Origin of the sequence: Pseudomonas sp. MWU347 (genome assembly GCF_017947305.1) — a bacterium.
GTDB lineage: Bacteria > Pseudomonadota > Gammaproteobacteria > Pseudomonadales > Pseudomonadaceae > Aquipseudomonas > Aquipseudomonas putida_A.
Map to the genome: position 1 here is coordinate 111,352 of NZ_JAFGZB010000005.1, position 57,671 is coordinate 169,022.

General features: G+C 60.0%; 49 protein-coding genes and 1 pseudogene (2 of these 50 only partly in view). 33 read left to right on the forward strand and 17 right to left on the reverse strand.

What is annotated here, in order from left to right; all coding sequences use genetic code 11:
- The 6 genes from cysG to KCG87_RS12480 all read right to left on the reverse strand — a co-directional run.
- A protein-coding gene (gene cysG / locus KCG87_RS12455; protein ID WP_210557678.1) for a siroheme synthase CysG crosses the window boundary here: on the reverse strand, positions 1-927 show its 5' portion. Its footprint begins 468 nt before the window's first position; 927 of the gene's 1,395 nt are visible here — the first part of the coding sequence; the start codon lies at positions 925-927; the stop codon falls past the left edge of the window.
- Positions 928-2,208 (reverse strand): serine--tRNA ligase, encoded by a 1,281-nt coding sequence (gene serS / locus KCG87_RS12460; RefSeq protein WP_003223852.1) that lies wholly within the window; start codon positions 2,206-2,208, stop codon positions 928-930. It lies immediately after the preceding gene.
- A 15-nt stretch (positions 2,209-2,223) separates the two neighbouring features.
- Positions 2,224-2,598 carry a fluoride efflux transporter CrcB gene (crcB, locus tag KCG87_RS12465; protein ID WP_027614675.1) on the reverse strand — a complete coding sequence of 125 codons (375 nt, stop codon included), beginning with the start codon at positions 2,596-2,598 and terminating at the stop codon, positions 2,224-2,226.
- Positions 2,598-3,920 (reverse strand): replication-associated recombination protein A, encoded by a 1,323-nt coding sequence (locus KCG87_RS12470; RefSeq protein WP_003223849.1) that lies wholly within the window; start codon positions 3,918-3,920, stop codon positions 2,598-2,600. Before KCG87_RS12470 ends, crcB begins: the two co-directional genes overlap by 1 nt.
- Positions 3,921-4,071: 151 nt before the next feature.
- Positions 4,072-4,692, reverse strand: a complete 621-nt coding sequence (gene lolA, locus KCG87_RS12475) for an outer membrane lipoprotein chaperone LolA (protein WP_098968157.1) — start codon at positions 4,690-4,692, stop codon at positions 4,072-4,074.
- A 67-nt stretch (positions 4,693-4,759) separates the two neighbouring features.
- Positions 4,760-7,168 (reverse strand): DNA translocase FtsK, encoded by a 2,409-nt coding sequence (locus KCG87_RS12480; protein WP_098968156.1) that lies wholly within the window; start codon positions 7,166-7,168, stop codon positions 4,760-4,762.
- 307 nt (positions 7,169-7,475) lie between these two features.
- Between KCG87_RS12480 and trxB the strand changes: the two genes are divergently transcribed.
- The 4 genes from trxB (at position 7,476) to infA (ending at position 10,274) form a co-directional block, all read left to right on the forward strand.
- The gene (gene trxB / locus KCG87_RS12485; protein WP_210557676.1) at positions 7,476-8,435 is read left to right on the forward strand and encodes a thioredoxin-disulfide reductase; all 960 of its coding nucleotides are present in this window, start codon (positions 7,476-7,478) and stop codon (positions 8,433-8,435) included.
- A gap of 62 nt (positions 8,436-8,497) precedes the next feature.
- Positions 8,498-9,178 (forward strand): leucyl/phenylalanyl-tRNA--protein transferase, encoded by a 681-nt coding sequence (gene aat, locus KCG87_RS12490; protein ID WP_047601673.1) that lies wholly within the window; start codon positions 8,498-8,500, stop codon positions 9,176-9,178.
- 57 nt (positions 9,179-9,235) lie between these two features.
- On the forward strand, positions 9,236-9,943 hold the full coding sequence (locus KCG87_RS12495) for an arginyltransferase (protein WP_027614671.1): 708 nt from the start codon (positions 9,236-9,238) through the stop codon (positions 9,941-9,943).
- 112 nt (positions 9,944-10,055) lie between these two features.
- Positions 10,056-10,274, forward strand: coding sequence for a translation initiation factor IF-1 (gene infA, locus KCG87_RS12500; protein ID WP_002553999.1), 219 nt, complete (start codon positions 10,056-10,058; stop codon positions 10,272-10,274).
- Between the two features lie 945 nt (positions 10,275-11,219).
- On the opposite strand, the gene clpA is transcribed toward infA, so the two are convergent.
- Together clpA and clpS are read right to left on the reverse strand one after the other, a co-directional pair.
- Complete coding sequence (gene clpA / locus KCG87_RS12505; protein ID WP_210557674.1) at positions 11,220-13,490, reverse strand: ATP-dependent Clp protease ATP-binding subunit ClpA; 2,271 nt, start codon at positions 13,488-13,490, stop codon at positions 11,220-11,222.
- 30 nt (positions 13,491-13,520) lie between these two features.
- Entirely contained in the window at positions 13,521-13,904 is a 384-nt protein-coding gene (gene clpS / locus KCG87_RS12510) for an ATP-dependent Clp protease adapter ClpS (protein ID WP_098968154.1), read from the reverse strand.
- Positions 13,905-14,128: 224 nt separating this feature from the next.
- Between clpS and KCG87_RS12515 the strand changes: the two genes are divergently transcribed.
- Positions 14,129-14,410, forward strand: a complete 282-nt coding sequence (locus KCG87_RS12515) for a cold shock domain-containing protein (protein WP_098968501.1) — start codon at positions 14,129-14,131, stop codon at positions 14,408-14,410.
- A gap of 61 nt (positions 14,411-14,471) precedes the next feature.
- Here KCG87_RS12515 and icd read toward each other — a convergent pair whose 3' ends face one another.
- Positions 14,472-15,728: an NADP-dependent isocitrate dehydrogenase gene (gene icd / locus KCG87_RS12520; protein ID WP_003223831.1), complete on the reverse strand. Its 1,257-nt coding sequence runs from the start codon at positions 15,726-15,728 to the stop codon at positions 14,472-14,474.
- 481 nt (positions 15,729-16,209) lie between these two features.
- Here icd and KCG87_RS12525 point away from each other — a divergent pair, with 481 nt between their 5' ends.
- Positions 16,210-18,435 (forward strand): NADP-dependent isocitrate dehydrogenase, encoded by a 2,226-nt coding sequence (locus KCG87_RS12525; protein ID WP_210557672.1) that lies wholly within the window; start codon positions 16,210-16,212, stop codon positions 18,433-18,435.
- Positions 18,436-18,504: 69 nt separating this feature from the next.
- On the opposite strand, the pseudogene KCG87_RS27455 reads toward KCG87_RS12525, so the two are convergent.
- A pseudogene (locus tag KCG87_RS27455) lies at positions 18,505-18,630 on the reverse strand (metal ABC transporter ATP-binding protein); the annotation flags it as partial.
- 2 nt (positions 18,631-18,632) lie between these two features.
- Between KCG87_RS27455 and KCG87_RS12530 the strand changes: the two are divergent.
- The 21 genes from KCG87_RS12530 (at position 18,633) to nuoN (ending at position 42,418) form a co-directional block, all read left to right on the forward strand.
- Positions 18,633-19,079 carry an NUDIX hydrolase gene (locus KCG87_RS12530; protein WP_098968152.1) on the forward strand — a complete coding sequence of 149 codons (447 nt, stop codon included), beginning with the start codon at positions 18,633-18,635 and terminating at the stop codon, positions 19,077-19,079.
- Between the two features lie 59 nt (positions 19,080-19,138).
- Positions 19,139-20,263, forward strand: a complete 1,125-nt coding sequence (mnmA, locus tag KCG87_RS12535) for a tRNA 2-thiouridine(34) synthase MnmA (RefSeq protein WP_096795638.1) — start codon at positions 19,139-19,141, stop codon at positions 20,261-20,263.
- Positions 20,260-20,883, forward strand: a complete 624-nt coding sequence (gene hflD, locus KCG87_RS12540) for a high frequency lysogenization protein HflD (RefSeq protein ID WP_003223824.1) — start codon at positions 20,260-20,262, stop codon at positions 20,881-20,883. The genes mnmA and hflD overlap by 4 nt, the downstream gene beginning before the upstream one ends.
- 127 nt (positions 20,884-21,010) lie before the next feature.
- A complete protein-coding gene (purB, locus tag KCG87_RS12545) occupies positions 21,011-22,381 on the forward strand; it encodes an adenylosuccinate lyase (protein WP_210557671.1) in 1,371 nt (456 codons plus the stop codon).
- Between the two features lie 86 nt (positions 22,382-22,467).
- Entirely contained in the window at positions 22,468-23,640 is a 1,173-nt protein-coding gene (locus KCG87_RS12550; protein WP_003223820.1) for a cupin domain-containing protein, read from the forward strand.
- Complete coding sequence (locus tag KCG87_RS12555; protein WP_210557669.1) at positions 23,633-24,058, forward strand: GNAT family N-acetyltransferase; 426 nt, start codon at positions 23,633-23,635, stop codon at positions 24,056-24,058. Before KCG87_RS12550 ends, KCG87_RS12555 begins: the two co-directional genes overlap by 8 nt.
- Before the next feature lie 243 nt (positions 24,059-24,301).
- On the forward strand, positions 24,302-25,039 hold the full coding sequence (locus KCG87_RS12560; protein WP_134786003.1) for a secretin N-terminal domain-containing protein: 738 nt from the start codon (positions 24,302-24,304) through the stop codon (positions 25,037-25,039).
- 473 nt (positions 25,040-25,512) lie between these two features.
- Complete coding sequence (aceA, locus tag KCG87_RS12565; protein ID WP_003223815.1) at positions 25,513-26,838, forward strand: isocitrate lyase; 1,326 nt, start codon at positions 25,513-25,515, stop codon at positions 26,836-26,838.
- A gap of 642 nt (positions 26,839-27,480) precedes the next feature.
- A complete protein-coding gene (locus tag KCG87_RS12570; protein ID WP_003223812.1) occupies positions 27,481-27,894 on the forward strand; it encodes an NADH-quinone oxidoreductase subunit A in 414 nt (137 codons plus the stop codon).
- A gap of 10 nt (positions 27,895-27,904) precedes the next feature.
- Positions 27,905-28,579: an NADH-quinone oxidoreductase subunit B gene (locus KCG87_RS12575; protein WP_003223809.1), complete on the forward strand. Its 675-nt coding sequence runs from the start codon at positions 27,905-27,907 to the stop codon at positions 28,577-28,579.
- A 72-nt stretch (positions 28,580-28,651) separates the two neighbouring features.
- A complete protein-coding gene (gene nuoC / locus KCG87_RS12580; RefSeq protein WP_003223807.1) occupies positions 28,652-30,436 on the forward strand; it encodes an NADH-quinone oxidoreductase subunit C/D in 1,785 nt (594 codons plus the stop codon).
- Positions 30,437-30,438: 2 nt separating this feature from the next.
- Positions 30,439-30,936 carry an NADH-quinone oxidoreductase subunit NuoE gene (gene nuoE, locus KCG87_RS12585; RefSeq protein WP_003223804.1) on the forward strand — a complete coding sequence of 166 codons (498 nt, stop codon included), beginning with the start codon at positions 30,439-30,441 and terminating at the stop codon, positions 30,934-30,936.
- On the forward strand, positions 30,933-32,288 hold the full coding sequence (gene nuoF, locus KCG87_RS12590) for an NADH-quinone oxidoreductase subunit NuoF (RefSeq protein ID WP_041073222.1): 1,356 nt from the start codon (positions 30,933-30,935) through the stop codon (positions 32,286-32,288). Before nuoE ends, nuoF begins: the two co-directional genes overlap by 4 nt.
- Before the next feature lie 136 nt (positions 32,289-32,424).
- Positions 32,425-35,139: an NADH-quinone oxidoreductase subunit NuoG gene (gene nuoG / locus KCG87_RS12595; protein ID WP_210557667.1), complete on the forward strand. Its 2,715-nt coding sequence runs from the start codon at positions 32,425-32,427 to the stop codon at positions 35,137-35,139.
- Complete coding sequence (gene nuoH / locus KCG87_RS12600; RefSeq protein WP_007964859.1) at positions 35,136-36,143, forward strand: NADH-quinone oxidoreductase subunit NuoH; 1,008 nt, start codon at positions 35,136-35,138, stop codon at positions 36,141-36,143. Before nuoG ends, nuoH begins: the two co-directional genes overlap by 4 nt.
- Before the next feature lie 11 nt (positions 36,144-36,154).
- Positions 36,155-36,703 (forward strand): NADH-quinone oxidoreductase subunit NuoI, encoded by a 549-nt coding sequence (gene nuoI, locus KCG87_RS12605; RefSeq protein ID WP_003223795.1) that lies wholly within the window; start codon positions 36,155-36,157, stop codon positions 36,701-36,703.
- Positions 36,704-36,712: 9 nt separating this feature from the next.
- A complete protein-coding gene (nuoJ, locus tag KCG87_RS12610; protein WP_003223793.1) occupies positions 36,713-37,213 on the forward strand; it encodes an NADH-quinone oxidoreductase subunit J in 501 nt (166 codons plus the stop codon).
- A 3-nt stretch (positions 37,214-37,216) separates the two neighbouring features.
- Positions 37,217-37,525 (forward strand): NADH-quinone oxidoreductase subunit NuoK, encoded by a 309-nt coding sequence (gene nuoK / locus KCG87_RS12615; protein ID WP_003223790.1) that lies wholly within the window; start codon positions 37,217-37,219, stop codon positions 37,523-37,525.
- Positions 37,522-39,375 (forward strand): NADH-quinone oxidoreductase subunit L, encoded by a 1,854-nt coding sequence (gene nuoL, locus KCG87_RS12620; protein WP_115990180.1) that lies wholly within the window; start codon positions 37,522-37,524, stop codon positions 39,373-39,375. The genes nuoK and nuoL overlap by 4 nt, the downstream gene beginning before the upstream one ends.
- Positions 39,376-39,414: 39 nt before the next feature.
- A complete protein-coding gene (gene nuoM / locus KCG87_RS12625; protein WP_003223785.1) occupies positions 39,415-40,947 on the forward strand; it encodes an NADH-quinone oxidoreductase subunit M in 1,533 nt (510 codons plus the stop codon).
- A gap of 7 nt (positions 40,948-40,954) precedes the next feature.
- A complete protein-coding gene (gene nuoN, locus KCG87_RS12630) occupies positions 40,955-42,418 on the forward strand; it encodes an NADH-quinone oxidoreductase subunit NuoN (protein WP_003223784.1) in 1,464 nt (487 codons plus the stop codon).
- 191 nt (positions 42,419-42,609) lie between these two features.
- Here the strand turns inward: nuoN and KCG87_RS12635 are convergent, their stop codons facing one another.
- A complete protein-coding gene (locus KCG87_RS12635; protein WP_210557665.1) occupies positions 42,610-43,074 on the reverse strand; it encodes a GNAT family N-acetyltransferase in 465 nt (154 codons plus the stop codon).
- Positions 43,075-43,443: 369 nt separating this feature from the next.
- Between KCG87_RS12635 and KCG87_RS12640 the strand changes: the two genes are divergently transcribed.
- The 4 genes from KCG87_RS12640 (at position 43,444) to KCG87_RS12655 (ending at position 46,961) form a co-directional block, all read left to right on the forward strand.
- Complete coding sequence (locus KCG87_RS12640) at positions 43,444-43,794, forward strand: toxin (protein WP_027614658.1); 351 nt, start codon at positions 43,444-43,446, stop codon at positions 43,792-43,794.
- On the forward strand, positions 43,784-44,098 hold the full coding sequence (locus KCG87_RS12645) for a transcriptional regulator (protein ID WP_027614657.1): 315 nt from the start codon (positions 43,784-43,786) through the stop codon (positions 44,096-44,098). Before KCG87_RS12640 ends, KCG87_RS12645 begins: the two co-directional genes overlap by 11 nt.
- A gap of 173 nt (positions 44,099-44,271) precedes the next feature.
- Complete coding sequence (locus KCG87_RS12650) at positions 44,272-45,597, forward strand: OprD family porin (protein ID WP_134786001.1); 1,326 nt, start codon at positions 44,272-44,274, stop codon at positions 45,595-45,597.
- Between the two features lie 179 nt (positions 45,598-45,776).
- A complete protein-coding gene (locus tag KCG87_RS12655) occupies positions 45,777-46,961 on the forward strand; it encodes an acyltransferase (RefSeq protein WP_134786000.1) in 1,185 nt (394 codons plus the stop codon).
- A 118-nt stretch (positions 46,962-47,079) separates the two neighbouring features.
- On the opposite strand, the gene KCG87_RS12660 is transcribed toward KCG87_RS12655, so the two are convergent.
- The 5 genes from KCG87_RS12660 to KCG87_RS12680 form a co-directional block, all read right to left on the reverse strand.
- A complete protein-coding gene (locus KCG87_RS12660) occupies positions 47,080-47,412 on the reverse strand; it encodes a DUF2790 domain-containing protein (protein ID WP_134785999.1) in 333 nt (110 codons plus the stop codon).
- A 66-nt stretch (positions 47,413-47,478) separates the two neighbouring features.
- On the reverse strand, positions 47,479-47,679 hold the full coding sequence (locus KCG87_RS12665; protein WP_134785998.1) for a co-regulatory protein PtrA N-terminal domain-containing protein: 201 nt from the start codon (positions 47,677-47,679) through the stop codon (positions 47,479-47,481).
- Positions 47,680-47,891: 212 nt separating this feature from the next.
- Positions 47,892-51,041 carry a CusA/CzcA family heavy metal efflux RND transporter gene (locus tag KCG87_RS12670; protein ID WP_210557663.1) on the reverse strand — a complete coding sequence of 1,050 codons (3,150 nt, stop codon included), beginning with the start codon at positions 51,039-51,041 and terminating at the stop codon, positions 47,892-47,894.
- Positions 51,042-51,056: 15 nt separating this feature from the next.
- The gene (locus tag KCG87_RS12675; RefSeq protein WP_210557662.1) at positions 51,057-52,250 is read right to left on the reverse strand and encodes an efflux RND transporter periplasmic adaptor subunit; all 1,194 of its coding nucleotides are present in this window, start codon (positions 52,248-52,250) and stop codon (positions 51,057-51,059) included.
- Between the two features lie 49 nt (positions 52,251-52,299).
- Positions 52,300-53,547 carry a TolC family protein gene (locus KCG87_RS12680; RefSeq protein ID WP_210557660.1) on the reverse strand — a complete coding sequence of 416 codons (1,248 nt, stop codon included), beginning with the start codon at positions 53,545-53,547 and terminating at the stop codon, positions 52,300-52,302.
- Positions 53,548-54,085: 538 nt separating this feature from the next.
- Here KCG87_RS12680 and KCG87_RS12685 point away from each other — a divergent pair.
- Positions 54,086-54,760, forward strand: coding sequence for a heavy metal response regulator transcription factor (locus tag KCG87_RS12685; RefSeq protein WP_003223767.1), 675 nt, complete (start codon positions 54,086-54,088; stop codon positions 54,758-54,760).
- Positions 54,757-56,190 (forward strand): heavy metal sensor histidine kinase, encoded by a 1,434-nt coding sequence (locus tag KCG87_RS12690; protein WP_210557657.1) that lies wholly within the window; start codon positions 54,757-54,759, stop codon positions 56,188-56,190. Before KCG87_RS12685 ends, KCG87_RS12690 begins: the two co-directional genes overlap by 4 nt.
- Positions 56,191-56,713: 523 nt before the next feature.
- Here the strand turns inward: KCG87_RS12690 and KCG87_RS12695 are convergent.
- Positions 56,714-57,671, reverse strand: the 3' portion of a protein-coding gene (locus KCG87_RS12695) for an ABC transporter substrate-binding protein (protein WP_098968138.1). It continues 785 nt past the right edge of the window; 958 of the gene's 1,743 nt are visible here — the last part of the coding sequence; its start codon lies off the right edge, out of view — the gene reads right to left on this strand; its stop codon occupies positions 56,714-56,716.

The following is a 57,671-nucleotide window of genomic DNA, read 5'->3' on the forward strand; positions in this document are numbered from 1 at the left end:
GCGACCGAAGATGAACGGGTCGCCGCCCTTCAAGCGCACCACGCGTTTGCCGGCCTTGGCCAGATCCACCAGTTGCTGGTTGATCTGATCCTGTGGCACCGCATGATCAGAGCGACGCTTGCCGACATAGACGCGCTCGGCATCGCGACGGCACAGCTCAAGAATCGCCGGAGCGACCAAGCGGTCGTACAGCACCACGTCGGCTTGCTGCATCAGGCGCAAGGCGCGGAAGGTCAGCAGATCCGGATCACCCGGCCCTGCACCCACCAGATACACCTCGCCGGTGGTGACGGTCGCTTCGCCATCAATCTTGGCCTGCAACAGCCGCTCGGCTTCATTACCCTGCCCGGCCAGTTGTCGGTCGGCAATCGGGCCCTGAAACACGTCTTCCCAGAAACCGCGACGTTGCTGCACATCCGGAAACAGGTTTTTCACCTGATTGCGGAAACGTGCGGCAAGACCAGCCAGTTGGCCGTAGGTCGAAGGAATCCAGGTTTCGATCTTGGCGCGAATCAAGCGGGCCAGCACCGGCGCATCGCCACCGCTGGACACCGCGATGATCAGCGGCGAGCGATCGACGATCGCCGGGAAGATCACGCTGCATAGCTGCGGCGCGTCGACCACGTTGACCGGCACGCAACGCCGATGGGCATCGCTGGAGATCTGCGCATTCAGCGTTTCATCGTCGGTGGCGGCAATGATCAGCCCGCAACCGTCCAGATCCGCTTCCACGTAACCACGCAGCAGACACTCGCCACCGCTGGCGCTGACCAGTTCGCGCAGTTGCGCTTCGATTTCAGGTGCGACCACCCGCAGCAGCGCACCGGCATCGGCCAACAGGCGGGATTTGCGCAAGGCAATTTCCCCCCCACCGACCACCAACACACGACTGCCGCGCAGGTTGTGAAACAGCGGCAGATATTTCATTTAGCCGATGACCTCGAGGCCACCCATGTACGGCTTCAGTACGTCCGGCACGCGGATCGAACCGTCGGCCTGCTGGTAGTTTTCCAGCACCGCCACCAGCGTACGACCGACCGCCAGACCCGAACCGTTGAGAGTGTGTACCAGCTCAGGCTTGCCGGTTTCCGGGTTGCGGAAACGCGCCTGCATGCGGCGGGCCTGGAAGTCGCCGCAGTTGGAGCACGACGAAATTTCGCGGTACTTGTCCTGGCTCGGAATCCACACTTCGAGGTCGTAGGTTTTCACGGCACTGAAGCCCATGTCGCCGGTGCACAGCGCCAGGGTGCGGTAAGGCAGACCCAGCAGTTGCAGGACTTTTTCGGCGTTGGCGGTCAGGCCTTCCAGCGCTTCCATCGAAGTCGACGGCTCGACGATCTGGACCATTTCAACCTTGTCGAACTGGTGCTGACGGATCATGCCGCGAGTGTCACGGCCCGACGCACCGGCCTCGCTGCGGAAGCATGGGGTGTGGGCGACGAACTTGATCGGCAGCAGTTTCGAGTCGACGATTTCACCGGCCACAATGTTGGTCAGCGACACTTCGGCGGTCGGGATCAGGTACAGATCGGCTTCGCCTTCGCGAGCGATCTTGAACAGGTCTTCTTCGAACTTCGGCAGCTGACCGGTGCCTTGCAGCGCCGGGGCCTGGACCAGATAAGGCGTGTAGGCCTCTTCGTAGCCGTGCTCGTTGACGTGCAGGTTGATCATGAACTGCGCCAGAGCGCGGTGCAGACGGGCGATCGGACCGCGCAGCAGAGCGAAACGGGCGCCGGACAGCTTGGCGGCGGTTTCAAAGTCCAGCCAGCCGAACTTCTCGCCCAGTGCAACGTGGTCTTTCACTTCGAAATCGAACTGCGTCGGCGTGCCCCAGCGGCGCACTTCAACGTTATCGTCTTCGTCTTTGCCAACCGGTACCGATTCGTGCGGCAGGTTGGGGATACCCAGCAGAATCGAGTCCAGCTCGGTCTGGATCGCGTCCAGCTCGACTTTACCGGCACTCAGCTCGCCCGCCATGCGCTCGACGTCCGCCATCAGCGGCGCGATGTCTTCGCCGCGCTGCTTGGCCTGACCGATGGATTTGGAACGCGCGTTACGCTCAGCCTGCAGTGCTTCGGTGCGGGTCTGGACGGTCTTGCGCTGTTCTTCCAGCGCTTCGATGCGCGCGGTATCCAGGGCAAAGCCACGGGAAGCCAGGCGGTCCGCTACGTCCTGAAGGTTGCTACGTAACAGTTTGGAATCGAGCATGTCGGTTTCTCGTTATCAAAGTTTGGTCAGGGACAGGCCGGCCCACGTCGCGAGCAGCCCGCCGAATACGCTGATCGCCGCATAGCCCAGGGCCAGCGGCACTTGCCCGCTTTCCAGCAGGCGCACCGTATCCAGTGAAAAGGATGAAAAAGTCGTCAGCCCCCCGAGGAAGCCGACCATCAACCCGGCACGCACCTCGATCGGCACCTCCGGGCGTATCAAAAACAGGCCGTACAACACGCCAATCAGCAGACAGCCCACGATATTAACGGCCAGCGTCGCGGTATAGAAGTGCCGCGGCCAATTGGCGTTGACCCAATTGCCGGTGGCGAAGCGCAACAGGGTGCCGGCAATCCCGCCGACGGAGACCGCAACGATCAATGGAAGCACTATTTTCTCCGCTGTCTTGGGCTTAAACGGTCGAGTTGGGCGAGGTGGTTGAGCTTCTCGCCGATCTTCAATTCCAGGCCACGGGGCACCGGTTGATAGAACGGGATCGGCTCGAGCTCTTCCGGGAAATAATCTTCGCCGGCGGCATAGGCATCCGGTTCGTCGTGGGCGTAGCGGTATTCGTCGCCATAGCCCAATTGTTTCATCAGCTTGGTCGGTGCATTGCGCAAGTGCAGCGGCACTTCCAGCGAACCGTATTCGGCAGCGGCGCGCAGTGCAGTCTTGAAACCCATATACACCGCGTTGCTTTTTGGCGCGCAGGCCAGATAGGTGATGGCCTGAGCCACCGCCAATTCGCCTTCCGGGCTGCCGAGGCGCTCCTGCACCTCCCACGCCGCCAGGCACAAGCTCAGGGCGCGTGGGTCGGCGTTGCCAATGTCTTCGCTGGCCATGCGCACCACGCGCCGGGCCAGGTACAACGGATCGCAGCCGCCGTCGATCATCCGCGCGAACCAGTACAGCGCGCCGTCGGGGTTGGAGCCGCGTACCGATTTGTGCAGCGCCGAGATCTGGTCGTAGAACGCTTCGCCGCCCTTGTCGAAGCGCCGTCGGGTATCGCCGAGCAGGCTTTGCAGCAGCTCGGTGCCCATCTCGCTGTTGTCTTCGGCCAGATCCGAGGCGTTCTCCAGCAGATTGAGCAGGCGCCGGCCATCGCCATCGGCGGCCGACAGCAGCATCTGGAAGCCTTCATCGCTGAGGGTCAGGTTGCGCTTGCCCAGCCCGCGCTCTTCGGTGAGCGCGCGATGTACCAGTTTGCGCAGCGCGGTCTCGTCGAGGCTTTTCAGCACATAGACGCGGGCCCGCGACAACAGCGCGTTGTTCAATTCAAATGAAGGGTTTTCGGTGGTGGCACCGATGAAAATCAGCGTGCCGTCTTCGACGTACGGCAGGAACGCATCCTGCTGCGATTTGTTGAAGCGGTGCACTTCATCGACGAACAGGATCGTGCGCTTGCCGTATTGGCCGGCCTGCTGTTTGGCGATTTCAACGGCCTGACGGATCTCCTTGACCCCGGCAAGCACCGCCGAGACCGTTTCGAAGTGCGCATCCGAGACTTCCGCGAGCAATCGCGCCAGGGTGGTCTTGCCCACGCCCGGCGGCCCCCAGAAGATCATCGAATGCAGGGCACCCTGCTCCAGCGCCTCACGCAGAGGCTTGCCGCGAGCGAGCACGTGCTCCTGACCGACATACTCATCCAGATTGGTCGCACGCAAACGCGCGGCCAGTGGCTGGGCAATCGGTGCACTGCGAAACAGATCCATCACGTAGCGTTGAAACCTCTATCAGATCTTGAGACCGATCATTTACCCCTGTGGGAGCGGGCTTGCTCGCGAAAGCGGTGTATCAGTCACCTTAAATGTTGAATGACAGATCGCATTCGCGAGCAAGCCCGCTCCCACAGGGGGTTGGGGTTTATTCCTGGATAACGTCAGCACCCTTCGGGATGTCGAACTTGAACTTCGACGCCGACACCGCTTCGTTGGCCTTGACCCCGGTGAACAGGATGTTGGTGCGCTGACCAACGCTGTCGATCAGTTGCATGTCATTGACCAGGCCGTTGCGGAACGAAAGGCGCAGGCTGTCGAACAGGGTGTCCTTGGTCTTCGGCTTGAGGGTGAAGTCGATCACGCCACCCGCCTCTTTCGCGCTAATGTCAAAGCTCTGGCTGATCTTCGACACATCACCGGACAGCAGCAGCGCCGGGGTCTGGGTCAGACGCTCGTCGAGCTTCTTGATGGTGGCCTGTTCCAGGTCCGGGTCCCACAGGGTGACTTTCTTGCCATCGGAGACCATGGTCTGCTCGTTTGGCGCTTCGGTGTGCCAGTAGAACAGGCCCGGACGCTGCAGAACCATATCACCGCGAGTTTCCTGCAACTGCGTGCCGCTGCCGTCGAGGGTCAGCTGCGAGAAGTTCGCGGTCAGGGTTTTCGATGTTTCCAGCAATTGGGTCAGACGCGCCACGTCCTTGTCGTCGGCGTGGGCCGTGAACGTGGTCAGCGCCAGTACTGGCAACAGCATGCGGATAAGACGCATGGGAGTCCTCTTGAATACTCGTTGGGAGAGCGGCGGCACATCATTGTCCCGCCCTTTGCTTTTGCAATCAGTCGCGAACCGGGCCCGGGGCCAGAACTTCACGCGAACCGTTGGTGTTCATTGAGGTGACGACCCCGGCCATTTCCATGGCTTCGATCATGCGCGCAGCGCGGTTGTAACCAATCTTCAGCTTGCGCTGTACCGCGGAAATCGACGCCCGGCGGCTTTCCAGGACGAACTGTACGGCTTCGTCATACAGCGCGTCGGCTTCCGGATCATCACCGTCACCGCCACCGCTGCTGCCTTCGAAACCGCTGCCCGCCTCTTCGACACCGTTGAGGATGTCATCGTTGTATTCCGGTGCGCCACGCAGTTTCCAGGCTTCGACCACGCGGTGCACTTCATCGTCGGAAACGAACGCGCCGTGCACCCGGATCGGCAGGCTGGTGCCCGGTGGCATGTAGAGCATGTCACCGTGACCGAGCAGTTGTTCGGCGCCACCCTGGTCGATGATGGTCCGCGAGTCGATCTTGCTCGACACCTGGAACGCCATACGCGTCGGAATGTTGGCCTTGATCAGACCGGTGATCACGTCCACCGAAGGTCGCTGGGTCGCGAGGATCAGGTGAATACCGGCGGCACGCGCTTTCTGTGCGATACGCGCAATCAGTTCTTCAACCTTCTTGCCGACGATCATCATCATGTCGGCGAATTCGTCGACCACCACGACGATGGTCGGCAGCTTCTGCAGCAGCGGCGCTTCGTCGTGAATGCTTTCGCGCTTGTACAGCGGATCGCTCAACGGCTCGCCGGCATCCTGCGCTTCCTTGACCTTGGCGTTGAAGCCGGACAGGTTACGCACGCCCATCTTCGCCATCAGCTTGTAGCGACGTTCCATCTCGGCAACGCTCCAGCGCAGGGCGTTGGCGGCGTCCTTCATGTCGGTCACTACCGGACACAGCAGGTGCGGAATGCCTTCGTAGATCGACAGTTCGAGCATTTTCGGGTCGATCATGATCAACTTGGCGTCGTCCGGCCCGGATTTGAACAGGATCGACAGGATCATCGCGTTCACGCCCACCGACTTACCGGAACCAGTGGTACCGGCGACCAGCAGGTGCGGCATCTTCGCCAGGTCGGTGATGACCGGTTTGCCGCCGATGTCGTGGCCCAGGGCCAGGGTGACCGGCGACTTGAAGTTGTCGTACTCGGGGGTCGACAGCACTTCGGAGAAACGCACGATCTGCCGGTCTTCGTTGGGGATCTCGATACCGACCGTGGTCTTGCCCGGAATCACCTCGACCACCCGCACACTGGTCACGGCCAGCGAACGTGCAAGGTCTTTCGCCAGGTTGGCGATGCGGCTGACTTTGACGCCGGCTGCAGGCTGGATTTCGTAACGGGTAATCACCGGGCCCGGGTGGATCGAGTCCACGGTGACTTCGACGCCGAATTCCTTGAGCTTGATCTCCAGCAAGTGGCCGACTGCTGCCAGGGATTCCGGCGAATAGTTGAGTTGTTTCTTTTCCGCAGGATCGAGGATCGAGATCGGCGGCAAGGTGCCTTCCACGGCGCTGTCGACGAACAACGGCACCTGTTTCTCTTTCTGCACACGCTTGCTTGGCTCGGGCGCCTTGACCGGAGCCGGGGCGATAACCGGCGGCACCTGCTTCTCGCGATCGGACATGTGCTTGCTCAGGGCCTGTTCGCGCTCGATCAGGCGCTCCTTGACCTTGGCCTGTTCACGCTTGTCGGTAACGGTCGGCGCCACCACGTCGTGGACGCGATCATCGACTTCACGCAGCTGCGCAACCAGTTGCTTACGCTCGGTACGCGCCGACCACCAGCGGTTGATCGCGCCCTGGAACAGTTCGAACAGGTCGAGGGTGATCTTGCCGGTGACGTCCATCACCTTGAACCACGACAGGTCGGTGAACACCGTCAGGCCAAACAGGAACAGCGCAATGAACAACAGCGTGCTGCCCTGGATATTCAGCGCGTTACGCGCCAGATCACCGAGACTTTCGCCCAGCGCCCCGCCGGCGCCCGCCGGCAGGCCGGTGGCCGCATGAAAATGGATATGCGCCAGCGCGGCGCCCGACAGCACCAGAAACACCAGACCAATCAGGCGCCAGGAGAACAGCCAGCCGCTCCACTGCCACGGTTCGTGGCGTTGACGGAAGATCTGATACGCCTTGACCGCCAGCAGCAGCGGGAAGATGTACGCGAAGTAACCCAGCACCATGAACAGGATGTCGGCGCTGTAAGAACCGGCGGGGCCGCCGAAATTCTGCACATCGTCGATCTTGCTGTTGTGGCTCCAGCCCGGATCGTCCTTGCCGTAGGTCAGCAAGGCCATCATCAGGAACAGGCACAAGGCTCCGATGGCGATCAATGCACCTTCCTTGAGCCGGTAGTGCAATTGCTGGCGCCAGAGCGGAACGACTGTTTTTGGTGCTGCGGTGGATTTCTTCAAAACGCTTCTTTTCCTGCGCCCGGGGCGCGTCCATCTATTGAATGTCGATAAAAAACTGCCCAATCCAGGCAGGTAAAAAAGTGAACCGGCGCATCTGAGACTACTTTTAACACTGTGCCGCAGCTTTTATAAACACAGCCATAAACACAGCGCTCTACAAATATTCTGTAACAGCCCGGCATTGTACGGGTTTGTGCGGCTGATGCCATGCTTCAACCCATAGCTGAGCATAGCCAAGCGCACAAATACTGCGTTTCAATTTGAGCATGCATTGTCTTATGTGACAAAGGCTTATGAGGTGTATTTGATGAACGCAGCGAAGCATTCACGCCTGATCATTCTCGGCTCCGGCCCTGCCGGTTACAGCGCCGCCGTGTACGCCGCCCGTGCCAACCTCAAACCGGTGGTGATTACCGGGCTGCAGGCCGGTGGTCAGCTCACCACCACCGTCGAAGTCGACAACTGGCCTGGCGACGCCGAAGGCCTGACCGGTCCGGCGCTGATGGAGCGCATGCAAAAACACGCCGAGCGCTTTGCCACAGAGATCGTTTACGACCACATCCACACCGCCAAGTTGCAGCAGCGCCCGTTCGAACTCATTGGCGACAGCGGCACTTACACCTGCGACGCGCTGATTATCGCCACCGGCGCTTCGGCGCAGTATCTGGGCCTGCCCTCGGAAGAAGCGTTCGCCGGCAAAGGGGTTTCGGCTTGCGCGACCTGTGACGGCTTCTTCTATCGCAATCAGGTGGTCGCCGTGGTGGGCGGCGGCAATACCGCTGTCGAGGAGGCGCTGTACCTGTCGAACATCGCCAGAGAGGTGCATTTGATCCATCGCCGCGACAAATTGCGCTCGGAGAAAATCCTTCAGGACAAACTGTTCGAAAAAGCCGCCAACGGCAACGTTCGCCTGCACTGGAACCAGAATCTGGATGAAGTGCTGGGCGACGCCAGCGGCGTGACCGGTGCACGCCTGCGTGACAGCCACACAGGCGAAACCCGCGAGTTGCCGCTGGCCGGCGTGTTCATCGCCATCGGCCACAAACCCAACACCGACCTGTTTCAGGGCCAATTACCAATGCGCGACGGCTACCTGCTGGTCAAGGGCGGCAGCGACGGCGACGCCACCTCCACGGAGATCCCCGGCGTCTTCGCTGCCGGCGATGTGGCCGACCACGTCTACCGCCAGGCCGTGACCTCGGCCGGCGCCGGCTGCATGGCGGCACTGGACGCGGAGAAGTATCTGGACGACATTCCTGTCATTTAACGGCACACTTTATCGCGGGCCTCGCGCCCGCACCGCCCTCCCCTTCTGCAAGCCTGGACGCCATGCTGACTTGGTTACAACGCAATTCCCTGACTTTCCCGCCCCTGGAAAAGGCCATGCGCGATCCCAATGGATTGCTGGCTGCCGGTGGCGATCTGTCCGCCGATCGGCTGGTGCAGGCTTACCGGCACGGCTGTTTTCCGTGGTTCTCCGAAGGCCAGCCGATCCTCTGGTGGTCACCGGATCCGCGCACCGTTCTGTTTCCCGACGAACTGCATGTCTCGCGCAGCCTCGGCAAATTGCTGCGCAAGCAACGCTACCAGGTGACCTTCGATCAGGATTTCGACGCCGTGATTCGTGCCTGCGCCGCGCCACGGGACTACGCCGACGGCACCTGGATCACCGAAGCGATGCAGGACGCCTACCTCGAACTGCACCGCCGCGGCTTCGCCCACTCAGTAGAGGTCTGGGATCAGGGCCAACTGGTCGGCGGCCTGTATGGCCTGGCGATGGGTCAGCTGTTTTTCGGCGAATCGATGTTCAGCCGCGCCGACAACGCCTCCAAATTCGGCTTTGCCACGCTGGTGCAGCATTTGAAAGACGCTGGATTCGTTCTGATTGACTGCCAGATGCCGACCGATCATCTGCACAGCCTCGGCGCCCGCGCGATCCCCCGCCACGAATTCGCCGACTATCTGGCTCGCCACCTGGATCAACCGAGTCGTGCCACCTGGGTTTGCTGAGCGACTTTTGCGCGCGTGGCTTACACTTAATTCACCAGCTTATCCCGAGGGTTGATCATGACCGAGTTGGCGCGCTTGAAGTTCTATGCCACTCAGCCTCATTCCTGCAGTTATCTGCCCGAGGAGCAGGCGACGACGCTGTTTCTCGATCCGAGTCAGCCCATGGATGTGCACGTCTACGCAGACCTGTCGGAAATGGGTTTTCGTCGCAGCGGCGATCATCTGTATCGGCCCCATTGCCAGAATTGCAATGCGTGCGTGCCTGCACGCATCCCGGTGGCGCAGTTCCTGCCCAACCGCCAGCAGAAACGCATTTTCAAACGCAATGCCGATCTGCAGGTACGCCCGGTAAAACCGCACTTCAGCGAAGAATATTTCGATCTGTACCAGCGCTACATCGAGCAGCGCCATGCCGACGGCGACATGTACCCGCCAAGTCGTGACCAGTTCTCGACCTTTCTGGTGCGCGATCTGCCCTTCTCGCGCTTTTATGAATTTCGTCTCGACGGACGGTTACTCGCCGTCGCGGTGACCGATCTGCTGCCCAACGGCCTGTCGGCGGTCTATACCTTCTACGAGCCTGACGAGGAACGCCGCAGCCTGGGGCGTTTCGCAATCCTGTGGCAAATCACCGAAAGCCAGCGCCTGGGGCTAGAGGCGGTGTATCTCGGTTACTGGATCAAGAACTGCAAAAAGATGAACTACAAGACCCAGTATCGCCCCATCGAATTGCTGATTAATCAGCGCTGGGTGATTCTTAACTGATCGCAAGCCGTAAACCCCTTGGCTTAAACCCCCTTTTTCGGGCACAATGCACGCCGCTTTTGCCTGGCGCAGTTGCACCGGGCCATTCATTGGACACCGAGGGCTTTACTGCATGTCGAAAGAAGACAGCTTCGAAATGGAAGGCACTGTCGTCGACACCCTGCCCAACACCATGTTTCGTGTGGAGTTGGAAAATGGGCACGTCGTAACCGCGCATATATCCGGCAAGATGCGCAAGAACTACATTCGTATTCTTACCGGTGACAAAGTGCGCGTCGAGCTGACGCCCTATGACTTGAGCAAAGGGCGCATTACTTACCGCGCTCGTTAATCAAGTCAATACAAGACGCCCGGCTTTGCCGGGCGTTTTTGTTTGTCTGCGATTTGGGTTTGGGTTTGGGTTTGGGTTTGGGTTTGGGTTTGGGTTTGGGTTTGGGTTTGGGTTTGTGAGCATATCCGTTGCTGCGGTGGTTGCTGATTACGGTTCCGCCCTTACGGCGGGTCACTTTTTCCAAACGCCGAAAAAGTAACCAAAAAGGCTACCCCCGGCGTACGGCACTTCGCTGAGGCTCAGTGTTCCCTCGCTACGGTGCCCATCAGGGGGCATCGCCTCCGGTTTGCTTCGCTGCACCTCCTCTCGATGGATGCGGCTTCGCCGCATGGCGCTGCGCGCCCACCCCCCTGATGGACACCTACGCTCGGCCTGCCGAAGGGGTTGAAGATCAAAAGCCACATCAAAAGCCAAAGCCAAAGCAGATCAAAAGATCACAGCCTTCGGCAGTTCCTACATGGGATTGGGTGTTTTCATTTGGAGTTTGGTCGGCTGGCAGGCCGCCATCGCCAGCAGGCTGGCTCCTACAATTCAGAGAGCGTGCAACCCTGCGGCGAAGCCGCCCCACTCAACACGATGAGCGTTAGCTCGAGTACCGCTTTTGATCTCAGGGCCCGTCGGCAGGCTGAGTGGAGGGATTTATCCGGGGTGGGAGCGCAGCGACCGTTTGGCGCAGCCAAACACAGCGAGAGGAGGTGCAGCGAAGCAAACCGTAGGCGCTGCCCCCCGGATGAATCCCGCAGCGAAGGAACCCGAGCCTAAGCGAGGGCCGAACGTCAGGGTAAAGCCCTTTTGGTTACTTTTGGGGCGTTTGCCAAAAGTGACCCGCCGTCAGGGCGGAACCCTAGGCGGCCGTTACCGCAGCAACGGATATACACCCAAAAACCCCAGACAACAAAAAAGGCGCCCGAAGGCGCCTTTCGCTTTACAACAGACCAACAACCGTCAGGCCATCTCCGCCGTAGTTTCGAAGTCAAACGTCAACTCACCATCCTTGATGTCGATGTGCACCACACCGCCATGCTCGGCCAGCTCGCCAAACAGAATCTCCTCCGCCAGCGGACGCTTGATCTTGTCCTGGATCAGACGCGCCATCGGACGTGCGCCCATCGCCGAGTCATAACCACCGGCCGCCAGCCAACTGCGCGCCGCATCGGTAACCTCCAGCAACACACGCTTGTCTTCCAGCTGCGCCTGCAGTTCGGTAAGGAACTTGTCCACCACGCTTTTGATGACCTCATGGCTGAGGCGACCAAACTGAATGATGGTGTCCAGACGGTTACGGAACTCCGGCGTGAAGCTCTTCTTGATCACTTCCATCGCATCAGACGAGTGGTCCTGATGGGTGAAACCGATCGAAGCACGCGCCGCGGTTTCGGCACCGGCGTTGGTGGTCATGATCACGATCACATTGCGGAAATCCGCCTTGCGCCCGTTGTTGTCGGTGAGCGTGCCGTGGTCCATCACCTGCAGCAGCAGGTTGAAGACTTCCGGATGCGCCTTCTCGATTTCATCGAGCAGCAATACGCAGTGCGGTTGCTTGGTGATCGCTTCGGTCAACAGACCGCCCTGATCAAAGCCGACATAGCCCGGAGGCGCACCGATCAGACGCGATACGGTGTGGCGCTCCATGTACTCGGACATGTCGAAGCGCACCAGTTCGATACCCAACGCCTTGGCCAGTTGCCGCGCGGCCTCGGTTTTACCGACACCGGTAGGACCTGCGAACAGGAACGAGCCGACTGGCTTGTCAGGCGACTTGAGCCCGGCACGGGACAGTTTGATCGCGGTCGACAGCGAATCGATCGCCGCATCCTGACCAAACACCGTCAGCTTCAGGTCGCGCTCCAGGTTACGCAGCAATTCCTTGTCGGAGCTGGTGACGTGTTTTGGCGGAATCCGCGCGATCTTCGCCACAATGTCTTCAACCTGCGGCACTTCGATGCGTTTGACGCGCATCTCGACCGACTGCAGGCGCTGATAGGCACCCGCCTCGTCGATCACGTCGATGGCCTTGTCCGGCATATGCCGGTCATTGATGTAGCGCGATGCCAGCTCGGCAGCAGCGCGCAACGACTCATCGCTGTATTCGATGTTGTGGTGCTGTTCGAAACGCCCTTTCAGGCCGCGCAGGATACCGATGGTGTCTTCCACCGACGGCTCGACAACATCGACCTTCTGGAAGCGTCGTGCCAGCGCACGATCCTTCTCGAAGATGCCACGGAATTCCTGGAACGTGGTCGAGCCGATGCAGCGAATGTCGCCAGACGACAGCAGCGGCTTGAGCAGGTTCGAGGCATCCATCACGCCACCGGACGCAGCACCCGCACCGATGATGGTGTGAATCTCGTCGATGAACAGGATCGCCTGCGGACGTTTTTTCAGTTCATTGAGCAGCGCCTTGAAGCGCTTCTCGAAATCACCGCGATACTTGGTGCCTGCGAGCAGTGCACCGAGGTCGAGCGAATAGACGACGCTGTTGGCCAGCAGATCCGGCACCTGGTTGTCGACAATGCGCTTGGCCAGGCCTTCGGCAATCGCGGTTTTACCCACACCTGCCTCGCCGACCAGCAACGGATTGTTCTTGCGCCGACGCGCGAGAATCTGCGCGACACGCTCGACTTCCATCTCGCGGCCGACCAGCGGGTCGATCCGACCCTGGCGCGCGAGTTCGTTGAGATTGCTGGCATAAGCATCCAGCGGATTGCCTGAAGAAGAAGACTCACCGCCCTCGTCGTCCTGCATATCTTGTTCACCTTCAGAGTGATCGCCGTGCCCTGGCACTTTGGAAATGCCGTGGGCGATGTAATTGACGACATCAATGCGCGCAACGCTCTGCTGTTTCAGCAGGAATACGGCCTGACTCTCTTGCTCACTGAAGATTGCAACCAGCACGTTGGCGCCGGTTACTTCGCGTTTGCCCGAGCTCTGCACATGAAAGACAGCACGTTGCAGTACACGCTGGAAGCCCAGGGTTGGCTGGGTTTCGCGATCTTCGTCGTGGACGGGGATCAATGGCGTGGTGGAGTCGATGAACTCCTGCAGGTCGTGCTTGAGTTTGTCGAGGTTTGCGCCGCAGGCACGCAATACGGTGGCGGCAGCCTCATTGTCCAATAGGGCCAGCAGCAGGTGTTCGACGGTCATGAATTCATGACGCTTCGAACGAGCCTCCTTGAAGGCAAGATTGAGGGTGACTTCGAGCTCGCGGTTTAACATAGCTTCACCTCATACCCAAGTGGTCGGCGATTAACCGTCCTTCTCGATTTCACAGAGTAGCGGATGCTGGCTTTCCCTGGCGTACTGGTTGACCTGCATGGCCTTTGTCTCGGCGATGTCGCGGGTAAACACTCCACATACTGCCCGTCCTTCTGTGTGAACGGCCAGCATGACCTTGGTCGCCAGCTCGCGATTCAGGTTAAAAAACACCTCGAGCACTTCGACGACGAAATCCATCGGTGTGTAGTCATCATTGAACAAAACCACCTTGTACATCGGCGGCGCCTGTAACGCAGGCTTTGCTTCCTGAACAGCAACGCCTGCCGAATCGTCGTCGTGCTCCTGTGGATGATCCTTTTGGAGAAGCGGGCGATCCTGATTGAATGTTAGTCGAATCTGGCTGATTGCATGCATGGAAAGAAAGGTTCGTCAGTTGTGCAAATACAGTGGTGGGGGCGGCTGTACACCTTTTCAACTCCGACTGCCCGGTCACCTTGACTATCGGGAAAACGGTGTTACAACCAATAGAGCCCACAGTGGGTAAAAAAGATCCGCGGAGTCAATCCTTTTAACGGATTAGATTGCGGATGTCCTGGATGATACTCCAGCGATGGAGTCTGTTGCAGAGGGATTTGAGCATGGCTGTCGGCAAGGTCAAGTGGTTCAACAATGCCAAGGGATTCGGCTTCATCAATACCGATGCCCGGGAAGGACGTGACGAGGACGGCAAAGAGGTCGATTTCTTTGCCCACTACTCGGCCATTGAGATGGACGGGTATAAAACTCTCAAGGCCGGGCAGATCGTCAGTTTCGACATCGTCCAGGGGCCCAAAGGCCTGCACGCGGTAAAGATCAAAGCGGCAACCGTGGCAGGCGAAGCGGCTATGCATGCCCCTCATACAGAAACGGTATCAGGCTGACTCAACCGCCACCCAGTCATGAAAAAACCGCCCGAAGGCGGTTTTTTTGTACCTGCACGATTTACATGTGCTTGATGATCGCCTCACCAAAGCCCGAAGAAGACACCAGCGTGGCGCCTTCCATCAGACGTTCGAAGTCATAGGTCACAGTCTTGGCCTTGATGGCGCCGTTCGTGCCCTTGATGATCAGGTCAGCTGCTTCGGTCCAGCCCAGATGACGCAACATCATCTCGGCCGACAGAATCACCGAACCCGGGTTGACCTGGTCCTTGCCGGCGTACTTCGGCGCGGTACCGTGGGTCGCCTCGAACATGGCCACGGTGTCGGACAGGTTGGCGCCCGGCGCGATACCGATACCGCCCACTTCCGCCGCCAGGGCGTCGGAGAGGTAGTCACCGTTGAGGTTCAGCGTGGCGATTACGTCGTACTCGGCTGGACGCAGCAGGATCTGCTGAAGCATGGCGTCGGCGATGGCGTCCTTGACGATGACTTCACGGCCGGTTTTCGGGTTCTTGAATTTCATCCATGGGCCGCCATCGAGCAGCTCGGCGCCGAATTCTTCCTTCGCCACCTCGTAGCCCCAGTCCTTGAAGGCACCTTCGGTGAATTTCATGATGTTGCCCTTGTGCACGATGGTCAGCGACTTGCGGTCGTTGTCCACCACGTATTGCAGGGCCTTGCGCACCAGACGTTTGGTGCCTTCCTTGGAAACAGGCTTGATGCCGATACCGCAATCCTGGTCGAAACGGATCTTGGTGACGCCCATTTCTTCTTTCAGAAACTTGATGACCTTGGTGGCCTCAGGGGAGCCGGCCTTCCATTCGATACCGGCATAAATGTCTTCCGAGTTCTCGCGGAAAATCACCATGTCGACGTCGCCAGGCTTTTTCACCGGGCTCGGCACACCTTCGAACCACACCACGGGACGCAGGCAGACATAAAGGTCGAGTTGCTGGCGCAGGGCCACGTTGAGGGAGCGGATGCCACCACCGACCGGGGTGGTCAGCGGGCCCTTGATAGAGACCACGTAATCCTTGACGGCGTCCAGGGTTTCCTGGGGCAACCAGGTGTCCTGGTCATAGACTTGAGTCGCTTTTTCGCCAGCATAAACCTCCATCCAGGAAATCTTGCGCTTGCCCCCGTAGGCCTTGGCCACGGCAGCATCAACCACTTTGATCATCACCGGGCTGACGTCGACGCCAATGCCGTCACCTTCGATGAAGGGGATGATCGGGTTATCAGGAACATTGAGAGAATGGTCTGCATTGACGGTGATTTTGTCGCCGACGGCTGGAACCTGAATCTTCTTGTAACCCATGCTGAACTCCATTGTTTGGATTGAACATCTGGCTTGGTTCGAGCGTAACCCAGTTAAATCAACACGCAAACCCTCTGTTCACGGCGCGGGCACATCTGGTTTCGTACAACCCTGAAAGCAAAGGGAAAAGCGCCAAACTCAAGCATTCACAGCGACTCTACGCCCCACCCGCCCCTGCGACCTTTAGACCAATGGACGAGAATCGTTGCATATGAACCATCGGCAGATTGCCAGCTACCTATGTATAATGCCGCCCGCTGACCAAAGGGTCACGACGGCTGGCCTCTCTAGCACGAGACTTTCCGCCTGATTGGTCGGGTTGTTACCGCAGTCCGACTGCTTGACGCTCTACTGATGCACCCAACATCACCGCGAAGAATCTCGACATTCGGTTCATGGATGACTTTGAACGAACGCGCTTACCCGGCGCCCCTCGAGTTTCTGCGCACGCTTTAGCAAAGAAGAGAGAGTTAATCCGAATATGCCCACCCGCTCGAAGATCATCTATACCTTCACCGACGAAGCTCCAGCCCTCGCCACCTATTCCCTGCTGCCGATCATCGAGGCTTACACCGCCTCGGCCGATATCGCCGTGGAAACCCGCGATATCTCTCTTGCAGCACGCATCCTGGCCAGCTTCCCCGAGCAACTGGGCGACAAAGCCGTAGCCGACCACCTCGCCGAACTGGGCGACCTGGCCGTTACGCCTGAAGCCAACATCATCAAGCTGCCGAACATCAGTGCTTCGGTGCCTCAGCTGCAAGCGGCGATCAAAGAGCTGCAAGCCCAGGGTTACAACCTGCCGGACTACCCGGAAACCGTGACCAACGACGCCGAAAAAGAAGCCAAGGCGCGTTACGACAAGGTCAAGGGCAGCGCCGTGAACCCGGTTCTGCGTGAAGGCAACTCCGACCGCCGCGCTCCGCTGTCGGTAAAAAACTACGCCCGCAAGCACCCGCACAAAATGGGCGCCTGGGCCAAAGACTCCAAATCCCACGTCGCTCACATGAGCACCGGCGATTTCTACGGCAGCGAAAAAGCTGCCCTGATCGACGCCGCTGACGCTGTGAAAATCGAGCTGATCGCCAAAGACGGCACCGCAACCGTCCTGAAAGAAAAAACCAGCGTTCAGGCTGGCGAGATCCTCGACTGCGCCGTGATGAGCAAAAACGCCCTGCGCGCGTTCATCGCCGCTGAAATCGACAGCGCCAAGGCGCAAGGCGTACTGCTCTCGGTGCACCTGAAAGCGACCATGATGAAGGTCTCCGACCCGATCATGTTCGGCCAGATCGTTGCCGAGTTCTATAAAGACGCCCTGACCAAGCACGCTGACGTGCTGGCCCAGATCGGCTTCAACCTGAACAACGGCATCGGTGATCTGTACGCGCGCATCAAGGCCCTGCCGGCCGAGCAGCAAGCACAGATCGAAGCTGACATCGCGGCGGTCTACGCTGCTCGCCCATCGCTGGCGATGGTCAACTCCGACAAGGGCATCACCAACCTGCACGTGCCGAGCGACGTCATCGTCGACGCCTCGATGCCAGCAATGATCCGTGACTCCGGCAAGATGTGGGGCACCGACGGTCAGCTACACGACACCAAGGCAGTGATCCCGGATCGTTGCTACGCAACCATCTACCAGGCTGTGATCGAAGATTGCAAAGCCAATGGCGCGTTCGATCCGACCACCATGGGCAGCGTGCCAAACGTTGGCCTGATGGCGAAGAAAGCCGAAGAGTACGGTTCGCACGACAAGACCTTCCAGATCAAGGCTGACGGCGTGGTTCGCGTCACCGACAGCAAGGGCAACCTGCTGATGGAACAGGCTGTCGAAGCCGGCGACATCTTCCGCATGTGCCAGACCAAAGATGCGCCGATCCAGGACTGGGTCAAACTGGCTGTCAACCGTGCTCGCGCCAGCAGCACCCCGGCGATCTTCTGGCTGGACCCGATGCGCGCCCACGACGGCGTAGTGATCGAGAAGGTTCAGGCTTACCTGAAGGATCACGACACCACTGGTCTGGATATCCAGATCATGGCGCCGGTCGATGCCATGAAGTACACCCTGCAGCGCACCCGCGAAGGCAAGGACACCATCTCGGTGACCGGCAACGTACTGCGCGACTACCTGACCGACCTGTTCCCGATCATGGAACTGGGCACCAGCGCCAAGATGCTGTCGATCGTGCCGCTGATGAACGGCGGTGGCCTGTTCGAAACCGGCGCCGGCGGTTCGGCGCCGAAGCACGTGCAGCAACTGGTTGAAGAGAACTTCCTGCGCTGGGATTCGCTGGGCGAATTCCTGGCTCTGGCAGCGTCCCTTGAGCATTTGGGTGTGAACTACAACAACCCGAAAGCGCTGGTTCTGTCGAAAACCCTGGATCAGGCCACCGGTCAGTTCCTCGACAACAACAAGTCGCCATCGCGCAAAGTCGGCAACATCGACAACCGCGGCAGCCACTTCTATCTGGCGATGTACTGGGCTCAGGCCCTGGCCGCCCAGACCGAAGACGCTGCACTGCAAGCGCAGTTCGCGACCCTGGCCAAAACCCTGACCGAGAACGAGGCGACCATCGTTGCCGAGCTCAACGCTGTGCAGGGCAAGCCAGTGGACATCGGCGGTTACTACCACGCCGATGCCGAGCTGATCAGCAAGGCCATGCGCCCAAGCGCAACCTTCAACGCGGCGATTGCTGCGCTGGTTTAAGGTTGTAATGCTGTAAAGAAGCCCCGGCCTAGTGCCGGGGTTTCTATTTCCGAACACAACACAAAACCCCTGTGGGAGCGGGCTTGCTCGCGAATGCGGTTTATCATTCAACATCGTCATTGACTGACCCACCGCTTTCGCGAGCAAGCTCGCTCCCACAGGGGATTGGGGTTTAACCAATAGATTGAGGAAGATTTATGGAATGGCTCCCCCACATCACCGTCGCCACCATCGTCGAAGACAACGGCCGTTTCCTGATGGTCGAAGAGCACAAAGCCGGGCGTAATGTGCTCAACCAGCCAGCCGGCCACCTGGATCCGAACGAGACCCTGATCGACGCCGCCATCCGCGAAACCCTTGAGGAAACCGGCTGGGACGTCGAACCCACCGGCGTGATCGGCATTTATCTGTATACCGCGCCGAGCAACGGCGTGACGTATCAACGCGTGTGCTTCAACGCCAAAGCGGTGAAACACCACCCCGACTATCAACTGGACGACGGCATCGTCGGCGCCAAGTGGTTGACCCGTAGCGAATTAATCGCTCAGCGCGACAACTGGCGCAGCGAGCTGATCATCCGCTGCATCGACGACTATCTGGCCGGTCATCACTTCAGTCTCGAACTGATCCGCCCTTCTCTTTAGCCTTGAGGCCGTGAGCCTGCTAGAATCGCGTCCTTTTTCAAGACACTCATTGAATCCCTATGCGTGATCCAGCCCCTTCTGACACATCCAAGAAGCGCGTCATTGTCGGCATGTCCGGCGGCGTGGACTCTTCCGTTTCCGCTCTCCTGCTGATCGAGCAGGGTTACGAGGTGGAAGGCCTGTTCATGAAGAACTGGGAAGAAGACGACGGAACGGAATACTGCACCGCCATGGACGACCTGGCGGATGCCCAGGCCGTGTGCGACAAGATCGGCATCAAGCTGCACACTGCCAACTTCGCCGCCGAGTACTGGGACAACGTGTTCGAGCACTTCCTGGCCGAATACAAGGCCGGTCGCACGCCGAACCCGGACATCCTGTGCAACCGCGAGATCAAGTTCAAGGCGTTCCTCGACTACGCCATGATGCTTGGCGCCGACCTGATCGCCACCGGCCACTACGTGCGCCGTCGCGACATCGATGGTCGTACCGAACTGCTCAAGGGCCTCGATCCGAACAAGGACCAGAGCTACTTCCTGCACGCTGTCGGCGGCGAACAGATCGCCAAGACCCTGTTCCCGGTCGGTGAACTGGAAAAGCCCGAAGTGCGCGCCATTGCCGAGAAATACGAGCTGGCGACCGCCAAGAAGAAGGATTCCACCGGGATCTGCTTCATCGGCGAGCGACGTTTCAGCGACTTCCTCAAGCAATACCTGCCGGCACAACCGGGCGAGATCAAGACCACCGAAGGCGAAGTCATCGGCCGTCACCACGGCTTGATGTACCACACCATCGGTCAGCGTCAGGGCCTGGGCATTGGTGGCCTGAAAGATGCCGGCGACGAGCCGTGGTACGTGCTGCGCAAGGATCTGGACAGCAACGAGCTGATCGTCGGCCAGGGCAACAACCATCCGTGGCTGTTCTCCAGCGCCCTGCTCGCTTCGGAAATCTACTGGGTCAATCCGATCGACCTGAGCCAGCCGCTGCGCCTGACCGCCAAAGTGCGTTATCGCCAGAGCGATCAGGCTTGCACCCTGGAAAAAACCGAAAACGGCTACCGCGCCGTGTTCGACGAACCGCAACGCGCGGTAACCCCGGGTCAGTCCGTGGTGTTCTATGACGGTGAAATCTGCCTCGGTGGCGGCGTGATCGAAGTGGCCGAGCCGTGGAGCGGCCAGGCATGAGCCCGACTCAGGAGCAACTGACGGCGCTGGGTGGCGTGTTTCTCGCCGCGGTGCTGGTCGACCGCATCGCCAAGACCGGCCAGACCAGCGAGGCCGGCCTGAGCTGCATGCTCGGCAGCCTGCTGGTACGCGACCCGAAGGACACACTGGACGTGTACGGCGGCGACGACCTCAATCTGCGCGAGGGTTATCGGGCATTGATCGGTGCTCTCGAGCGCGACCCGAGCACCCTGCAGCGCGAGCCGCTGCGCTACGCCCTGTCGATGCTCGGCCTGGAACGCCAACTGGCCAAACGTGACGATATGCTCGACACCATTGGCAAGCGCCTGCCGCAGATCCAGTCGCAGGTCGAACACTTCGGCCCGGCCCACGAAAACGTGATCGCCGCCTGCGGTGCGCTGTATCAGGACACCCTGAGCACCCTGCGCCAGCGGATTCAGGTGCATGGCGACATGCGCAACCTGCAGCAACCAAGCAACGCCTCGAAGATCCGCGCCCTGCTGCTGGCCGGCATCCGTTCGGCACGCCTGTGGCGACAGCTCGGCGGCCACCGCTGGCAGTTGGTGATCAGCCGGCGCAAGCTGCTCAAAGAGCTGTATCCGTTGATGCGCAGCGAGTAAATCGTCGCGCAATAAAAGTTTTGTAGTCTGTAGCGCGTAATACGCCGGTCAGTTGGCAACGGACCGGCGGATTTTTTCATGTATGATACGCGCCCCATTTCGTTGCCCGACTGTCCGAGAACACCCCATGCAGCTCTCTTCGCTCACTGCGGTTTCCCCTGTTGACGGCCGCTACGCCGGCAAAACCCAGGCCCTGCGCCCGATTTTCAGCGAGTACGGCCTGATCCGTGCCCGCGTCCTGGTTGAAGTGCGCTGGCTCCAGCGCCTGGCCGCCCACGCCGGTATCCCGGAAGTGCCAGCCTTCTCCGCCGAGGCCAACGCCGTTCTCAATGAACTGGCTGAAAACTTCTCGCTGGAGCACGCTGAGCGCGTCAAAGAGATCGAGCGCACCACCAACCACGACGTCAAGGCGATCGAATACCTGCTCAAGGAGCAGGCGGTCAAGCTGCCGGAGCTGGCCAAGGTCAGCGAATTCATCCACTTTGCCTGCACCAGCGAAGACATCAACAACCTGTCCCACGCCCTGATGCTGCGCGAAGGCCGTGACGACGTGATGCTGCCGCTGATGCGCCAGACCGCCAACGCGATCCGTGAACTGGCGATCCGCTTCGCCGACGTGCCGATGCTGTCGCGCACCCACGGCCAACCGGCCTCCCCGACTACCTTGGGTAAAGAGCTGGCGAACGTGGTTTACCGTCTCGAGCGTCAGATCGCTCAAGTCGCTGCCGTGCCGCTGCTGGGCAAGATCAATGGCGCCGTAGGCAACTACAACGCGCACCTGTCGGCCTACCCGCAGATCGACTGGGAAGCCAACGCCCGCGCCTTCATCGAAGACGAACTGGGCCTGGGCTTCAACCCGTACACCACGCAGATCGAACCGCATGACTACATCGCCGAGCTGTTCGACGCGATCGCGCGCTTCAACACCATCCTGATCGACTTCGACCGTGACATCTGGGGCTACATTTCCCTGGGTTATTTCAAACAGCGCACCATCGCTGGCGAAATCGGTTCGTCGACCATGCCGCACAAGGTCAACCCGATCGACTTCGAAAACTCCGAAGGCAACCTGGGCATCGCCAACGCACTGTTCCAGCACCTGGCGAGCAAGCTGCCGATCTCCCGCTGGCAGCGCGACCTGACCGACTCCACCGTACTGCGCAACCTCGGTGTGGGCTTCGCTCACAGCGTGATCGCCTACGAAGCCAGCCTCAAAGGCATCAGCAAGCTTGAGCTGAACGCCGACAAGATTGCTGCCGATCTGGACGCTTGCTGGGAAGTATTGGCCGAGCCGATCCAGACCGTGATGCGCCGCTACAACATCGAAAACCCGTACGAAAAGCTTAAAGAACTGACCCGCGGCAAGGGCATCAGCCCGCAAGCGCTGCAGACTTTCATCGACGGCCTGGACATGCCAGCCGAAGCGAAAGCCGAGCTGAAACAGCTGACCCCGGCCAACTACATCGGTAACGCTGTAGCGCAAGCCAAACGCATCTGATTCACCGCTTGACCCGTTTGAGACGCCCGGCCGCGCCGGGCGTTTTTATTCCCGTCTGAAAAATGCTTTTTTTCAATAGGTTACACATGAATCCTGATACTCCTCTTCAACTTTTGGGCGGTCTCACGGCGCGCGAATTCATGCGCGATTACTGGCAGAAAAAGCCGCTGCTGATCCGTCAGGCCATCCCTGACTTCGAAAGCCCGATCGACGCCGACGAACTCGCCGGCCTGGCCCTGGAAGAAGAGGTCGAGTCGCGCCTGGTGATCGAGCACGGCGAGCGCCCGTGGGAGCTGCGTCGCGGCCCGTTCGCCGAAGACGAATTCAGCAAGCTGCCGGAAAAAGAGTGGACCCTGCTCGTTCAGGCCGTTGATCAATTCGTCCCGGAAGTCAGCGAGCTGCTGGAAAACTTCCGCTTCCTGCCGAGCTGGCGCGTCGATGACGTGATGATCAGCTTCGCCGCCCCGGGTGGCAGCGTCGGCCCGCACTTCGACAATTACGACGTGTTCCTGCTGCAAGGCCACGGCCAGCGCAACTGGAAAATCGGCCAGATGTGCGACTCCGAGAGCCCGCTGCTGCAACACGCGGATCTGCGCATCCTCGCCGAATTCCACGAAACCGAAGAATGGGTGCTGGAACCGGGCGACATGCTCTACCTGCCGCCGCGCCTGGCCCACTGTGGTGTTGCCGTCGACAACTGCATGACCTACTCGGTTGGCTTCCGCGCCCCGAGCGCCTCGGAAGTACTGACCCACTTCACCGACTTCCTCAGCCAGTTCCTGACTGACGAAGAACGCTACACCGACGCCGATGCGAAACCGGTCAGCGATGATCCGCATCAGATCCAGCACGACGCACTCGGCCGCCTGAAAAGCCTGCTCGCCGAGCACATGAGCGACGAGCGCCTGCTGCTGACCTGGTTCGGCCAGTACATGACCGAGCCGCGCTACCCGGAACTGGTGGTTGGCCCGGAAGACGTTGAAGAAGATGACTTCCTCAACGCTCTGCAGGACGGTGCGGTGCTGATCCGCAACCCGAGCGCGCGCCTGGCCTGGTCGGAAGTCGATGACGATCTGCTGCTGTTCGCCAGCGGCCAGAGCCGTTACCTGCCGGGCAAGCTGCGCGAGCTGCTGAAGATGATCTGCGCCGCCGATGCGCTGCACGTCGACAACCTCGGCGAGTGGCTGAACGACGAAGACGGTCGCGGCCTGCTGTGCGAACTGGTCAAACAAGGCAGCCTGGGATTTGCCGATGAATAAGATTCGCGTACGTGTCGCAGACTGGCAAAAGGACAACGCCGAGATCCGGCGCATTCGTGAAACGGTGTTCATCGCCGAACAATCGGTGCCACCCGAGCTTGAATGGGATGCCGATGACGCGACCGCCGTGCATTTTCTGGCGTTCGAAGGCGACTTTCCGATCGGCACCGCCCGCCTGCTGCCCGACGGGCACATTGGTCGGGTTTCGGTGTTGAAGGACTGGCGCGGCATGAAGGTGGGCGATGCGCTGATGCAAGCGGTCATCGCCGAAGCCGAAGCCCGCGGCCTGAAAGAGCAGATGCTCAGTGCGCAGGTACAGGCCACGGCGTTCTATGAGCGTCTGGGCTTCAGACTGGTCAGCGAGGAATTTCTCGAAGCCGGGATTCCGCATGTCGATATGGTTCGCCATTCGGCCTGAGACCGCGGCGCGGCTTTCGCGAGCAAGCTCGCTCCCACAGTTGATCTGCAGCAGACACAGATTGTGTGTCAGACAGAGATTCAATGTGGGAGCGAGCTTGCTCGCGAAGAGGCCAGCAAGAACACCACAAAACGCCCCGACATCAACCGATGCCGGGGCGTTTTGCTGTCTACGATTCAACTTGCCCCACCCCGGGCCGACAAACTGGCAATATCAAGCCTTTCGAAAGCGGAGATAACGGACATGTCCCTACGCACCCTGCTCACCACCCTGCTGCTCGGTTGCAGTTTTTCGGTGATGGCAGCCACAGAAATCGTGCCTCTCAACTACCGCACCAGCGCCGACATGTTGCCGATGGCGCAAGACTTTATCGGCAAGGATGGCCAGGTCAGCGCCTATGGCAACCAACTGATCATCAAGGCCGAGCCGGACAAGATTCAGGAACTCAAAGCGCTGATCACCCAGCTTGACACTGCGCCCAAGCGCCTGCTGATCACGGTCGACACCAACGAAAACAACCAGCAGAACACTGGCGACCAACAGACCCGGATCATCAACTACAGCACCGCCAGCCGTGACGGCGGCATCCAGCAGATTCAGGCCAGCGAGGGCGCGCCGGCGCTGATCCAGGTCGGCCAAAGTGTGCCGATCACCAGCAGCCAGACCAACTCCTACGGCGACTACAGTAGCCAGACCCAATACCGCAACGTCACTCAAGGCTTCTACGTCACCGCCAGCGTCACCGGCGACATCGTTCATCTGGCAATCAGTACCAACCGTGACCGCATGAGCCAGGAACGTCCCGATGTAGTGAACGTGCAAAGTACCGACACAACGGTCAGCGGACGCCTGGGCGAATGGATCACCCTCGCCGGCGTAAATCGCCAGACTCAGGCCGACAAACAGGGCCTGACCCGCAGCTACTCGACTCAAGGCCGAGATGACATGACTTTACGGGTCAAAGTCGACGCCCTGGACTAAAGCACCGAAAACTGACTGATTAGTCGTATTAGACGAAAGATGTAGTGCTTGAAAAAAAGCACTACAAAACGTTTGACGGGTTAAAAAAGCGAAGGCATGATGGCCTCGCTCCCGCTAATCAGAGGCCCTGGCAAGGGCCTTCGAAGCGATGTTCGCACCTACCCCGCGAACCGCTTCGTGTCTGTACCGCCCACAAGGTGTGTTTGACGAGGTTGCCGACTGGAACGAAGTTGTCCCGAGGGACGGAAGCGTAATTAGGTAACCCGGCTTCACGCTGTAGACCGTATAAAGGCCCACGACGCCCGAATGCGCCCGCAGTCCGCCACTACCTGCTCACTTCCCCTCGAGCCCATCGTTCATCCCGTCGCCTCCCCCGCCGAATCCGACTTGACCACCTAAGCTTCTGGTCAGCGAGCGCAGGAATTTTCCACCGCAGAACAACTTTTCATAAAGACGCGACGAGGTTTATCTCCATGGCACTGACACGCGAACAGCAAATTGCAGCCCTTGAAAAAGACTGGGCTGAAAACCCGCGCTGGAAAGGCGTGACTCGCACTTATTCCGCTGCTGACGTCGTCCGTCTGCGTGGCTCGGTTCAACCTGAGCACACCTTTGCGAAAATGGGCGCCGAGAAGCTGTGGAACCTGGTGACCCAGGGTGCCAAGCCGTCCTTCCGCCCAGAGAAAGATTTCGTCAACTGCATGGGCGCCCTGACCGGTGGCCAGGCTGTTCAGCAGGTCAAGGCCGGTATCCAGGCGATCTACCTGTCGGGCTGGCAAGTGGCTGCGGACAACAACTCCGCAGAATCGATGTACCCGGACCAGTCGCTGTACCCGGTGGACTCGGTGCCAACCGTGGTCAAGCGCATCAACAACTCGTTCCGTCGTGCTGACCAGATCCAGTGGAAGGCCGGCAAGAACCCGGGCGACGAAGGCTACATCGACTACTTCGCGCCAATCGTGGCTGACGCTGAAGCCGGTTTCGGCGGCGTACTGAACGCCTACGAGTTGATGAAGAGCATGATCGAAGCAGGCGCCGCCGGCGTGCACTTCGAAGACCAACTGGCTTCCGTGAAGAAGTGCGGCCACATGGGCGGCAAGGTATTGGTTCCAACTCAGGAAGCCGTACAGAAGCTGACCGCTGCTCGTCTGGCGGCTGACGTTGCCGGCACGCCGACCATCATCCTGGCGCGTACCGACGCCAACGCGGCTGACCTGCTGACTTCGGACTGCGATCCGTACGACCAGCCGTTCGTGACAGGCGAGCGTACTCAGGAAGGCTTCTACAAGGTACGTGCCGGTCTGGATCAGGCGATTGCCCGTGGCCTGGCCTACGCACCGTACGCCGACCTGATCTGGTGCGAAACCGCCAAACCGGATCTGGAAGAAGCCCGTCGCTTCGCTGAAGCGATCAAGAAGGAATACCCGGACCAACTGCTGTCGTACAACTGCTCGCCTTCCTTCAACTGGAAGAAAAACCTGGACGACGCGACCATCGCCAAATTCCAGCGCGAACTGTCCGCCATGGGCTACAAGCACCAGTTCATCACCCTGGCCGGCATTCACAACATGTGGCACAGCATGTTCAACCTGGCGCACGACTACGCCCGCAACGACATGACTGCCTACGTGAAGCTGCAAGAGCAGGAATTCGCTGACGCCGCCAAGGGTTACACCTTCGTGGCTCACCAGCAGGAAGTGGGCACCGGCTACTTCGACGACATGACCACCGTGATTCAGGGTGGCTCGTCCTCGGTGACCGCGCTGACCGGTTCGACCGAAGAAGAACAGTTCCACTGATTCGGCTTCGCTGAGCAAACGGCCTTTGCGGATCGTATAGAAAGCTAACCGCAAAGCCGCAAGACTGACGCCCCGACTGGTTCGGGGCGTTTTTTTTTGCGCGCCGATTCCCCAAACACCACAAAACCCCTGTGGGAGTGAGCCTGCTCGCGATAGCGGTTTGTCAGCTAGCACATGTATGAATGACCCACCGCTATCGCGAGCAGGCTCACTCCTACAGGGATGGACGTCGCTCGGACAAAAACATTGATCCAGAGCGGTACCAACGCCAGAAAAATCAGCTAAAACGGGCGCCACCGCTACTTGCAGTAACAGGCATATAAGACAACTTTCTGTTTACTGCGCCGCTAAACAGTTACAAAACCACTCCAAACGATATCAATTATCATTTAGCCGCAACTATGTTCGTTACATTCCCTACAAAACATTATTTGCATAAACCCGGCTAATGCCCGCAACGCATGGGCTGCAGGGCATTGGAGGTACGCTATGTCCTTATTCCAATAAATAATTTCGCTATAGGAATTTTACTTGCCGGGTGTTTAGCCATAAAATCAGCGCGATTGATTGCTGCGACATATCGTCACTGCCTATTTCTTTATCAAGCTCAGAGACCTTTGCTCTCTGTTAAGGATTACCAGCATGCCCGAAGCGACAGGACTCATGGCCCACAACTGGGGCTTTGCCATTTTCCTTCTGGGTGTCGTCGGCCTGTGTGCCTTCATGCTTGGCGTCTCCAGCCTCCTCGGGTCAAAAGCCTGGGGCCGCAGCAAAAACGAACCGTTCGAGTCCGGCATGCTACCTACAGGTGGCGCCCGCTTGCGGCTCTCAGCCAAATTCTATCTGGTCGCGATGCTGTTCGTGATCTTCGATATCGAAGCCCTCTTTCTCTTTGCATGGTCTGTGTCCGTCCGCGAAAGCGGCTGGACCGGATTCGTCGAAGCTCTCGTTTTCATAGCAATTCTGTTGGCAGGTCTTGTCTACCTGTTCCGAGTGGGCGCCCTTGACTGGGCTCCGGAAGCTCGTCGCAAGCGGCAGGCGAAGCTGAAACAATGAGGCTTTGGCAATGCAATACAATCTCACCAGAATCGACCCCGATGCTCCTAACGAGCAATATCCGATCGGCGAACGGGAAACCGTTTCCGATCCGTTAGAGGATCAAGTTCACAAAAACATTTTCATGGGCAAGCTCGAAGACGTGCTGAGTGGCGCGGTCAACTGGGGGCGTAAAAACTCCCTGTGGCCGTACAACTTCGGCCTTTCGTGCTGCTACGTGGAAATGACCACCGCCTTCACGGCGCCCCACGACATCGCGCGCTTTGGCGCCGAAGTTATCCGGGCATCACCGCGTCAGGCCGACTTCATGGTTATCGCCGGTACCTGCTTCATCAAGATGGCGCCGATCATTCAGCGTCTCTACGAGCAGATGCTCGAGCCTAAGTGGGTTATCTCCATGGGTTCGTGCGCCAACTCCGGTGGCATGTACGACATCTACTCCGTGGTTCAAGGGGTGGACAAGTTCCTGCCCGTGGACGTCTACGTACCTGGCTGCCCGCCTCGTCCAGAAGCATTCCTTCAAGGCTTGATGCTGTTGCAGGAATCGATTGGACAGGAGCGTCGTCCGCTTTCCTGGGTCGTTGGCGACCAAGGCGTTTATCGCGCCGACATGCCTTCGCAAAAGGAACAGCGCCGCGAACAGCGAATCGCAGTCACCAACCTGCGCAGCCCTGACGAAGTCTGATCCAGTCTGTTCTTACAAAGAAACGAGAAGCTGGCTTCATTCTTTACGTTGACCGAAAGCGAAAAAATAACCATGACTACAGGCAGCGCTCTGTACATCCCGCCTTATAAGGCAGACGACCAGGATGTGGTCGTCGAATTGAACAACCGTTTTGGCGCCGAAGCGTTCACCGCTCAGTCGACCCGCACCGGCATGCCGGTGCTGTGGGTGGCGCGCGCCAGACTTGTCGAAGTCCTGACCTTCCTGCGCAACCTGCCCAAGCCGTACGTCATGCTCTATGACCTGCACGGCGTGGATGAGCGTCTGCGCACCAAGCGTCAAGGGCTGCCATCGGGCGCCGACTTCACCGTGTTCTATCACCTCATGTCGCTTGAGCGTAATAGTGACGTGATGATCAAAGTCGCCTTGTCCGAAAGCGACCTGAGCTTGCCGACCGTCACCAGCATCTGGCCGAACGCCAACTGGTACGAGCGTGAAGTCTGGGACATGTTCGGCATCGACTTCAAAGGCCACCCACACCTGTCGCGCATCATGATGCCGCCGACCTGGGAAGGTCACCCGCTGCGCAAGGACTTCCCGGCGCGCGCCACCGAATTCGATCCGTTCAGCCTCAACCTCGCCAAGCAGCAGCTTGAGGAAGAAGCCGCGCGCTTCCGTCCTGAAGACTGGGGCATGAAGCGTTCCGGGGCCAACGAGGACTACATGTTCCTCAACCTGGGCCCGAACCACCCTTCGGCGCACGGTGCGTTCCGCATCATTCTGCAACTCGATGGCGAAGAGATCGTCGACTGCGTACCGGACATCGGTTACCACCACCGTGGTGCCGAGAAGATGGCCGAGCGTCAGTCCTGGCACAGTTTCATTCCGTACACCGACCGTATCGACTACCTCGGCGGCGTGATGAACAACCTGCCGTACGTGCTCTCGGTCGAGAAGCTGGCCGGCATCAAAGTGCCGGAGAAAGTCGACGTCATCCGCATCATGATGGCCGAGTTCTTCCGGATCACCAGCCACCTGCTGTTCCTGGGTACCTACATCCAGGACGTTGGCGCCATGACCCCGGTGTTCTTCACCTTCACCGACCGCCAGAAGGCGTACACGGTGATCGAAGCCATTACCGGTTTCCGTCTGCACCCGGCCTGGTACCGCATCGGTGGCGTCGCCCACGACCTGCCGCGCGGCTGGGACAAACTGGTGAAAGACTTCGTTGAGTGGCTGCCAAAGCGCCTCGACGAGTACACCAAGGCTGCCCTGCAGAACAGCATCCTCAAAGGCCGGACCATCGGCGTCGCCCAGTACAACACCAAAGAAGCCCTGGAATGGGGCGTCACCGGTGCCGGCCTGCGTTCGACCGGTTGCGACTTCGACCTGCGTAAAGCGCGCCCATACTCCGGCTACGAGAACTTCGAGTTCGAAGTACCGCTGGCCGCCAATGGCGATGCCTACGATCGCTGCATGGTCCGCGTCGAAGAGATGCGCCAGAGCATCAAGATCATCGACCAGTGCATGCGCAACATGCCGGAAGGCCCGTACAAGGCGGATCACCCGCTGACCACGCCGCCGCCGAAAGAGCGCACGCTGCAGCACATCGAAACCCTGATCACGCACTTCCTGCAAGTTTCGTGGGGTCCGGTCATGCCGGCCAACGAATCCTTCCAGATGATCGAAGCGACCAAGGGCATCAACAGTTATTACCTGACGAGCGACGGCGGCACCATGAGCTACCGTACCCGGATCCGTACTCCGAGCTTCCCGCACCTGCAACAGATCCCTTCGGTGATCAAAGGCAGCATGGTCGCGGACTTGATTGCGTATCTGGGTAGTATCGACTTCGTTATGGCCGACGTGGACCGCTAAGCATGAACAGCACGCTTATCCAGACAGACCGTTTCACCTTGAGTGAAACCGAGCGCTCGGCCATCGAGCACGAGCTGCATCACTACGAAGACCCGCGCGCGGCGTCGATCGAAGCCCTGAAGATCGTTCAGAAAGAGCGCGGCTGGGTGCCGGATGGCGCCCTGTACGCGATCGGCGAGATCCTCGGCATCCCGGCCAGCGACGTTGAAGGCGTGGCGACGTTCTACAGCCAGATCTTCCGTCAGCCGGTCGGCCGTCACATCATTCGCGTCTGCGACAGCATGGTCTGCTACATCGGCGGCCACGAGTCGGTGGTCAGCGAAATCCAGAACAATCTGGGCATCGGCCTGGGTCAGACCACCGCCGACGGTCGTTTCACCCTGCTGCCTGTCTGCTGCCTCGGCAACTGCGACAAGGCACCGGCGTTGATGATCGACGACGACACCTTTGGCGACGTGCAGCCTGCCGGCGTGGCCAAACTGCTCGAGGGCTACGTATGACCCTGACATCTTTCGGTCCCGCCAACCGCATCAAGCGTTCGGCCGAGACTCACCCGCTGACCTGGCGTCTGCGTGACGACGGCGAAGCCGTGTGGCTCGACGAATACCAGGCCAAGAACGGTTACGCCGCTGCGCGCAAGGCCTTCGCCGACATGGCCCAGGACGACATCGTCCAGACCGTGAAAGACGCCGGCCTCAAAGGTCGCGGCGGTGCAGGCTTCCCCACTGGCGTGAAGTGGGGCCTGATGCCCAAGGACGAATCCATCAACATCCGCTACCTGCTGTGCAACGCGGATGAAATGGAGCCGAACACCTGGAAAGACCGCATGCTGATGGAGCAACTGCCCCATCTGCTGATCGAAGGCATGCTGATCAGTGCCCGCGCGCTGAAAACCTACCGTGGCTACATCTTCCTGCGTGGCGAGTACACCACCGCCGCCAAGCACTTGAATCGTGCCGTGGAAGAAGCCAAGGCTGCGGGCCTGCTGGGCAAGAACATTCTGGGCAGCGGTTTCGATTTCGAACTGTTCGTCCACACCGGCGCCGGGCGTTACATCTGCGGTGAAGAAACCGCACTGATCAACTCCCTCGAAGGCCGCCGCGCCAACCCGCGCTCCAAGCCGCCCTTCCCTGCCGCCGTCGGCGTGTGGGGCAAGCCGACCTGCGTGAACAACGTGGAAACCCTGTGCAACGTGCCGGCGATCATTGCCGACGGCGTTGACTGGTACAAATCGTTGGCCCGCGAAGGCAGCGAAGACATGGGCACCAAGCTCATGGGCTTCTCCGGCAAGGTCAAGAATCCGGGGCTGTGGGAGCTGCCATTCGGCGTCACCGGTCGCGAGCTGTTCGAAGACTACGCCGGCGGCATGCGCGACGGTTACAAGCTCAAGGCTTGGCAGCCAGGTGGCGCCGGTACCGGTTTCCTGTTGCCGGAACACCTCGACGCACAGATGTACGCCGGCGGCATCGCCAAAGTGGGCACCCGGATGGGTACCGGCCTGGCGATGGCGGTGGACGACAGCGTCAACATGGTCTCCTTGCTGCGCAACATGGAGCAGTTCTTCGCTCGCGAATCCTGCGGCTTCTGCACCCCGTGCCGTGATGGCCTGCCATGGAGCGTCAAGCTCTTGATGGCCATCGAAGAAGGCCGTGGTCAGCCAGGCGACATCGAGACCCTGCTGGGTCTGGTCGGCTTCCTCGGCCCAGGCAAGACCTTCTGTGCTCACGCACCGGGTGCCGTGGAGCCGCTGGGCAGTGCCATCAAATACTTCCGTCCAGAGTTCGAAGCCGGTATCGCGCCTGCAAGCGCCGCCGTCCCGCCTCTGGCAAGGCCGATCGTAATCGGCGCGTAAACGCTTAAAAAGGCGAAGGGTCCGTGCCCTTCGCCTTTCGTCCGATGACGCCTTTCGGGGCTGACTGGATTCGGACGGATAACAAGATTCCATTAGCCACGCCCGCTGACACCGGGCCAACGAAGACCTTTGAACCATGGCCACTATCCACGTAGACGGCAAAGCGCTCGAAGTCGACGGGGCAGACAACCTGTTACAGGCATGTCTGTCGCTGGGCCTCGACATCCCTTATTTCTGCTGGCACCCCGCGCTTGGTAGCGTTGGGGCCTGCCGCCAGTGCGCGGTCAAGCAGTACACCGACGAGAACGACACCCGTGGTCGCATCGTCATGTCCTGCATGACCCCTGCCACCGACAACACCTGGATCTCCATCGACGATGAAGAATCCAAGGCGTTCCGCGCCAGTGTTGTCGAATGGCTGATGACCAACCACCCGCACGACTGCCCTGTGTGCGAAGAAGGCGGTCACTGCCACCTGCAAGACATGACGGTGATGACCGGCCACAACGAGCGCCGTTATCGCTTCACCAAACGCACCCACCAGAACCAGCAACTGGGCCCGTTCATTTCCCACGAAATGAACCGCTGCATCGCCTGCTACCGCTGCGTGCGTTTCTACAAGGACTACGCCGGCGGCACCGACCTCGGTGTGTTCGGCGCCCACGACAACGTGTACTTCGGTCGCGTTGAAGACGGCACCCTCGAAAGCGAGTTCTCCGGCAACCTCACCGAGGTCTGCCCGACCGGTGTGTTCACCGACAAGACTCACTCCGAGCGCTACAACCGTAAATGGGACATGCAGTTCTCGCCGAGCATCTGCCATGGCTGCTCCAGCGGTTGCAACATTTCCCCGGGCGAGCGTTACGGCGAACTGCGTCGCATCGAAAACCGTTTCAACGGTTCGGTGAACCAGTACTTCCTGTGCGACCGTGGCCGTTTCGGTTATGGCTACGTCAACCGCACCGACCGTCCACGTCAGCCACTGCTGGCCGACGGCACCAAGCTGGGCCTGGATCAGGCGCTGGACAAGGCAGCCGATCTGCTGCGCGGGCGCAATATCGTCGGTATCGGTTCGCCGCGTGCCAGCCTCGAAAGCAACTACGCGCTGCGTGAACTGGTCGGCGCCGAGCATTTCTACTCCGGTATCGAAGCCTCCGAACTGGAGCGCATCCGTCTGGTCCTGCAAGTGCTCAAAGACAGCCCGCTGCCAGTGCCGAACATGCGCGACATCGAAGACCACGACGCCGTGTTCGTCCTCGGTGAAGACCTGACCCAGACCGCCGCCCGTATGGCGCTGTCCCTGCGTCAGTCGGTCAAGGGCAAAGCTGAAGACATGGCCGAGGCCATGCGCGTTCAGCCGTGGCTCGACGCCGCGGTGAAGAACATCGGTCAGCACGAACTGAACCCGCTGTTCATCGCCAGCCTGGCGGAAACCAAGCTCGACGACATCGCGGAAGAGTGCGTTCACGCCGCTCCGGACGATCTGGCGCGCATCGGTTTCGCCGTGGCTCACGCGCTGGACGCCAGCGCCCCGGCCGTCGAAGGTCTGGACGCCGAAGCACTGGAACTGGCTCAGCGCATCGCTGACGCCCTGCTCGCGGCCAAACGTCCGCTGATCATCGCCGGTACTTCGCTGGGTTCCAAAGCCTTGATCGAAGCCGCTGCGAACATCGCCAAAGCCCTGAAGCTGCGCGAGAAGAACGGTTCGATCAGCCTGATCGTGCCGGAAGCCAACAGCCTTGGCCTGGCCATGCTCGGTGGCGAATCGGTCGACGCGGCGCTGCAAGCCGTGATCGACGGCAAGGCCGACGCCATCGTCGTGCTGGAAAACGATCTGTACACCCGTACTTCGAAAGCCAAGGTCGATGCCGCGCTGAACGCTGCGAAAGTAGTGATCGTTGCCGACCACCAGAAGACCGCCACCAGCGACCGCGCGCAACTGGTTCTGCCAGCGGCGAGCTTCGCTGAAGGCGACGGCACGCTGGTCAGCCAGGAAGGCCGCGCCCAGCGCTTCTTCCAGGTTTTCGATCCGCAATACATGGATGCGAGCATCCTGGTTCACGAAGGCTGGCGCTGGCTGCACGCCCTGCGCTCGACCCTGCTGAACCAGCCGATCGACTGGACGCAACTCGACCACGTCACCGCTGCCGTGGCTTCGAGCACCGAGCAACTGGCGCGTATCGTCGACGCCGCGCCGTCTGCCGCGTTCCGCATCAAGGGTCTGAAACTGGCGCGTGAGCCGCTGCGTTATTCCGGTCGCACCGCGATGCGCGCCGACATCAGCGTTCACGAACCGCGCACCCCGCAAGACAAAGACACCGCGTTTGCCTTCTCCATGGAAGGTTACTCGGGCTCGGCCGAACCGCGTCAGCAGGTACCGTTTGCCTGGTCGCCGGGCTGGAACTCGCCGCAAGCCTGGAACAAGTTCCAGGACGAAGTCGGTGGTCACCTGCGTGCAGGCGACCCGGGCACCCGCCTGATCGAAAGCACCGGTGATTCGCTGAACTGGTTCGCTGCCGCTCCGCGCGCATTCAACCCGGCGCCGGGCACCTGGCAGGCCGTGCCGTTCTACCACCTGTTCGGCAGCGACGAAAACTCGTCGAAAGCCGCACCGGTACAGGAACGCATCCCGGCTCCGTACGTGGCGCTGGCCAAATCCGAAGCGGATCGCCTGGGCGTCAACGACGGTGCTCTGCTGAGCCTGAACGTGGCCGGCCAGACCCTGCGTCTGCCGCTGCGCATCAATGAAGAACTGGGCGCGGGTCTGGTGGCCTTGCCTGCGGGCATCGCCGGCATTCCACCGGCATTCGCCGGCCTGTCCGTCGACGGTCTGCAGGAGGCAGCGCAATGACCTGGTTCACCCCTGAAGTGATCGATGTGATCCTGACGGTCATCAAAGCCATCGTGATTCTGCTGGCCGTCGTGGTCGCGGGCGCGTTGCTCAGCTTTGTCGAACGTCGCCTGCTGGGCTGGTGGCAGGACCGTTACGGTCCGAACCGCGTTGGCCCGTTCGGCATGTTCCAGATCGCCGCCGACATGCTGAAGATGTTCTTCAAGGAAGACTGGACCCCGCCGTTTGCCGACAAGGTGATCTTCACCCTGGCACCGGTGGTCGCCATGTCCGCCCTGCTGATCGCGTTCGCGATCATCCCGATCACCCCGACCTGGGGCGTGGCGGATCTGAACATCGGCCTGCTGTTCTTCTTCGCCATGGCCGGTCTGTCGGTCTACGCGGTGCTGTTCGCCGGCTGGTCGAGCAACAACAAGTTCGCCCTGCTCGGCAGCTTGCGTGCTTCGGCGCAGACCGTGTCCTACGAAGTGTTCATGGGCCTGGCCCTGATGGGCATCGTGGTGCAGGTCGGCTCGTTCAACATGCGCGACATCGTCGAGTACCAGGCGCAGAACCTGTGGTTCATCATTCCGCAGTTCTTCGGCTTCTGTACCTTCTTCATCGCTGGCGTCGCCGTGACTCACCGTCACCCGTTCGACCAGCCGGAAGCGGAACAGGAACTGGCAGACGGTTACCACATTGAATACGCCGGTATGAAATGGGGCATGTTCTTCGTCGGTGAATACATCGGCATCATCCTGATCTCGGCGCTGCTGGTCACCCTGTTCTTCGGTGGCTGGCACGGTCCGTTCGGCATCCTGCCGCAACTGTCCTTCGTCTGGTTCGCACTGAAGACCGCGTTCTTCATCATGCTGTTCATCCTGCTGCGCGCTTCCATCCCGCGTCCGCGTTATGACCAGGTGATGGATTTCAGCTGGAAATTCTGCCTGCCACTGACCCTGATCAATTTGCTGATAACCGCTGCGGTTGTGTTGTGGAACACACCTGCGGTTGCGGTTCAGTGAGGATTTGACCCATGTTCAAATATATTGGCGACATCGTTAAGGGTACCGGTACCCAGTTGCGCAGCCTGGTCATGGTCTTCGGCCATGGCTTCCGCAAGCGCGACACCCTGCAATACCCGGAAGAGCCGGTCTACCTGCCGCCACGCTACCGTGGTCGCATCGTCCTGACCCGTGACCCCGATGGCGAAGAGCGTTGCGTAGCCTGCAACCTGTGCGCCGTGGCTTGCCCGGTAGGTTGCATCTCGCTGCAGAAAGCTGAAACCGAAGACGGTCGCTGGTACCCGGACTTCTTCCGTATCAACTTTTCGCGCTGCATTTTCTGCGGTCTCTGCGAGGAAGCCTGTCCGACCACCGCAATCCAGTTGACCCCGGATTTCGAGATGGCCGAGTTCAAACGTCAGGACCTGGTGTACGAGAAAGAAGATCTTTTGATCTCCGGCCCCGGCAAAAACCCTGATTACAACTTCTATCGTGTTGCAGGTATGGCAATCGCTGGCAAGCCGAAAGGCTCTGCGCAGAACGAAGCCGAACCGATCAACGTGAAGAGCTTGCTGCCTTAAGGAAGAACGATGGAATTCGCTTTCTATTTCGCATCGGGTATCGCGGTGGTGTCCACGCTTCGTGTGGTCACCAACACCAACCCTGTGCACGCCCTGCTCTACCTGATCATCTCGTTGATCGCCGTGGCCATGACCTTCTTCGCCCTCGGCGCACCGTTCGCCGGCGTGCTGGAAGTGATCGCCTACGCCGGCGCCATCATGGTGCTGTTCGTGTTCGTGGTGATGATGCTGAATCTGGGCCCGGCCTCGGTTCAGCAGGAACGCACCTGGCTCAAGCCCGGCATCTGGGCAGGGCCGGTGATTCTCGCCGCCCTGCTGCTGGCCGAACTGCTGTATGTGCTGTTCGCTCACCAGAGCGGCCAGGCCATCGGCCACACCACCGTCGATGCAAAAGCCGTGGGCGTCAGCCTGTTCGGTCCGTATCTGCTGGTGGTCGAACTCGCCTCGATGCTGCTGCTCGCTGCAGCCGTCACGGCGTTCCATTTGGGCCGTAACGAGGCGAAGGAGTAAGACATGCCTGCTATCCCTCTCGAACATGGATTGGCCGTTGCCGGCATCCTGTTCTGCCTTGGTCTGGTCGGCCTGATGGTCCGCCGCAACATTTTGTTCGTGTTGATGAGTCTGGAAGTGATGATGAACGCCTCTGCACTGGCCTTCATCGTTGCAGGCGCCCGTTGGGGCCAACCGGATGGACAGATCATGTTCATCCTGGTGATCAGTCTGGCAGCCGCCGAGGCCAGTATTGGCCTGGCGATCCTGCTGCAACTGTATCGCCGCTTCCACACGCTCGATATCGACGCTGCCAGTGAGATGCGCGGATGAACCTAATCTTTCTGACTTTTGTATTCCCTCTGATCGGTTTCCTGCTGCTGTCGTTCTCCCGTGGACGCTGGTCGGAAAACCTCTCGGCGCTGATCGGCGTGGGCTCCATTGGCTTGTCGGCGATTGTCGCCGCCTACGTCATCTGGCAATTCAACGTCGCGCCGCCCGAAGGTGGTCACTACACCCTGGTGCTGTGGAAGTGGATGGCGGTCGAAGGATTCAAGCCTGACTTCGCCCTCTACATCGATGGCCTGTCGATCACCATGCTCGGCGTGGTGGTGGGCGTGGGTTTCCTGATCCACCTGTTCGCGTCCTGGTACATGCGCGGCGAAGCGGGCTACTCGCGCTTCTTCTCGTACACCAACCTGTTTATCGCCAGCATGCTGTTCCTGGTACTCGGCGATAACCTGTTGTTCCTGTACTTCGGCTGGGAAGGCGTGGGCCTGTGCTCGTACCTGTTGATCGGTTTCTACTACAGCAACCGCAACAACGGTAACGCCGCACTCAAGGCCTTCATCGTGACCCGGATCGGCGACGTATTCATGGCCATCGGCCTGTTCATCCTGTTCCAGCAAGTGGGCACGCTGAACATCCAGGAACTGCTGGTGCTGGCACCGCAGAAATTCCAGGTCGGCGACTTCTGGATCACCCTGGCGACCCTGATGCTGCTGGGTGGCGCGGTCGGTAAATCGGCGCAACTGCCACTGCAAACCTGGCTCGCGGACGCGATGGCCGGTCCGACCCCGGTGTCGGCACTGATCCACGCCGCGACCATGGTGACCGCCGGTGTCTACCTGATTGCCCGTACCCACGGTCTGTTCACCCTGGCGCCGGAAATCCTGCACCTGGTCGGCATCGTCGGTGGTGTGACTCTGGTACTGGCCGGTTTCGCCGCACTGGTACAGACCGACATCAAACGTATCCTCGCCTACTCGACCATGAGCCAGATCGGCTACATGTTCCTGGCGCTGGGCGTGGGTGCCTGGGATGGCGCGATTTTCCACCTGATGACCCACGCCTTCTTCAAGGCCCTGCTGTTCCTTGCTTCCGGTGCGGTGATCGTTGCCTGCCACCACGAGCAGAACATCTTCAAGATGGGCGGTCTGTGGAAAAAGCTGCCACTGGCCTACGCCAGCTTCATCGTCGGTGGTGCTGCACTGGCCGCCCTGCCACTGGTCACCGCAGGCTTCTACTCCAAGGACGAAATCCTTTGGGAAGCGTTCGCCAGCGGCAACCACGGTCTGCTTTACGCCGGTCTGGTCGGTGCGTTCATGACTTCGCTGTACACCTTCCGCCTGATCTTCATCACGTTCCACGGTGAAGCCAAGACCGAAGCCCACGCCGGTCACGGCATCTCTCACTGGCTGCCACTGTCGGTGCTGATCGTACTGTCGACGTTCGTCGGCGCCATGATCGTTCCACCGCTGCACGGCGTACTGCCTGAGAGCGTTGGCCATGCCGGTGGTGAAGCCAAGCACAGTCTGGAAATCGCTTCGGGCGCCATCGCCCTGGCCGGTATCCTGCTGGCGGCCCTGCTGTTCCTCGGCAAGCGTCGCTTCGTGACCGCGATCGCCAACAGCGGCGTCGGCCGTTTCCTTTCAGCCTGGTGGTTCGCTGCCTGGGGCTTCGACTGGATCTACGACAAACTGTTCGTCAAGCCGTACCTTGCGATCAGCCATGTACTGCGCAGAGACCCGCTCGACCAGACCATCGGTCTGATCCCGCGTATGGCCAAAGGCGGTCACACCGCCCTGAGCCGCACCGAGACCGGTCAACTGCGTTGGTATGCCGCCTCGATGGCTGCTGGTGCCGTGCTGGTAATCGGCGCCATCGTGCTGGTAGCGGTCTGATATGAACCTTGCGAATTTGCGAAAGGAAACGAGCCCGTCATGATTCTGCCTTGGCTAATCCTGATCCCCTTCATCGGCGGCCTGCTGTGCTGGATGGGTGAGCGCTTCGGCGCTACCCTCCCCCGCTGGATTGCGCTGTTGACCATGACCCTGGAACTCGCCCTCGGCCTCTGGCTGTGGGCCCACGGTGACTATTCATTTGCTCCGGCGCCTGGCGCCGATCCGACCTGGGCGCTCGAGTTCAAGCACGTCTGGATCCAGCGCTTCGGCATCAACGTGCACCTGGCCCTCGACGGCCTGTCGCTGTTGATGATCCTGCTGACCGGCCTGCTGGGTATCCTCTCGGTACTCTGCTCGTGGAAAGAGATTCAACGTCACGTTGGCTTCTTCCACCTGAACCTGATGTGGATCCTGGGCGGCGTGGTCGGCGTGTTCCTCGCCCTCGACCTGTTCATGTTCTTCTTCTTCTGGGAAATGATGCTGGTGCCGATGTACTTCCTCATCGCGCTCTGGGGTCACAGTTCTTCGGACGGCAAGAAAACCCGGATCTACGCAGCAACCAAGTTCTTCATCTTCACTCAGGCTTCCGGCCTGATCATGCTGGTGGCGATCCTCGGTCTGGTGCTGGTCAACTTCAACAACACTGGCGTGATTACCTTCAACTACGCCGACCTGTTGAAGACCAAGATGTCGATGACCACCGAGTACATTCTGATGCTCGGCTTCTTCATCGCCTTCGCGGTCAAGCTGCCAGTCGTACCGTTCCACTCGTGGTTGCCTGACGCGCACGCCCAGGCGCCGACTGCCGGTTCCGTCGACCTCGCCGGTATCCTGCTGAAAACCGCGGCCTACGGTCTGCTGCGTTTCGCCCTGCCGCTGTTCCCGAATGCTTCGGCCGAGTTCGCGCCGATCGCCATGACCCTCGGTCTGATCGGGATCTTCTACGGTGCGTTCCTCGCGTTCGCGCAAACCGACATCAAGCGTCTGATCGCCTTCTCGTCCGTTTCCCACATGGGCTTCGTGTTGATCGGCATCTACTCCGGCAGCCAACTGGCGCTGCAAGGTGCAGTGATCCAGATGCTGGCGCACGGTCTGTCGGCCGCGGCACTGTTTATCCTCAGCGGTCAGCTGTACGAGCGTCTGCACACCCGTGACATGCGTGAGATGGGCGGTCTGTGGTCGCGTATCGCTTACCTGCCGGCGATCAGCCTGTTCTTCGCCGCCGCCTCGCTGGGTCTGCCGGGTACCGGTAACTTCGTCGGCGAGTTCCTGATCCTGATCGGTACGTTCGCCAGTGCGCCATGGATCACCGCGATTGCCACCTCCGGTCTGGTGTTCGGTTCGGTCTACTCGCTGATCATGATCCACCGTGCCTACTTCGGTCCGTCGAAATCGGATTCGATACTGCACGGCATGGACGGTCGCGAACTGATCATGGTGCTGGGCCTTGCGGTGCTGCTGATTTACCTCGGCGTCTACCCGCAACCGTTCCTCGACACTTCCGCCGCCACGATGCATGGCGTGCAGCAGTGGCTCGGCACCGCCTTCACTCAACTCGCTTCGGCCCGGTAAGAGCGCTATGGAATTCACGATTCAACACTTTATTGCGCTTGCGCCACTGTTGATCACCAGCCTCACCATTATCGTGGTGATGCTGGCAATCGCCTGGCGCCGCAACCACTCGCAGACCTTCCTGATCTCGGTCGCCGGTCTGAACCTGGCCCTGCTGTCGATCCTGCCAGCCCTGAAAGTCGCGCCTCTGGCTGTGACTCCTTTGCTGCAAGTCGACACCTTCGCCTGCCTGTACATGGCGCTGATCCTGGTCGCCACCCTCGCCTGTGTGACCCTCGCCCACGCCTACCTCGGCGATGGCGGTTCGGGTTACCCGGGCAACCGTGAAGAACTGTACCTGCTGATCCTGATGGCCGCCGCCGGTGGTCTGGTTCTGGTCAGCGCGCAGCACCTGGCCGGTTTGTTCATCGGTCTGGAACTGCTGTCGGTGCCGGTCTACGGTCTGGTGGCTTACGCCTTCTTCAACAAGCGTTCGCTGGAAGCCGGCATCAAGTACATGGTGCTGTCGGCGGCCGGTTCCGCGTTCCTGTTGTTCGGCATGGCCCTGCTCTACGCTGACGCCGGCACCCTGAGCTTCAACGGTATCGGTCAGGCACTGGCTACCACCAACCTGCCGAGCTCGCTGGCGCAGTTGGGTCTGGGCATGATGCTGATCGGTCTGGCATTCAAGCTGTCGTTGGTACCGTTCCACCTGTGGACCCCGGACGTGTACGAAGGTGCTCCGGCGCCAGTCGCCGCGTTCCTCGCCACGGCGTCGAAGGTTGCCGTGTTCGCGGTGATGGTGCGTCTGTTCCAGATCTCCCCTGCTGCCAGCAGCGGCGTGCTGAGCGACGTACTGAGCGTGATCGCCGTCGCCTCGATCCTGTTCGGTAACCTGCTGGCCCTGACCCAGAGCAACCTCAAGCGTCTGCTCGGTTACTCGTCCATCGCGCACTTCGGCTACCTGCTGATTGCCCTGGTGGCGAGCAAGGGTCTGGCGGTGGAAGCCATCGGCGTGTATCTGGTGACTTATGTGATCACCAGCCTTGGCGCCTTCGGCGTGATCACCCTGATGTCCTCGCCGTACAACGGCCGTGACGCCGACGCGCTGTACGAGTACCGCGGCCTGTTCTGGCGCCGTCCGTACCTGACCGCCGTGCTGACCGTGATGATGCTGTCCCTGGCCGGTATTCCGCTGACCGCTGGCTTCATCGGCAAGTTCTACATCATCGCCACCGGTGTCGAGTCGCACCAATGGTGGCTGGTCGGTTCCCTGGTACTGGGCAGCGCCATCGGCGTGTTCTACTACCTGCGCGTGATGGTCACCCTGTACCTGATCGAACCGAACCTGCGCCGCCACGACGCCCAGTTGCACTGGGAACAGAAGGCAGGCGGCGTGATGCTGCTGGCCATCGCCCTGGTCGCGTTCTTCCTGGGTGTGTACCCGCAGCCATTGCTGACCCTGGTTCAGCAGGCGGGTCTGGCGGGCTGATTGCTCGGCTGGCTACAAGTGAAAACGGCACCTTCGGGTGCCGTTTTTGTTTTACAGATTCCATGTAGCAACAAATAACCTGTGGCGAGGGAGCTTGCTCCCGTCAGGACGCGAAGCGGCCCCGCTGTTCAACTGAGAAGCGGGGCCCGCTACGCAGTCCAGCGGGAGCAAGCTCCCTCGCCACAATGGCATCACAGTTTCTTCACCATTGGCACGCAGGCCAGTTGCAGACCCGAAGGTGATTGGTAAATCGCACTCTCCTCCCCGACATAACCGCAGCGCCGGTAAAAATCGGCAGCGTTCAACGTTGCGTCCAGACACACCTCTGCCAGCCCCAGCTCCCTTGCCAGATCTTCAAGAAAGTGCAAAACCTGTTTGCCCAGTCCGCGCTGCATGAAATCCGGATGAATGAAGATTGCACCGATTTCACGGTACTCCAGATCAAGCATTCCGGTTGCCACTGGCTCGTCCTCAACCCAGCCCAGATAGAAATGCTTTTCCATGAGCGTGTCGTAACCGTCTTCAGCCGAGCCCTTGGTCCAGTCGTGCATTTGCTGCTCGGTGTAGGCACCGATGCATTGATGCCTGATCGCCAAGCGTCGTATGTCGAATGCGGTTTGGGCGTCATTCGCGGTGGCTCTTCTGATGTCGAACATTTCTCTCTCCTTGAGCCATGTGCGGACGGGGCATGAAAAAGCCCCGTCCATTTCTGGCGGGGCTTTGGGTACACGTCAAATGACAAACACGTATGACCTCATGGCCCGCCGGAAGCGGTCATGGAGGAGCACATCATGGTCATTCGAAGTTGGACAGTCATGGGGCGATAGTGCTGCGGATTGTTCCGACACGTCAATTGCTAAGCCTCCTCTCTACTCAATCGAACGTTCTCACCACACTCGTCGATTCGTCCTACAGGTGTTTTTACGACCGGCGTCTACCGTTCAAAAAGGGACGAAAAGGACGGCCTGGAGGCCTTGACCGATTCGATTATCGAGACAACACTATACGTAGGTAGCGTACAGAACATGGATGCTCTATTTATCGAATTGCCTGTGTTTCAGAAGCACCGAGACGACTATCTGGATGACGATCTGTTTCGCAGCTTTCAATTGGAGTTGCTGAAAAATCCGGAAGCGGGCGATCTCATCGAGGACACAGGCGGGCTTCGTAAAATTCGCTTCAGCGACCAACGAAGAGGGAAAGGCAAGCGCAGCGGATTACGAGTGATTTATTACTGGTGGTCAGGCTTCGATCAGTTCTGGCTCTTTACCGTCTTCAACAAAAACGAGCAGGACGATTTGACGCCTGCCCAGAAAAAGCTTTTCAGAAAAACACTGGATAGAGAACTCAACGCGAGAAGCCACTATGAAACGTGACATTTTTTCCGAACTGATGGATGGACTGGAAGCACTGGCCGATGAACGCCAAGGCAAAATCACCTTGCGTACCCATAAGGTTCAGCTGCCAAAACTGATGCCGATCACTGCTGAGGAAGTGATAGCCATCCGTCAGCAACTTAATCTTTCCCGGTCAGTTTTCGCGATGTATCTACGCACCAATACGCGAACGCTCGAGAACTGGGAGCAAGGACGAGCTACGCCCAATGCTCAGGCCACAACCCTGATCCGTCTGGTCGAGCGTTTTCCACAGACAATCGAACAACTCGCAGCCCTGACCTGACACGGGGTTTTGATTCCAGCCACATGACGAAATTGTAATTCCCCCATCACCTTGGCGTTATCCGCAGCTTGCAACGATGTGACCCGGCGACCAATGCCGGCGGGCCCTGCCCCGTCGAACAATAAAACCACGCCGACGCACGTTCCCGTTCTGCCGAACCCAAGGAGTGTTTGATGGTTAACAATACAAAAATGTCGATGGCCGCTTTAGCGGTGGTGGTCGGCTCCGGGCCGTCCATGGTGTTTGCAGAAGACAAGCCCGAAGGCTTTGTCGAAGGCAGCAGCCTGACGGTGCTCAACCGCAACTTCTACTTCAATCGTGATCATCGCAACGGCCAGTCCAGCCCCACCGGCAACGGTTATTCCGAAGCCTGGGCGCATGCGGTGATCAGCAAGTTCGAATCCGGTTTCACCCAAGGCACCGTCGGGGTCGGTGTCGACGCATTTGCCATGCTCGGCTTGAAACTCGACACCGGTGACGGCCGCAACGGCGGGCGCAGTTCGTTCGATGTGCTGCCGGTCAACCGTGACGGCCAGGCGCGGGATGAATACACCAAGATCGGTGGCGCCGCCAAAGTGCGGGCCTTCGATACCGTGGTCAAGGTCGGTGATGTGTTCCCGGCCAACCCGGTGGTGGCCGCAGGTGATTCGCGCCTGCTGCCGGAAAGCTTTCGCGGTGTGACGGCGACCAACACCAGCATCGACGGTCTGTCGATTCAGGGCGGTCGTTTGCATGCGATGAGCCAACCGGTGTCCAGCGACATGCGCGAAAATTTCGCCACGTTCTACGCCGGCCCGGTCAATTCGCCGTGGATCGCTTATGGCGGCGGCGACTACGTGCTTAACAAGAACCTCAGTTTCAGCCTGTATTCCAGTCGCCTCAAGGACACCTGGAACCAGTATTACGCCGGCACCGCCTGGACCTATCCACTGTCGGACGAGTTGTCGTTGTTCGGCGGCCTGAACTATTACAAGGCGGTCGACGAAGGCAAGCAACTGCTCGGCCAATTCGACAACAACATCTGGAGCGGCCGCGTCGGCGTGAAGCTCGGCGCCCATTCCGTCGCCCTCTCCCATCAGCGCAACAACGGCAACGACGACTTCGATTACCTGCGCCAGTCCGACTCGATCTTCCTCGATAACTCGATCCAGTACAGCGACTTCAACTCGCCGAAGGAACGTTCGTGGATGGTGCGCTACGACCTCGACATGAGCACTTACGGCGTACCCGGTCTGTCGTTCATGACCCGTTACGCACGTGGCACCGACGCCGACTATTCCAACGCCAACGCCGTGTACATGCGCCGCGATGCCGAAGGCAATCCGCTGACCGACCAGAAGCGCTGGGAGCGCGACATCGAAGTCAAATACGTGGTGCAGAGCGGTTCGATGAAAGACCTGTCGCTGCGTTTGCGCCAGGCCACCACCCGCGCCACGGCGTTCGAGTCAGACCTGGATGAAGTGCGGGTGATCGTCGAGTACCCGCTGGCGATTCTCTGAGTTTCCCGAGCAATACCATTCACCTTTAGAAGCTCCTTGCTCCTTTGGTCAGAGGTGAATTTTTTGGCGTCCTTCGGGGCGCCTTTTTTTGCGCTGAATAAACTCATCGTTTTCTTGACCGAACCGCAAGCCACCTGCCATCTTCGCCTGCGCTGACCAACAAGAATAACGAGGGACCGATGAGTAGCCGTAAGAACCTGGAAATCGAGTACTTGCGAGGGGCTGCTGTGGCCATGACCTTCTTGTGCCATGTCACCATGATGCTGCCGTTCCATACCGATACGCTGCTGAGAATATTCTCGATTTTCATGCCCTGGACCGGTGTCGACCTGTTCTTCTGCATTTCCGGTTTCGTGGTCAGCAAGGCCTATCTGGACCATTTCGACCAACAGCGCGCCCAAGGTCAGTCCGGTCTGGCAACTGCCTGTTTCTGGCTGCGCCGCGCCTATCGTCTGCTGCCCACAGCATGGCTCTGGATACTCATTCCGCTGTTGTTTTCCGTTATTTTCAACCAATCGAATGCCTTTGGTTCGTGGTACGACAATTTGCGCAGTTTCACCGCCGTCGCGACCTTCAGCGGCAACCTGGCGATGCATTACAACTCGCTGCTGGGCCCTAGCCCTCAATACTGGAGCCTGGCGCTCGAAGAGCAGTTTTACTTCGTATTTCCTTTTTTTCTGCTGTTTGTCACGGCCCCGCGTTGGCGGATCATTGCCCTGTTCGCACTGATTGCGTTGCAGTTCGGTATCGACAGAAATCCTTACGGCCAACCCGCGAGCATCCTCACGCACTTCCGTCTGGATGCAATGCTCTGGGGAATTCTCCTGTGCCTGTTCACCCGTACCCGCCTCTATCGGCAGATAGAACCGGTCGGTCTGGGTCAGGGGACGATCAAACCGCTGCTTTGCACGCTGTTCCTGCTATACATGCTGGGTTCTGTCGCCATCCAGCTGATTGCCATGCCCATTGCTGTCGGCATCGTCGCGATGGTCGCGGTATTGATTGTCTGGCTGGCGAGTTATCAGAAGGGCTATATCTACTGCCCGGCGTTCATGCGCGGTCTCATGCAATGGCTTGGCTCACGGTCGTATGGGCTCTACGTGATCCACGTGTTCACCAACCACCTGAGTACAGAGGTCTGGACGCGTGTTGCCGCCAACCAAGGCGTGCCGCTGGATGGGCGTTTCACCCTTGAGCTGTTACTGACGTCGGTGGGTCTGCTGGTGCTGCTGAGCGAACTCAACTACCGCTTTATCGAAACGCCTCTGCGTCTGCGCGGCGCCGAGATTGCCCGACGCAAGTTGAACCAGGAAGCGTCTCCGCTCCCGGCCGTTGTGGATGTCGAGCCTTTGCCGACCAAGTAACCCTCCTTGAACACACAGGCTAGAGAGCTGACATACGAAGGACAACCTGAAAACATTGTGGGAAGGTTCTGCTTTTCCCACACAACTTTTAAATGCAGCTCCGGGGATCAGGTGTTGGTTAGCCACCACTGTTGCGGCACACGCCGGCCACGCTGTATCTGAGGGTGTTGAGTTGCCCTTGCGAGTCTTCGTAGGTCATAGCGGTAGGCACCACCGAGCAGGCAGGCTGCGGCTTCACCACGCTGACGATTTTCACCACGTCGAGCTTCATGCCGTATTCGTATTCCTTGACCACCGGCGCCGCTGTGCCGCGCTCGGCTGCGTATTGCTCCATGGCTTTGGCGTTGGCGCTGAAAGCACGTTCGAAAGTGCGATCGCCGCCGCCTTCAGCCAGTGCATTTACCGACATCGCCATGACGCCGGCGAAGGTCATCCATTTGATCAACTGCATGTTTACTCCTCCGTAAAAAAGCCCGGCATCGGCACACGACAACGGGCTTGTTCCAGTGCGCCGGGCTTACAGGTCTTTGGTCTTGTCGTCTTTCTTCTCGTTGACGACGACCGGGTCGCGGGCCTGTTCCTTGGTCACGAACAGCTCCACGGCGCGATCATTGGCGGTCATCATCCGGTCGAACGTGCGGTCACCGCCGCCTTCGGCCATGGCCAGGGACGACAGCATCAGGGCGGCTGCGAAGGTGCTCAGTTGGGCGAATTTCATGGTTGATTCCTCGTTTAAGTAGCTGACGGGATCAAGGTAACAAGGCGCACCTTTCGTGACGGTGGCGGGGGAATTACATATCCGTTATCTGCCGGATCAGTGCACGGAACCCATGTGGGAGCGGGCTTGCTCGCGAAAGCGGTGTGTCATCCAACATTGATGTCGACTGACACGGCCTCTTCGCGAGCAAGCCCGCTCCCACAGGAGATCACCTACTCAGACGGTACGGTGTCCTCATCCCGGCGATGGGCGATCTGGTACAGCGCGGGCAAGATCAGCAACGTGAGGATCGTCGAGGACAGAATCCCGCCGATCACCACGGTTGCCAGTGGCCGCTGCACCTCGGCGCCGGTGCCAGTCGCCAGCGCCATCGGAATAAACCCCAGCGACGCCACCAGCGCGGTCATCAACACTGGCCGCAAGCGCGTCAGCGCGCCGACGTTGATTGCCTCCGTCAGTGAGCGCCCTTCCTCGCGCAAATTGCGAATGAACGCGATCATCACCAGACCGTTGAGCACCGCCACCCCGGACAACGCGATAAACCCCACGCCAGCGGAAATCGACAACGGAATATCCCGCAGCCACAGCGCCATCACCCCGCCGGTCAAGGCAAACGGAATCCCGGTAAACACCAGCAAGCCGTCCTTCAGATTGTTGAACATCATGAACAGCAAGCCGAACACCAGCAGCAACGCCACCGGCACCACGATCTGCAAGCGCTTGGCCGCCGATTGCAGTTGCTCGAACTGCCCGCCCCAGCTAGTCCAGTATCCCGCCGGCACCTGCACCTCGCGCTCGATCAGCGCACCGGCCTCGCTGACGAACGAGCCGATATCGCGCCCGCGCACGTTGGCGCTGACGATCACCAGGCGCTTGCCGTTTTCGCGGCTGACCTGATTCGGCCCGAGCACCAGATCGAGGCTGGCGACGTCTTTCAGCGCGATAAACCCGACCTGATTCGCCGCACCGCTCAGCGCCGGCACCGGAATCAGCAATGCCGACAAGCCGTCGATGTCCTTGCGCATGGCATCGGACAAGCGCACCACCATGTCGAAACGCCGATCACCCTCATACAAGGTCCCAGCCTGACGCCCGCCCACTGCCACAGCGATGGTGTCCTGCACATCACCGACGTTGAGCCCGTAACGCGCCGCCTTGTCTCGGTCGATGTTGATGGTCAGCACCGGCAACCCGGTGGTCTGCTCGACTTTCACTTCAGAGGCGCCGTTGACCTTTTGCATCGCCGCCGCGATCTTCGCTGCCGTGGCGTTGAGCACGTCCATGTCATCGCCGAACACCTTCACCGCGACATCGCTGCGCACACCGGAGATCAGTTCGTTGAAGCGCAACTGGATTGGCTGCGACAGTTCATAGTTGCTGCCCGGCAACGTCGCGGCGGCTTGTTGCAACTCGGCCATCAGGGTTTCGCGGGACTTGTTCGGGTCTGGCCATTGATCCTTCGGTTTGAGCATCACGTAGCTGTCAGAGATGTTCGGCGGCATCGGATCGGAGGCGATTTCCGCCGTACCGGTGCGGGCGAACACCCTTTCAACCTCCGGCACTTTGGCCAGGATCAGCGTTTCCAGCCGCTGCTGCATGTCCACCGATTGCGTCAGGCTGGTGCCCGGCACGCGCAGCGCTTGCAGGGCAAAATCCCCCTCACTGAGGCTCGGTACAAACTCGCTGCCCATGCGGCTGGTGAGCACGCCGCTGAGCACGATCACGCCCAACGCCGCGCCCACGGCCACCGTGCGATGGGCCATGACCCAGGCCAGCGCCGGCGCATACACCCGACGTGCACCGCGCATCACCACGCCCTCTTCTTCCTTGACCTTGCCGGTGACGAACAGCGCAATCGCTGCCGGCACAAAGGTCACCGACAGCAGCATCGCACCGAGCAAAGCGATGACCACGGTGAACGCCATCGGGTGGAACATTTTCCCTTCGACGCCGCTCAGGGCGAAGATCGGCAGGTACACCACCATGATGATCAACTGGCCGAAAATCAGCGGTCGGCGCGCCTCCTTCGCCGCGGCAAAGACCTCCTTGAAACGCTCGGCGCGGGTCAACAAACGGCCGTGATGCTGCTGCGCATGCGCCAGACGACGCAGGGTGTTTTCGACGATCACCACCGCGCCGTCGACGATGATCCCGAAGTCCAGCGCGCCGAGGCTCATCAGGTTGGCACTGACCTTGTTGCTGAACATCCCGGTGAAGGTGAACAGCATCGACAGCGGAATCACCATTGCCGTGATCAGCGCGGCGCGGATGTTGCCGAGGAACAGGAACAGAATCGCGATCACCAGAATCGCGCCTTCGATCAGGTTCTTTTTCACTGTGGCGATGGCTTTGTCGACCAGGTGCGTGCGGTCATAGACCGGCACGGCGATCACGCCTTGCGGCAGGGATTTATTGATCTGTTCCAGCTTGCTGGCCACCGCTTGCGAAACGGTGCGGCTGTTTTCGCCGATCAGCATGAACACCGTACCCAGCACCACTTCGCGACCGTTTTCGGTGGCCGCACCGCTGCGCAGTTCGCGGCCGATTTCCACCGTGGCGACGTTCTTCACCCGGATCGGCGTGCCGTCGACATTGGCCATGACGATGTTGGCGATGTCCTCGGTGCTCGCCACTTGCCCCGGCGCGCGGATCAGCAACTGCTCGCCGCTGCGCTCGATGTAGCCGGCGCCGACGTTGGCGTTGTTGCGCTCCAGCGCCGTGACCAGATCGGTGAGGGTGAGCTTGTACGCGGCAAGGCGTTTCGGGTCCGGCGCGATCTGATATTCCTTGGCAAAACCACCGATGGTGTTGATCTCGGCGACGCCCGGCACGTTGCGCAACTGCGGCTTGATGATCCAGTCCTGAATCACCCGCAGATCGGTCGGCGTGTAGGCGCTGCCGTCGTCCTTCAGCGCGCCCTCCTGGGCTTCCACCGTCCATAAAAAGATCTCACCGAGACCGGTGGAAATCGGCCCCATCACCGCTTCCGCGCCTTCGGGCAATTGCTCCCTGGCGATCTGCAGACGCTCGTTGACCAGTTGGCGAGCGAAAAACAGGTCGGTGCCGTCCTTGAAGATCACCGTAACCTGCGACAACCCGGAGCGCGACAGCGAACGGGTCTGCTCCAGCGCCGGCAAACCGGCCATCGCGGTTTCAATCGGGAAAGTGATGCGCTGCTCGGTTTCCAGCGGCGAGAACCCGGCGGCGCCGGTGTTGATCTGCACCTGGACGTTGGTGATGTCGGGCACGGCGTCGATCGGCAGCTTTTGATAACTGGCGACGCCGAGGCCGGCCATGAGCAGAACGGCGAGCAGCACGATGATGCGCTGCTCGATGGCAAACTGGATCAGGCGTTCGAACATGGTGACCTTCCAGAATTAATGACTGTGCTCGGCTGAGGCTTTGCCCAGCTCCGACTTGAGGACGAAGCTGCCGGCGCTGGCGACTTGCACGCCCGGTTCCAGCCCTTGAGTGACTTCCACGTGGCCGGCGGCACGGCTGCCCAGTTCCACCGCCTGCGCCTTGAAGCCGTCGTCGGTACGCACGAACACCGTGGGTTTGTCCTCGACGGTCTGGATCGCGGTTTCCGGCACGGCGACTTTGGCCTGGCGGCTCTCGGTGGCGACCCGCGCGGTGACGAACAGCCCCGGGCGCCACGAGCCTTTAGGGTTTTCCACGGTCACGCGCACGGTCGCGGTGCGGGTCTGTTCGCCGAGCAGGCTGCCGACGTACGCCACGCTGCCGGTCACTTCGGCCTTTAACTCAGGCGCGCTGACAGTCACCGGTTTGCCCACCTGCACTTTGGACAGATCCTTGGGCGAGACACCGAACGTGACCCACACCCGCGACAGATCCGAGAGGGTGAAAGCCGCGGTGGTCTCATCGACCACCTCCCCCGGCGTCAGGTGTTTTTCCACCACTACGCCGTCGAATGGCGCGCGCAGTTCGTAGCGATTACCGCCGGTGGCGACCACGCTGCCGCTGAGCACGCTGATTTTCTGCCGGGCGTTGTTCATGGCGATTTCCGCCTCTTCCAACGCCTGCCTGGCCTGGAGGAAATCCTGCTCGGCGGCGATCTTATCCTGCCAGAGCTTCTTTTCGCGTTCGTAGGTGGTGCGCGCCAACGCCAAGCGACGTTGCGCGGCGGCCTGTTCACTGCGCTGATCGGAGATTTGCTGACTGGCGATCACCGCCAGCAACTGGCCCTTTTTCACCGGTTGCCCGAGGTTGACCGCCACCGACTCGACCACCCCCGGCACGCGCGGCACGACGTGTGCCGTGCGGTCCTCGTCGAAGCGCACTTCGCCGGGAAACGACAAGCCGAGACTGATGCTTTGCGCCCGCGCCTCGGCCAGTTGAATGCCTGCGGCGGCGATCTGCTCGGCGCTCAATTCGATGTGGCCTTGTTCGGCATGTTCGCCTTCGGCGGCAGCGCCCTCCTCGGCGTGATCGGCGTGTTCGGAGGCCTCATCAGCATGCGCGTCGATATTTGAATTGGCCGGCCACATCGAACCGAGGCCAATGCCCAGCGCCAAGGTCGCCACCGCGACCACCATCAGTTTTTTATCCATGGAAACTCCTCTGCGCCGTGCCATCGCGCAGTTGTCTGAAAAGTGAAATTCAAGGGCTGACGCTGAGGTCGCCGTAGATCCGTTCGAGGCGCACGCGGGCGTCGGTCGCCTCGCTGACGGCCTGGATGTATTGGCTGCGCGCAGCGATCAGGGTGCGTTGGGCATCGAGTACGTCGAGGAAACCGAACTTGCCCATTTCGAAACCGCGCGTGGCGCTGTCCACTGCGCTTTGTGCGGCGGGCAGGATGGTCTGGTTGAACGCGTTGACTTCGCCGTTGGCGGTCTGCCATTGCTCAAGGCTGGTCTGGACTTCGGTGCGCAAACGCAGCTCGGTGGCGTTGCGCAGATCCCGCGCCTGATCGCTGCGCCGTGCGGCGGCGAGCACGTTGCCCTGATTGCGGTTGAACAGCGGAATCGGCATCGACAGCCCGACCACGTTGACTCGCTCACGCTCGGTTTCGCTGTACTGGCTGCCGATGCTCACGGTCAGGTCGGGAATGCGCTGCGACTTTTCCAGGCCCAACGAGGCTTCGCGCTGATCGATCTGCAGCTTCGCCAGACGCAGCTCGGCAGTCTGGTTCAGACGCTCAAGCAAACGGCCGGGCGGCGGCAGCGTGGCGAGGTTCTGTGTGCCGGGTTGCACGTTGGTCGAAGTCGGCAACGGTGCGCCCATGACCTGCGCCAGTTGCTGATAGGCGTTGGCCTGATCGCGCTCGGCGCGGCTCACCTCCAGGCGCACTTCCGAGAGCTGCACTTGCGCCCGCGTGCCTTCGACCGGCGACGATTTACCGGCCTCAATCCGCCCCTGAGCAACGCGCACACCGTGCTCGGCCAGTTGCAGCGACTGGCGCGCCAGCTGCAAGCGTTGCTGCGCGGTTTGCGTGCTGTTGAACGCTTGAATCACATCGGCGCGCAAGGCATTGCGCTTGCGCTCCAGCTCGATGCCGGCGGCGTCCTGCGCACGCCTGGCGACATCGATGCGCGCGCCGCGTTTGCCGCCCAGTTCAATCGGCTGACTGAGCATCACCGTGGTGGTGCGCGAGTTGCGCCGGGTGTCTTCGGCCTCCCACGACACCTCGGGATTGGGGATCAGCCCGGCCTGCTGGCGATCGCCCTCGGCAATACCGATTTCCCATTGCGCGGCAGCGAGATCGGGGTTGCCGGCGAAGGCACTTTGCAGCGCCTGATCCAGTGTCAGGGTCGATGCGCTGGCCAGGCTGCTGCACGCCAGCAACAAGAGGCCGCTGGCGGTTTTGTTCAGGCGTGATCGCGCCGTCAGTTCGATTAAACCGGGCAATGGAGGACTTCCTTTAATTCAGGATTTTTCGATGCCGCCACGTTAGGGTTTTGAACTTATCGACAAGGTGACTGGAACATTACAAATCCGTTATCCACGGTTTGGCAAAGTTGTTTTGTTCTAGGATGCGAAGTGCAATCGGCTTTGCCGCAATACATAGAAACAAATACTCGGTAGTTAACTGCTGAACAGTACTTGTCGGAATCAAACTTACGAGAATCACGTGGTCCGCGCTGCGGCGGACTGTCGCACAGCCCCGGTTTAAAGCATTGGGTTGTTGACCCTGTAGCCGCTACAACCTTTATCGTTGCGGATATCCCCTCACCCCAGCCCTCTCCCGGGGGGAGAGGGGGCCGACCGAAGTGTCTCGGGTTTTTTATCGACCTGTTACATCAAGTCGATTATGGATTCAGTAAAGTTTTTTCACGTTGGCGTAGTTCTGAAATATCCCGCATTCAGTCCCCTCTCCCTCGGGGAGAGGGTTAGGGTGAGGGGTTGCCTTAATTAGATATCCATTAAATAAAAGTGGTGATAGATCATGCGAATCCTTGTCGTCGAGGACGAGCTTAAAGCTGCCGAATACTTGCATCAGGGTTTGACCGAAAGTGGTTATATCGTTGACCACGCCGCCACCGGTGCCGATGGATTGCATCTGGCGCAACAGCAGGCGTATGACCTGATCATTCTCGACGTGAACTTGCCGGAACTGGACGGTTGGGGCGTGCTGGAACAACTGCGCCGCACCCACTCGACGCGGGTGATGATGCTCACCGCGCGCGGGCGGCTGGCGGACAAGATTCGTGGTCTGGATCTGGGCGCCGACGACTATCTGGTCAAGCCGTTCGAGTTTCCCGAACTGCTGGCGCGGGTGCGCACCTTGATGCGCCGCAGTGAAAACATCCCAGTGCCACAGGTGTTGAAAGTCGCCGATCTGGAGCTGGATCCGGGCCGGCATCGGGCGTTTCGTGGCGAGCAGCGCATCGACCTGACCACCAAGGAATTTGCCCTGCTGCACTTGCTGATGCGCCAGTCCGGCGAGGTGCTGACCCGCACGCAGATCATTTCGCTGGTGTGGGACATGAATTTCGACTGCGACACCAACGTGGTCGAAGTGTCGATCCGGCGCTTGCGGGCGAAGATCGATGATCCGTTCGACAACAAGCTGATCCACACCCTGCGCGGTGTCGGCTATGTGCTGGAGGCGCGAGAATGAGGCCGGCCAGCCTGTCGATGCGCCTCGGTCTGACGGTAAGTATTCTCGGCGCGCTGTTGGTGGTATTCCTGGCGATCCTCGCCTATTTCGCCCTGACCCATGAGCTGAATGCGCTGTCCCGCGACAGCCTGCAAAAGAAGATGGCGCAGGTGGAGCACAGCCTGTCGCTGTATGTCGACGCCAATGAGGTCAGTGGCAAGCCGCACATTCTGCTCGATCAGGTCATGGGCCACGACAACCTGACGCTGACGATTTATGACCGCTCGAACCTGCGTACGCCGCTGCTCAAATCCGGCTCGGGACTGAAGGATCCGCGCGCCGAATTGCGCGCAGTACGAGGCACTACCGAGCAGTTGGCCTATAGCGACAGCATCGATGACGAGGGTGCGAAGTTCCTTACCGCGTCGAAGCTGATTCGGCTCAAGGACGGCAGCAGCGTGCCGGTGCTGCTGTCGATGGACAACGCGCACGATCAGGCGCTGCTCAGCGCCTATCTGCGCTCGACGCTGATTGCCTTGCCGCTGTTGCTGGTGTTCATCGGCCTGACGGCGTGGGGCGCGGTGCAGCGTGGATTGGCGCCGCTGCGCGAGTTTCGCAAAGTGGCGGCGAGGGTCTCGACGCAGGACCTGGAGCATCGGCTGTCGGTGGTGAACATGCCGCAGGAGTTGAGCGAACTGGCGCAGGGCATCAACTTCATGCTGCATCGCCTCGATGCCGGGGTGCAGCAGTTGTCACAGTTCTCCGATGACCTGGCGCACGAGCTGCGCACACCGATCAACAACCTGATGGGCAAGGCCCAGGTGACGCTGTCTCGCGAGCGTACGACCGAGGAGTACAAGGACGTGCTGGTGTCGTGTACCGAGGAGCTGGAACGCGTGGCGCGGATTGTCTCGGACATGCTGTTTCTCGCGCAGGTCAGTCACCCGTCGGCGCTGGCGCCGTTTGAAGCGGTGGCGCTGGAGGCGGAAGCGGCGAAGGTTGCGGAGATGTTTTCGCTGGCGGCGCAGGACAAGCAGATTCATTTGAATGTTGTTGGCAGCGCATCGGTGTTGGGCGATCGGCTGATGATCCAGCGGGCGATTTCCAATCTGCTGTCGAATGCGCTGCGTCATTGCCCGAACGGCAAAACCATCACCTTGCTGATCGAGCAAGGCGCGACGCAGGCTTCACTGCTGGTCAGCAATCCCGGCGCCGGCATCGAGGCGCAACATCTGCCGCACCTGTTCGACCGTTTCTACCGCGTCGACAGCGCCCGCTCGCGCTCGCAGGGCAGCACCGGGCTGGGGCTGGCGATCGTGCGCTCGATCATGAGCCTGCATCAGGGGGTAGCGGAGGTGAAGAGCTTGCCAGGTGTCATGACCGTATTCCGCCTCGGTTTTCCCGCGGCGACACCCATGGCCCCATCGCTTGCAGGCAAGTTCCCACAGTGAGTCGCGGTGAACCCGGACTTTGATGGCAATACAAAACCTGTGGGAGCTGGCTTGCCAGCGATGGCGGCGGCTCAGGCGATATTTTTCGTCTGACACAGCGCTATCGCGAGCAGGCTCACTCCTACAATGAATCGCGGTGAACCCGAATTTTGATGGCAATACAAAACCTGTGGGAGCTGGCTTGCCAGCGATGGCGGCGGGTCAGTCACATTTTTGTTGTCTGACACTCCGCTATCGCGAGCAGGCTCACTCCTACAGTGAATCGCGGTGAACCCGGACTTTGCAGGCGTCACAAAACCTGTGGGAGCTTGCCTGCAAGCGATGGCGGCAGGTCAGTCACATCCTTGTTATTTGACACACCGCTATCGCTGGCAAGCCAGCTCCCACAAGAGTTTGTGGTGTGCCCAGATTGTGTGAGCAACACAGAACCCTGTGGGAGCGTGGCTTGCCCGCGATAGCGGTAGATCAGGCAACAAAAAAAACGGCACCTCACGGTGCCGTTTTGCTTTTCACACATCAACCATCACTTACGCGCATCCGCCCACGATTTCAGCAGTTCGTTGTAGCTCACGGTCTCGCCCTGCGGCTTCTCGTTGGCCAGTTTTGGTTTTGGTGCGCCCGGTTGGTCGAACCAGTATTGCGCGTCGCGTTCCGGGTTCATTTTCGGGGCGCATACTGCTTGCGCCTTGGAGCGTTCGAGGCGGGTCATGATTGCGTCCTGATCCTTGGCCAGGCCGTCCAGCGCCTGTTGCGGAGTCTTCTCGCCGCTGGCCGCTTCGGCGATGTGGCTCCACCACAATTGCGCCAGGCGCGGATAGTCCGGCACGTTGGTGCCGGTCGGGGTCCATTGCACGCGGGCCGGACTGCGGTAGAACTCGACCAGCCCACCAAGTTTCGGCGCCAGATCGGTCATCGCCTGCGAGTTGATATCCGACTCGCGAATCGGCGTCAGGCCGACGATGGTTTTCTTCAGCGACACGGTTTTCGAGGTGACGAATTGCGCGTACAGCCACGCCGCGAGTTTCTGTTTCTCAGGCGTGGATTTCATGAAAGTCCACGAACCCACGTCCTGATAGCCGAGCTTCATGCCCTCCTCCCAATACGGCCCGCGCGGCGACGGCGCCATGCGCCATTTCGGCGTGCCGTCGGCGTTGACCACCGGCAGGCCCGGTTTGGTCATGTCGGCGGTGAACGCGGTGTACCAGAAAATCTGCTGGGCGATGTTGCCCTGCGACGGCACCGGCCCCGACTCGGAGAAGGTCATGCCCGCCGCTTCCGGTGGCGCGTAGGCCTTGAGCCAGTCGACGTATTTCTGCGTGGCGAACACCGCCGCCGGGCCGTTGGTGTCGCCGCCGCGGGTCACACTGGAACCAACCGGATGGCAGTCCTCGACGCGAATCCCCCACTCGTCCACCGGCAAGCCGTTGGGCAGGCCCTTGTCGCCGCCACCGGCCATGGAAAACCAGGCATCGGTGAAACGC

Bases quoted from the DNA above. Each gene is read 5' to 3' on its own strand.
- KCG87_RS12560 (WP_134786003.1), top strand. From the start codon at position 24,302: ATGTCCCTACGCACCCTGCTCACCACCCTGCTGCTCGGTTGCAGTTTT.
- KCG87_RS12470 (WP_003223849.1), bottom strand. From the start codon at position 3,920: ATGGATCTGTTTCGCAGTGCACCGATTGCCCAGCCACTGGCCGCGCGT.
- nuoF (WP_041073222.1), top strand. From the start codon at position 30,933: ATGACCCTGACATCTTTCGGTCCCGCCAACCGCATCAAGCGTTCGGCC.
- KCG87_RS12515 (WP_098968501.1), top strand. From the start codon at position 14,129: ATGGCTGTCGGCAAGGTCAAGTGGTTCAACAATGCCAAGGGATTCGGC.
- KCG87_RS12670 (WP_210557663.1), bottom strand. From the start codon at position 51,041: ATGTTCGAACGCCTGATCCAGTTTGCCATCGAGCAGCGCATCATCGTG.
- lolA (WP_098968157.1), bottom strand. From the start codon at position 4,692: ATGCGTCTTATCCGCATGCTGTTGCCAGTACTGGCGCTGACCACGTTC.
- KCG87_RS12675 (WP_210557662.1), bottom strand. From the start codon at position 52,250: ATGGATAAAAAACTGATGGTGGTCGCGGTGGCGACCTTGGCGCTGGGC.
- KCG87_RS12530 (WP_098968152.1), top strand. From the start codon at position 18,633: ATGGAATGGCTCCCCCACATCACCGTCGCCACCATCGTCGAAGACAAC.
- icd (WP_003223831.1), bottom strand. From the start codon at position 15,728: ATGGGTTACAAGAAGATTCAGGTTCCAGCCGTCGGCGACAAAATCACC.
- clpS (WP_098968154.1), bottom strand. From the start codon at position 13,904: ATGCATGCAATCAGCCAGATTCGACTAACATTCAATCAGGATCGCCCG.
- aat (WP_047601673.1), top strand. From the start codon at position 8,498: ATGCTGACTTGGTTACAACGCAATTCCCTGACTTTCCCGCCCCTGGAA.
- nuoH (WP_007964859.1), top strand. From the start codon at position 35,136: ATGACCTGGTTCACCCCTGAAGTGATCGATGTGATCCTGACGGTCATC.
- trxB (WP_210557676.1), top strand. From the start codon at position 7,476: ATGAACGCAGCGAAGCATTCACGCCTGATCATTCTCGGCTCCGGCCCT.
- mnmA (WP_096795638.1), top strand. From the start codon at position 19,139: ATGCGTGATCCAGCCCCTTCTGACACATCCAAGAAGCGCGTCATTGTC.
- nuoN (WP_003223784.1), top strand. From the start codon at position 40,955: ATGGAATTCACGATTCAACACTTTATTGCGCTTGCGCCACTGTTGATC.
- nuoJ (WP_003223793.1), top strand. From the start codon at position 36,713: ATGGAATTCGCTTTCTATTTCGCATCGGGTATCGCGGTGGTGTCCACG.
- nuoC (WP_003223807.1), top strand. From the start codon at position 28,652: ATGACTACAGGCAGCGCTCTGTACATCCCGCCTTATAAGGCAGACGAC.
- KCG87_RS12550 (WP_003223820.1), top strand. From the start codon at position 22,468: ATGAATCCTGATACTCCTCTTCAACTTTTGGGCGGTCTCACGGCGCGC.
- nuoI (WP_003223795.1), top strand. From the start codon at position 36,155: ATGTTCAAATATATTGGCGACATCGTTAAGGGTACCGGTACCCAGTTG.
- KCG87_RS12555 (WP_210557669.1), top strand. From the start codon at position 23,633: ATGAATAAGATTCGCGTACGTGTCGCAGACTGGCAAAAGGACAACGCC.
- purB (WP_210557671.1), top strand. From the start codon at position 21,011: ATGCAGCTCTCTTCGCTCACTGCGGTTTCCCCTGTTGACGGCCGCTAC.
- KCG87_RS12645 (WP_027614657.1), top strand. From the start codon at position 43,784: ATGAAACGTGACATTTTTTCCGAACTGATGGATGGACTGGAAGCACTG.
- serS (WP_003223852.1), bottom strand. From the start codon at position 2,208: ATGCTCGATTCCAAACTGTTACGTAGCAACCTTCAGGACGTAGCGGAC.
- KCG87_RS12525 (WP_210557672.1), top strand. From the start codon at position 16,210: ATGCCCACCCGCTCGAAGATCATCTATACCTTCACCGACGAAGCTCCA.
- KCG87_RS12570 (WP_003223812.1), top strand. From the start codon at position 27,481: ATGCCCGAAGCGACAGGACTCATGGCCCACAACTGGGGCTTTGCCATT.
- clpA (WP_210557674.1), bottom strand. From the start codon at position 13,490: ATGTTAAACCGCGAGCTCGAAGTCACCCTCAATCTTGCCTTCAAGGAG.
- KCG87_RS12665 (WP_134785998.1), bottom strand. From the start codon at position 47,679: ATGAAATTCGCCCAACTGAGCACCTTCGCAGCCGCCCTGATGCTGTCG.
- KCG87_RS12655 (WP_134786000.1), top strand. From the start codon at position 45,777: ATGAGTAGCCGTAAGAACCTGGAAATCGAGTACTTGCGAGGGGCTGCT.
- nuoL (WP_115990180.1), top strand. From the start codon at position 37,522: ATGAACCTAATCTTTCTGACTTTTGTATTCCCTCTGATCGGTTTCCTG.
- nuoM (WP_003223785.1), top strand. From the start codon at position 39,415: ATGATTCTGCCTTGGCTAATCCTGATCCCCTTCATCGGCGGCCTGCTG.
- KCG87_RS12640 (WP_027614658.1), top strand. From the start codon at position 43,444: ATGGATGCTCTATTTATCGAATTGCCTGTGTTTCAGAAGCACCGAGAC.
- nuoK (WP_003223790.1), top strand. From the start codon at position 37,217: ATGCCTGCTATCCCTCTCGAACATGGATTGGCCGTTGCCGGCATCCTG.
- nuoE (WP_003223804.1), top strand. From the start codon at position 30,439: ATGAACAGCACGCTTATCCAGACAGACCGTTTCACCTTGAGTGAAACC.
- infA (WP_002553999.1), top strand. From the start codon at position 10,056: ATGTCGAAAGAAGACAGCTTCGAAATGGAAGGCACTGTCGTCGACACC.
- KCG87_RS12660 (WP_134785999.1), bottom strand. From the start codon at position 47,412: ATGCAGTTGATCAAATGGATGACCTTCGCCGGCGTCATGGCGATGTCG.
- KCG87_RS12685 (WP_003223767.1), top strand. From the start codon at position 54,086: ATGCGAATCCTTGTCGTCGAGGACGAGCTTAAAGCTGCCGAATACTTG.
- KCG87_RS12635 (WP_210557665.1), bottom strand. From the start codon at position 43,074: ATGTTCGACATCAGAAGAGCCACCGCGAATGACGCCCAAACCGCATTC.
- nuoG (WP_210557667.1), top strand. From the start codon at position 32,425: ATGGCCACTATCCACGTAGACGGCAAAGCGCTCGAAGTCGACGGGGCA.
- KCG87_RS12495 (WP_027614671.1), top strand. From the start codon at position 9,236: ATGACCGAGTTGGCGCGCTTGAAGTTCTATGCCACTCAGCCTCATTCC.
- KCG87_RS12650 (WP_134786001.1), top strand. From the start codon at position 44,272: ATGGTTAACAATACAAAAATGTCGATGGCCGCTTTAGCGGTGGTGGTC.
- hflD (WP_003223824.1), top strand. From the start codon at position 20,260: ATGAGCCCGACTCAGGAGCAACTGACGGCGCTGGGTGGCGTGTTTCTC.
- KCG87_RS12690 (WP_210557657.1), top strand. From the start codon at position 54,757: ATGAGGCCGGCCAGCCTGTCGATGCGCCTCGGTCTGACGGTAAGTATT.
- aceA (WP_003223815.1), top strand. From the start codon at position 25,513: ATGGCACTGACACGCGAACAGCAAATTGCAGCCCTTGAAAAAGACTGG.
- KCG87_RS12575 (WP_003223809.1), top strand. From the start codon at position 27,905: ATGCAATACAATCTCACCAGAATCGACCCCGATGCTCCTAACGAGCAA.